Origin of the sequence: Kitasatospora sp. NPDC101176 (assembly GCF_044768035.1) — a bacterium.
Taxonomy (GTDB): domain Bacteria; phylum Actinomycetota; class Actinomycetes; order Streptomycetales; family Streptomycetaceae; genus Kitasatospora.
This window is the reverse complement of record NZ_JBIWPA010000050.1, coordinates 1-47,621: the sequence shown is the minus strand read 5'-3', so window position 1 is coordinate 47,621 and position 47,621 is coordinate 1. Positions and strand designations below refer to the sequence as shown.

The 47,621-nt window shown below is 73.9% G+C and carries 41 protein-coding genes; 11 read left to right on the top strand and 30 right to left on the bottom strand.

Annotated features, from left to right (window positions below; genetic code table 11):
- Positions 1-88 precede the first annotated feature (88 nt).
- The 3 genes from ACIRS1_RS37790 to ACIRS1_RS37780 all read right to left on the bottom strand — a co-directional run bounded on the left by ACIRS1_RS37790 (position 89) and on the right by ACIRS1_RS37780 (position 2,862).
- Entirely contained in the window at positions 89-1,222 is a 1,134-nt protein-coding gene (locus tag ACIRS1_RS37790) for a PP2C family protein-serine/threonine phosphatase (protein ID WP_387898639.1), read from the bottom strand.
- A 465-nt stretch (positions 1,223-1,687) separates the two neighbouring features.
- Positions 1,688-2,173 carry a ribose-5-phosphate isomerase gene (locus tag ACIRS1_RS37785; RefSeq protein ID WP_360211592.1) on the bottom strand — a complete coding sequence of 162 codons (486 nt, stop codon included), beginning with the start codon at positions 2,171-2,173 and terminating at the stop codon, positions 1,688-1,690.
- Between the two features lie 89 nt (positions 2,174-2,262).
- On the bottom strand, positions 2,263-2,862 hold the full coding sequence (locus ACIRS1_RS37780) for a biotin transporter BioY (RefSeq protein WP_360211594.1): 600 nt from the start codon (positions 2,860-2,862) through the stop codon (positions 2,263-2,265).
- Positions 2,863-3,142: 280 nt separating this feature from the next.
- On the opposite strand from ACIRS1_RS37780, the gene ACIRS1_RS37775 reads away from it, so the two are divergent.
- Positions 3,143-4,555 carry an amino acid permease gene (locus ACIRS1_RS37775; RefSeq protein ID WP_402847154.1) on the top strand — a complete coding sequence of 471 codons (1,413 nt, stop codon included), beginning with the start codon at positions 3,143-3,145 and terminating at the stop codon, positions 4,553-4,555.
- 70 nt (positions 4,556-4,625) lie between these two features.
- Here the strand turns inward: ACIRS1_RS37775 and ACIRS1_RS37770 are convergent, their stop codons facing one another.
- A complete protein-coding gene (locus ACIRS1_RS37770) occupies positions 4,626-5,258 on the bottom strand; it encodes a DsbA family protein (RefSeq protein ID WP_402847152.1) in 633 nt (210 codons plus the stop codon).
- 222 nt (positions 5,259-5,480) lie between these two features.
- On the opposite strand from ACIRS1_RS37770, the gene pepN reads away from it, so the two are divergent.
- The gene (gene pepN, locus ACIRS1_RS37765) at positions 5,481-8,045 is read left to right on the top strand and encodes an aminopeptidase N (protein WP_402847150.1); all 2,565 of its coding nucleotides are present in this window, start codon (positions 5,481-5,483) and stop codon (positions 8,043-8,045) included.
- 141 nt (positions 8,046-8,186) lie between these two features.
- Here the strand turns inward: pepN and ACIRS1_RS37760 are convergent, their stop codons facing one another.
- The 4 genes from ACIRS1_RS37760 to ACIRS1_RS37745 form a co-directional block, all read right to left on the bottom strand.
- Positions 8,187-9,509: a glycoside hydrolase family 18 protein gene (locus ACIRS1_RS37760; RefSeq protein ID WP_402847149.1), complete on the bottom strand. Its 1,323-nt coding sequence runs from the start codon at positions 9,507-9,509 to the stop codon at positions 8,187-8,189.
- 163 nt (positions 9,510-9,672) lie between these two features.
- Positions 9,673-12,318, bottom strand: coding sequence for an aconitate hydratase AcnA (acnA, locus tag ACIRS1_RS37755; protein ID WP_402847148.1), 2,646 nt, complete (start codon positions 12,316-12,318; stop codon positions 9,673-9,675).
- A gap of 222 nt (positions 12,319-12,540) precedes the next feature.
- A complete protein-coding gene (locus tag ACIRS1_RS37750; protein WP_360211606.1) occupies positions 12,541-12,696 on the bottom strand; it encodes a hypothetical protein in 156 nt (51 codons plus the stop codon).
- A complete protein-coding gene (locus ACIRS1_RS37745) occupies positions 12,693-13,730 on the bottom strand; it encodes a hypothetical protein (protein WP_402847147.1) in 1,038 nt (345 codons plus the stop codon). The genes ACIRS1_RS37750 and ACIRS1_RS37745 overlap by 4 nt, the downstream gene beginning before the upstream one ends.
- A 29-nt stretch (positions 13,731-13,759) precedes the next feature.
- Between ACIRS1_RS37745 and ACIRS1_RS37740 the strand changes: the two genes are divergently transcribed.
- The 3 genes from ACIRS1_RS37740 (at position 13,760) to ACIRS1_RS37730 (ending at position 15,206) form a co-directional block, all read left to right on the top strand.
- Positions 13,760-14,107 carry a hypothetical protein gene (locus ACIRS1_RS37740; RefSeq protein WP_402847146.1) on the top strand — a complete coding sequence of 116 codons (348 nt, stop codon included), beginning with the start codon at positions 13,760-13,762 and terminating at the stop codon, positions 14,105-14,107.
- A 95-nt stretch (positions 14,108-14,202) separates the two neighbouring features.
- Positions 14,203-14,607: a type II toxin-antitoxin system VapC family toxin gene (locus ACIRS1_RS37735; RefSeq protein WP_360211612.1), complete on the top strand. Its 405-nt coding sequence runs from the start codon at positions 14,203-14,205 to the stop codon at positions 14,605-14,607.
- 65 nt (positions 14,608-14,672) lie between these two features.
- Positions 14,673-15,206 (top strand): superoxide dismutase family protein, encoded by a 534-nt coding sequence (locus ACIRS1_RS37730; protein WP_402847145.1) that lies wholly within the window; start codon positions 14,673-14,675, stop codon positions 15,204-15,206.
- Positions 15,207-15,301: 95 nt separating this feature from the next.
- Here ACIRS1_RS37730 and argF read toward each other — a convergent pair whose 3' ends face one another.
- The 3 genes from argF to ACIRS1_RS37715 all read right to left on the bottom strand — a co-directional run bounded on the left by argF (position 15,302) and on the right by ACIRS1_RS37715 (position 20,924).
- Complete coding sequence (gene argF, locus ACIRS1_RS37725; RefSeq protein WP_360211616.1) at positions 15,302-16,303, bottom strand: ornithine carbamoyltransferase; 1,002 nt, start codon at positions 16,301-16,303, stop codon at positions 15,302-15,304.
- Between the two features lie 203 nt (positions 16,304-16,506).
- Entirely contained in the window at positions 16,507-19,206 is a 2,700-nt protein-coding gene (locus ACIRS1_RS37720; RefSeq protein WP_402847143.1) for a polynucleotide kinase-phosphatase, read from the bottom strand.
- Entirely contained in the window at positions 19,203-20,924 is a 1,722-nt protein-coding gene (locus ACIRS1_RS37715) for a 3' terminal RNA ribose 2'-O-methyltransferase Hen1 (RefSeq protein WP_402847142.1), read from the bottom strand. Before ACIRS1_RS37715 ends, ACIRS1_RS37720 begins: the two co-directional genes overlap by 4 nt.
- 186 nt (positions 20,925-21,110) lie before the next feature.
- Between ACIRS1_RS37715 and dapD the strand changes: the two genes are divergently transcribed.
- Positions 21,111-22,100: a 2,3,4,5-tetrahydropyridine-2,6-dicarboxylate N-succinyltransferase gene (dapD, locus tag ACIRS1_RS37710; protein ID WP_402847141.1), complete on the top strand. Its 990-nt coding sequence runs from the start codon at positions 21,111-21,113 to the stop codon at positions 22,098-22,100.
- A gap of 72 nt (positions 22,101-22,172) precedes the next feature.
- Here dapD and ACIRS1_RS37705 read toward each other — a convergent pair whose 3' ends face one another.
- From ACIRS1_RS37705 to ACIRS1_RS37695, 3 genes are all read right to left on the bottom strand, one after another.
- Entirely contained in the window at positions 22,173-22,541 is a 369-nt protein-coding gene (locus ACIRS1_RS37705) for a DUF6087 family protein (RefSeq protein WP_402847139.1), read from the bottom strand.
- A gap of 115 nt (positions 22,542-22,656) precedes the next feature.
- Positions 22,657-23,001 carry a hypothetical protein gene (locus ACIRS1_RS37700; protein WP_402847138.1) on the bottom strand — a complete coding sequence of 115 codons (345 nt, stop codon included), beginning with the start codon at positions 22,999-23,001 and terminating at the stop codon, positions 22,657-22,659.
- A 151-nt stretch (positions 23,002-23,152) separates the two neighbouring features.
- Entirely contained in the window at positions 23,153-24,070 is a 918-nt protein-coding gene (locus tag ACIRS1_RS37695; RefSeq protein WP_387897562.1) for a UTP--glucose-1-phosphate uridylyltransferase, read from the bottom strand.
- Positions 24,071-24,553: 483 nt separating this feature from the next.
- On the opposite strand from ACIRS1_RS37695, the gene ACIRS1_RS37690 reads away from it, so the two are divergent.
- Complete coding sequence (locus tag ACIRS1_RS37690) at positions 24,554-24,775, top strand: hypothetical protein (RefSeq protein ID WP_360211628.1); 222 nt, start codon at positions 24,554-24,556, stop codon at positions 24,773-24,775.
- Here ACIRS1_RS37690 and ACIRS1_RS37685 read toward each other — a convergent pair.
- The 6 genes from ACIRS1_RS37685 to ACIRS1_RS37660 form a co-directional block, all read right to left on the bottom strand.
- Positions 24,721-25,347 (bottom strand): DUF6099 family protein, encoded by a 627-nt coding sequence (locus tag ACIRS1_RS37685; RefSeq protein WP_402847136.1) that lies wholly within the window; start codon positions 25,345-25,347, stop codon positions 24,721-24,723. The genes ACIRS1_RS37690 and ACIRS1_RS37685 overlap by 55 nt on opposite strands.
- Before the next feature lie 157 nt (positions 25,348-25,504).
- Positions 25,505-25,858: a nucleotide pyrophosphohydrolase gene (locus ACIRS1_RS37680; protein ID WP_402847135.1), complete on the bottom strand. Its 354-nt coding sequence runs from the start codon at positions 25,856-25,858 to the stop codon at positions 25,505-25,507.
- Positions 25,859-26,079: 221 nt separating this feature from the next.
- Complete coding sequence (locus ACIRS1_RS37675) at positions 26,080-27,438, bottom strand: AAA family ATPase (RefSeq protein WP_402847133.1); 1,359 nt, start codon at positions 27,436-27,438, stop codon at positions 26,080-26,082.
- 224 nt (positions 27,439-27,662) lie between these two features.
- On the bottom strand, positions 27,663-28,493 hold the full coding sequence (locus ACIRS1_RS37670) for a putative RNA methyltransferase (RefSeq protein ID WP_402847131.1): 831 nt from the start codon (positions 28,491-28,493) through the stop codon (positions 27,663-27,665).
- A 213-nt stretch (positions 28,494-28,706) separates the two neighbouring features.
- Positions 28,707-29,495, bottom strand: coding sequence for a RimK family alpha-L-glutamate ligase (locus tag ACIRS1_RS37665; RefSeq protein WP_402847130.1), 789 nt, complete (start codon positions 29,493-29,495; stop codon positions 28,707-28,709).
- Entirely contained in the window at positions 29,492-30,511 is a 1,020-nt protein-coding gene (locus ACIRS1_RS37660) for a RimK family alpha-L-glutamate ligase (RefSeq protein WP_402847127.1), read from the bottom strand. The genes ACIRS1_RS37665 and ACIRS1_RS37660 overlap by 4 nt, the downstream gene beginning before the upstream one ends.
- Before the next feature lie 250 nt (positions 30,512-30,761).
- Here ACIRS1_RS37660 and ACIRS1_RS37655 point away from each other — a divergent pair, with 250 nt between their 5' ends.
- Entirely contained in the window at positions 30,762-31,622 is an 861-nt protein-coding gene (locus ACIRS1_RS37655) for a GNAT family N-acetyltransferase (RefSeq protein ID WP_402847126.1), read from the top strand.
- A 151-nt stretch (positions 31,623-31,773) separates the two neighbouring features.
- Here ACIRS1_RS37655 and ACIRS1_RS37650 read toward each other — a convergent pair whose 3' ends face one another.
- The 4 genes from ACIRS1_RS37650 to ACIRS1_RS37635 form a co-directional block, all read right to left on the bottom strand.
- Positions 31,774-32,196 (bottom strand): fic family toxin-antitoxin system, toxin component, encoded by a 423-nt coding sequence (locus tag ACIRS1_RS37650; RefSeq protein ID WP_360211643.1) that lies wholly within the window; start codon positions 32,194-32,196, stop codon positions 31,774-31,776.
- Entirely contained in the window at positions 32,193-32,429 is a 237-nt protein-coding gene (locus tag ACIRS1_RS37645; RefSeq protein ID WP_360211645.1) for a toxin-antitoxin system HicB family antitoxin, read from the bottom strand. Before ACIRS1_RS37645 ends, ACIRS1_RS37650 begins: the two co-directional genes overlap by 4 nt.
- A 229-nt stretch (positions 32,430-32,658) precedes the next feature.
- Entirely contained in the window at positions 32,659-35,301 is a 2,643-nt protein-coding gene (locus ACIRS1_RS37640; protein ID WP_402847123.1) for a collagenase, read from the bottom strand.
- 234 nt (positions 35,302-35,535) lie between these two features.
- The gene (locus ACIRS1_RS37635) at positions 35,536-36,495 is read right to left on the bottom strand and encodes a LysR family transcriptional regulator (protein ID WP_360211649.1); all 960 of its coding nucleotides are present in this window, start codon (positions 36,493-36,495) and stop codon (positions 35,536-35,538) included.
- A 418-nt stretch (positions 36,496-36,913) separates the two neighbouring features.
- Between ACIRS1_RS37635 and ACIRS1_RS37630 the strand changes: the two genes are divergently transcribed.
- Positions 36,914-37,111, top strand: coding sequence for a hypothetical protein (locus ACIRS1_RS37630; protein WP_360211651.1), 198 nt, complete (start codon positions 36,914-36,916; stop codon positions 37,109-37,111).
- 96 nt (positions 37,112-37,207) lie between these two features.
- On the opposite strand, the gene ACIRS1_RS37625 is transcribed toward ACIRS1_RS37630, so the two are convergent.
- Positions 37,208-38,554, bottom strand: coding sequence for a class I SAM-dependent RNA methyltransferase (locus ACIRS1_RS37625; protein ID WP_387898637.1), 1,347 nt, complete (start codon positions 38,552-38,554; stop codon positions 37,208-37,210).
- A gap of 401 nt (positions 38,555-38,955) precedes the next feature.
- Complete coding sequence (locus tag ACIRS1_RS37620) at positions 38,956-41,031, bottom strand: APC family permease (protein WP_402847119.1); 2,076 nt, start codon at positions 41,029-41,031, stop codon at positions 38,956-38,958.
- Positions 41,032-41,266: 235 nt separating this feature from the next.
- Between ACIRS1_RS37620 and ACIRS1_RS37615 the strand changes: the two genes are divergently transcribed.
- Both ACIRS1_RS37615 and ACIRS1_RS37610 read left to right on the top strand, forming a co-directional pair.
- A complete protein-coding gene (locus tag ACIRS1_RS37615; protein WP_402847117.1) occupies positions 41,267-41,935 on the top strand; it encodes a potassium channel family protein in 669 nt (222 codons plus the stop codon).
- Positions 41,935-42,606 carry a TrkA family potassium uptake protein gene (locus ACIRS1_RS37610; protein WP_218206906.1) on the top strand — a complete coding sequence of 224 codons (672 nt, stop codon included), beginning with the start codon at positions 41,935-41,937 and terminating at the stop codon, positions 42,604-42,606. Before ACIRS1_RS37615 ends, ACIRS1_RS37610 begins: the two co-directional genes overlap by 1 nt.
- 73 nt (positions 42,607-42,679) lie before the next feature.
- Here ACIRS1_RS37610 and ACIRS1_RS37605 read toward each other — a convergent pair whose 3' ends face one another.
- From ACIRS1_RS37605 to ACIRS1_RS37590, 4 genes are all read right to left on the bottom strand, one after another.
- Positions 42,680-43,480: a DUF3159 domain-containing protein gene (locus ACIRS1_RS37605; RefSeq protein ID WP_402847115.1), complete on the bottom strand. Its 801-nt coding sequence runs from the start codon at positions 43,478-43,480 to the stop codon at positions 42,680-42,682.
- A gap of 2 nt (positions 43,481-43,482) precedes the next feature.
- Positions 43,483-43,890 (bottom strand): OB-fold nucleic acid binding domain-containing protein, encoded by a 408-nt coding sequence (locus tag ACIRS1_RS37600; RefSeq protein WP_360211659.1) that lies wholly within the window; start codon positions 43,888-43,890, stop codon positions 43,483-43,485.
- Positions 43,891-43,955: 65 nt separating this feature from the next.
- The gene (locus tag ACIRS1_RS37595; RefSeq protein ID WP_350749961.1) at positions 43,956-44,636 is read right to left on the bottom strand and encodes a response regulator; all 681 of its coding nucleotides are present in this window, start codon (positions 44,634-44,636) and stop codon (positions 43,956-43,958) included.
- Positions 44,637-44,752: 116 nt separating this feature from the next.
- Entirely contained in the window at positions 44,753-47,341 is a 2,589-nt protein-coding gene (locus tag ACIRS1_RS37590) for an ATP-binding protein (RefSeq protein ID WP_402847112.1), read from the bottom strand.
- Positions 47,342-47,621 lie beyond the last annotated feature (280 nt).

Below are 47,621 nucleotides of genomic sequence, written 5' to 3'. Positions count from 1 at the left end.
CGAGGGAGTCCAGATCAGGCGTCACAACCGATCTTTGGACTCCCTCGCTTCATGTCATGCGCGCCAGCGAGCCCTTGGCATCAATCATCTAGTCGCGCCAGAGCAGCAGGACGGCGCGGTCGTCGTTGATGTCCCGGGCCACCGTCTCGATCAGGGCCGCCGCCGCACCCGCACCCGCACCCGGCCCGCTGCCGGGTACCAGACGGTCCGCCTCCCCCATCAGCCGGTCCATCCCCTCGGAGAGGTCCCGGCCAGGCTCCTCGACCATGCCGTCGGTGCAGAGCATCAGCACGTCGCCGCGGTTCAGCCGGCCGCGCACGCCGTCGAACTTGGCGCCGTCGTAGATCCCCAGCAGCGGGCCCTCCGCCTCCTTGACCTCCCAGTGCCCGGCGCCCGCCAGCCGCTGCATCCCGGGCAGGTGCCCTGCCGACAGCAGCTCGTACTCGCCGGTGTCCAGGTCCAGCACCAGGTGCACCGCGGTGGCGAAGCCCTCCTCCCACGACTGGCGCAGCAGGTAGCCGTTGGCGGCGGGCAGGAAGTCGTGCGCGGGCAGCGAGCCGACCAGGCCGCCGAAGGCCCCGGACAGCAGCAGTGCCCGGGAGCCGGCGTCCATGCCCTTGCCCGAGACGTCCGCGAGGACCACCTCCAGCAGCCGCTGGCCCGGACCGGTCCGGGCGGCGACCACGAAGTCCCCGGAGAAGGACTGCCCGCCGGCCGGGCGCAGCGCCATGTCCGCGTGCCACCCGCTCGGCAGCTCGGGCACCCGGCTCTGCACCCGCAGCCGCTCGCGCAGGTCGAACAGCATGGTCGAGCCGCCCCACCAGGGCACCCCGACCCGGGCCCGGAACTGGGCCAGCAGCAGGCCGCCCACCCCGGCGGCGCCGACCACCAGGGCCGCGCCCGGGGTCACGCCGTAGGTGTAGGCCTCGGGGTTCTCGCTGGCCACCCGCTGGCCGGTGTGGATCACGGACTCCGCGGAGAGGCCGAGCGCGGCCAGCGCGTACAGCACCACCAGGCTGCCGGGGCGCAGCAGTAGCGCGCCGGCCAGGATCGGCAGGACCAGCGCCGTGGGCGGGGCCCAGGCGGGCATCCAGACGTTGAGCACGATCAGCAGCGGCACGAGCAGGGCGAGCGCGCAGAGCACCGGCCAGTCGGCGGCCCCGCCGCGGAAGTAGTCGACTCCGGCCGTGCGCAGCCTTCGGCGGGCCCGGCGGAGCACCATGCGCAACCGGGCCGTCACGGGCGCGGACGCCTTGGCGGCGCCGGGCCTCGTCGCAGTCGTCTGGGGCGGTGCGCCCGGCGGTCTGCCAGCCATGGGGCCCGACCCTATCCACGGGTACCGCCCGGCGTCGACGGCTCGGACGGTGGCGAATGCGCCGTGGCGCGGGCCGGTCAGCCGGTTTCGGCCGATCGGCGCCGCGGCGGGCGCGACGTCAGGAGGCGTGCGCCGGTTGGGCGTACGAACCACACGGGCGGCGCACGCGCCCCGCGCGGGGCGTCGATCGCACGCCGGGGACCTGTGTCCGATGACACAGGCCGGCCGGGCCGCGGACCGCTCGGGCCGCTCGGGCCGCCGGACGCGGCGGTGGGCAGCGTCGGCGGGCGACAGACGACAGACGACAGACGACGACGGCCGGCCGCACGCGAAGGTGCGACCGGCCGTCGGAGGAGGGTGGACGGGGAGGGATCAGCCCTGCGGGTGGTGGGCCGGGATCGGCGGGAGCTCGCCGGTGGTCTCGTACTCGCTCAGCATCTCGATCCGGCGGGTGTGCCGGGGCTCGCCGCTGTAGGGGGTGTTGAGGAAGATCTCGACGAACTTCGTGGCCTCCGCGAGGGTGTGCATCCGGCCGCCGACGGAGATCACGTTGGCGTTGTTGTGCTCGCGGCCGAGCGAGGCGGTCTGCTCGCTCCAGGCCAGCGCCGCACGCACGCCCTTGACCTTGTTGGCGGCGATGGCCTCGCCGTTGCCCGAGCCGCCGATCACAACGCCCAGTGCCTCCGGGTCGGCGGCGGTGCGCTCGGCGGCGCGCAGGCAGAACGGCGGGTAGTCGTCCTCGGCGTCGTAGATGTGCGGCCCGCAGTCGACCGGCTCGTGGCCGGCCTCCTTGAGCCACTCCACGAGGTGGTTCTTCAGTTCGTATCCGGCATGGTCGGAGCCCAGGTACACGCGCATGCCATGAGTGTGGCATGCGCCTGGCCCCGGGCTCCGCACAGGGCCGGGCGCGCCCGGCGCCCCTGACGCCCGGTTCGCCGGGAAGGGCCTCAGCGGCGGCCGAGGAGCTTCCAGGCGAGCGGGAGGGCACCGGCGGCGAGGACGGCCTTCAGGGCGTCGCCGACCAGGTAGGGGTAGAGGCCGAGTTCGGCCGCCCGGGCGAGCGGGACGTGCAGCGACAGGGCCAGGTACGGGACACCGACCGCGTAGACGGCGAGGCTGCCGAGAACCATCGTGACGGCGGTGTTGACCGGGGTGCGGTCGGCGCCGCGGCGGGCCAGCGCGCCGGTCAGGCCGGCGGCGAGGACGAAGCCGAGCACGTAGCCGAGCGAGGGCATCGCCCAGCCGGAGGTGCCCTCGGCGAACCAGGGCATGCCCGCCATGCCGGCCAGCAGGTAGAGGCCGAGCGAGGCGACGCCGCGGCGGGTGCCGAGCGCGGTGCCGACCAGCAGGGCGGCGAAGGTCTGGCCGGTGACGGGCACCGGGGAGCCGGGGACGTTGACGGACAGCTGGGCCGCCACACCGGTCAGTGCGGCGCCGCCGGCCACCAGGGCCAGGTCGCGGGCCTGGGCGCCGAGGCGGGTGGTCGCGGACGGCAGCAGGTCGGCGAGGACGGCGCGGCGCGGTATCGGGGTGGTGGCAGTGGCCATCGGGGGTCTCCTCCGGGAGGGTGCTCAGGTGAGTGAACACCTGTGAACCTACGTGGTGATCCACTCCGCCACCGCCACGGTTTCGGACAAAGCCCCGCCCTCGACCGTTGTCGGGTCCGGCCCATTCCGGCCCAAACCGACGGCGAGTGACCACCCGGTCGCACCTGGTGACCGTCCGGACCACATGGTGGGCCCGGCGCCGACCACGTTGGCATGACCCGAGGTGTCCCCGGATATTGGACAACTCATGCCGCATTCCGCACAGTCTGGAACCAACCCTATGGCCCCCACCTCCGCGCCCACCGCGCCCGGGACCACCGACACCGGCGCTCCCCCGGCCTCCGGCCAGCAGCTCTCGCACGGCCTCAAGCAGCGCCACCTGTCGATGATCGCGCTGGGCGGGGTGATCGGCGCCGGCCTGTTCGTCGGCTCCGGCGCGGGCATCGCGGCCGCCGGCCCCGCGATCATCCTGGCCTTCACCCTCTCCGGCCTGCTGGTCATGCTGATCATGCGGATGCTCGGCGAGATGTCCGCCGCCCGGCCCGCCTCCGGCTCGTTCTCGGTGCACGCCGAGAAGGAGGTCGGCCCCTGGGCCGGGATCACCGCGGGCTGGATGTACTGGGTGATGCTGTGCTGCGGCGTCGCGGCCGAGGCCACCGCCGCCGGGAAGATCGTCAACGGCTGGGTCCCGGGCGTCTCCGCCTGGGTCTGGGTCGGCCTGTTCATGGTCTTCTTCTGCGCCAGCAACCTCACCGCCGTGAAGAACTTCGGCGAGTTCGAGTTCTGGTTCGCCACCATCAAGGTCGCCGCGATCATCGCCTTCCTGGTCCTCGGCGGGCTCGGCGTGGCCGGGGTGCTCGGCCCCGGCTCCCCCGGCACCGACAACCTGACCGGCCAGGGCGGCTTCCTGCCCACCGGCGTCAGCGGACTGATCGTCGGCCTGCTGGCCTCGGTCTTCGCCTACGGCGGCCTGGAGACGGTGACCATCGCCGCGGCCGAGTCCGACGATCCCAAGAAGAACGTCGCCAACGCGGTGCGCACGGCGGTGTGGCGGATCGCGATCTTCTACATCGGCTCGATGGCCCTGGTCGTCACCCTGGTCTCCTGGAAGGACCCGGCGGTCGTCGCCGACGGCCCGTACGTGACGGTGCTGCGCCACCTGGGCGTGCCCGGCGCCGGGACGATCATGGAGGTGGTGGTGCTGATCGCGCTGCTCTCCGCGATGAACGCCAACATCTACGGCGCCTCCCGGATGGCCTACTCGCTGGTCGGCCGCGGCCAGGGCCCCAAGGCGCTGGCCAAGGTGAGCGGCGGCGTGCCGCGCCGGGCGGTGCTGGTCTCCTGCCTGTTCGGCTTCGGCGCCGTGCTGGCGGCCAAGTTCTGGCCCGACACCGTGTTCACCTGGCTGATGAACACCACCGGTGTGGCCATCCTGGTGGTCTGGCTGTTCATCTGCATCGTCCAGCTGAAGATGCGCCGCCGGCTGGAGCGCGAGGCGCCCGAGCTGCTCACCGTGAAGATGTGGGGCTACCCGTACCTGACCTGGGTGGCGATGGCCGCCGTGGTCGGCATCCTCGGCCTGATGACCACCACCGAGGGCAACCGGGAGCAGCTGTACGCGGCCGGGGTGCTGGTCGTCCTGCTGATCGTCGCCGGCCTGGTCAAGCAGCGCCGGGACGCCGCCGCCCGCTGAGCCCGCACGCACGCCCGGAGGCCCGGTACCGCTGGTCGGTACCGGGCCTCCGGGCGTGCAGGGGCGTCGCCTACTCGAAGGACGGGCCCGCCGTACGGGTCCGCTTGATCTCGTAGAAGCCCGGGGTGGAGGCCACCAGCAGGGTGCCGTCCCACAGCCGGGCCGCCGCCTCGCCCTTGGGGGCCGGGGTGACGACCGGGCCGAAGAAGGCGACCCGCTCGCCGACCGCGCCCTCGACCGCGATCACCGGGGTGCCGACGTCCTCGCCGACCAGGGTGATGCCCTCCTTGTGCGAGGCCCGCAGCGCCTCGTCGTACTCCTCCGTGTCGGCCGCGTCGGCCAGCTCGGCGGGCAGGCCGGCCGCCACCAGGGCGGCCCGGACGGTCTCCCGGTTCTGCGGCAGGCCCTGGTTGTGGAAGCGCAGGCCGAGCTCGGTGTAGAGCCGGCCGAGCACCTCGTCGCCGTGCTGCTGGGCGGCCGCTATGCAGACCCGCACCGCTCCCCAGGCGTTGTCCAGCAGCTCGCGGTAGTTCTGCGGCAGGTCGCGGTGCTCGTTCAGCACCGACAGGCTCATCACGTGCCAGTTCACGTCCACCGGGCGCAGCTGCTGCACCTCGATCAGCCAGCGGGACGTCATCCACGCCCACGGGCAGGCCGGGTCGAACCAGAAGTCGGCGGTCTTGCGCTCAGCGGCAGTCGTCACTGCGGTCGTCCTTCGTGAGTGCTAGTGGATCGGGGAGGTGTTCCACCCCGAGCAGCCCAACACCCCGCGCGTGCCGCTGATTCCGGCCCGCCACCACGGCTGTGCAATGGTACCGGCGCCGGAGGGCGTGAAAGGATGCCCCTGCGGGGCGCGGACACCGCGTGCCGAGACCGCACCACCCACAGACGCACCACCGTGCGAGCCGGACAAAGGAGTACCGCCGTGCCGGGCAAGAACCTGAGCCGCGACGAAGCCCAGCAGCGGGCCAGCATCCTGGCCGTGGACGGCTACCGGGTCCGGCTGGACGTGACCTCCGCCCCCGATCCCGCGGCCGCCGTCTTCCGCTCCACCACCACGGTCGCCTTCCGCTGCTCCGAGCCCGGCGCCGCCACCTTCCTCGACCTGCTCGCGCCCGCCGTCCGCTCGATCACCCTGAACGGCCGCACGATCGACCCGGCCACCGCCTACGACGGCGCCCGCGTGCACGTCGACGGCCTCGCCGCCGAGAACGTCCTCACCGTCGAGGCGGACTGCGCCTACAGCCGCACCGGCGAGGGCCTGCACCGCTTCACCGACCCGGTGGACGGCGAGACGTACCTCTACACCCACTACGAGCCGGCCGACGCCCGCCGGGTGTTCGCGACCTTCGAGCAGCCCGACCTGAAGGCCCCGTTCACCTTCACGGTGACCGCCCCCGCCGCCTGGGACGTCCGCTCCAACGCCGTCCACGAGACCGTCACCACCGAAGGCGCCGCCCGGACCTGGGAGTTCGCGCCGACCAAGCCGATCTCCACCTACCTGACCGCCGTCGTGGCCGGCCCGTACCACGTCGCCGCCGACCACTACAGCCGCGAGCTCGCCGACGGCACCACCCTGGACGTCCCGCTCGCCGCGCTGTGCCGCAAGTCCCTCGCCCGGTACTTCGACGCGGACGAGATCCTCGGCGTCACCAAGCTCGGACTCGACTTCTTCCACGAGGAGTTCGACTACCCGTACCCCTTCGGCAAGTACGACCAGGTGTTCGTCCCCGAGTACAACATCGGCGCCATGGAGAACCCGGGCTGCGTGACCTTCAAGGAGGAGTTCGTCTTCCGCTCGAAGGTCACCGACGCCGCCTACGAGAGCCGCGCCAACGTCATCCTGCACGAGATGGCGCACATGTGGTTCGGCGACCTGGTCACCATGCGTTGGTGGGACGACCTGTGGCTGAAGGAGTCCTTCGCGGACTTCATGGGCTCCTACGGCCTGATCGGCGCCCGCACCCGGTACTCCTCGGCCTGGGTCACCTTCGCCAACCAGCGCAAGGCCTGGGCGTACCGGCAGGACCAGCTGCCCACCACCCACCCGATCACCGCCGACATCCGCGACCTCGAGGCCGCCAAGCTCAACTTCGACGGCATCACCTACGCCAAGGGCGCCTCCGTCCTCAAGCAGCTGGTGGCCTACGTCGGTTCCAAGGCCTTCTTCGAGGGCGCCCGCCGCTACTTCAAGCGCCACGCCTTCGGCAACACCGAGCTCACCGACCTGCTGGACGTGCTGGAGGAGACCAGCGGCCGCGACCTGCGTTCCTGGGCCGCCGCCTGGCTGCAGACCGCCGGGGTCAACTCGCTCACCCCGCAGCTCACCACCGACGCCGCGGGCCGGATCACCGAGCTCGCCGTCGTCCAGGACGGCGACGTGCTGCGCCCGCACCGGATCGCGGTCGGTCTCTACGACCGGGACCCGGACGGCGCCCTGGTGCGCTCGGAGCGGATCGAGCTCGACGTCACCGGCGCGCGCACCGTCGTCGCCGAGGCCGTCGGCCGCCCCCGCCCGGCTCTGGTCCTGCTCAACGACGACGACCTCACCTACTGCAAGATCCGCTTCGACCCCGACTCGCTGGAGACCCTGCGCGCCGGTCTCGGCGACATCCGCGACGACCTGGCCCGGGCGCTCGCCTGGTCCGCCGTCTGGAACCTCACCCGGGACGGCCTGATGCCGGCCCGCGACTACGTCGCCCTGGTGCTGCGCTTCGCCGGGCGGGAGGGCAACATCGGCGTGCTGCAGTCGCTGCACCTCCAGGCGAAGACCGCCGTCGACCTCTACGCCGACCCGGCCTGGCGGGCCGAGGGCGGCCGCCGGCTGGCCGACGGCGCCCTGCACGAGCTGCGCGCCGCCGTCCCCGGCAGCGACCACCAGCTGGCCTGGGCCCGCTTCCTGGCCCAGACCGCGGGCGGCGCCGAGCACCTCGGACTGGTCCGCGGCCTGCTGGCCGGCAGCGCCCGGATCGACGGCCTGGACGTCGACCAGGAGCTGCGCTGGGCGCTCTGGCTGGCCCTGGCCGCCGCCGGCCAGGCCGGGGACGAGGAGCTGGCCGGCGAGCTGGCCGCCGACAACACCGCCAGCGGGCGGCGCCAGTACACCCAGTGCCTGGCCGCCCGGCCCACCCCGGAGGCCAAGGCGGCCGCCTGGTCGGCCGTCGTCGACTCGGACGAGCTGCCGAACGCCCTGGTCGAGGCCAACATCGCGGGCTTCTCGGTGGCCGCCCACCGCGACCTGACCGCGCTGTACGCGGCGCCCTACTTCAAGCTGCTGGAGCGGGTCTGGTCCGAGCGGACCATCGAGATCGCGATGCGCATCGTCGCCGGGTTCTTCCCGCGGGCCCAGACCGGCGAGCCGACCCTGGCCGAGGCGGACGCCTGGCTGGACGGCCACCCGCAGGCCGCTCCGGCGCTGCGCCGCCTGGTCCTGGAGTGCCGCGACGACCTGGCCCGCGCCCTGCGGGCGCAGGCCTGCGACCGCGCCTGACGGAGCTGCGAGGGGCCCGCCGTGTCCGCACGGCGGGCCCCTGCGCGCACCCCGGCCGAGCGGCGCCGGGCGGATCGGCCGGGGTGCGCACGGGCCGGGCGGATCGGCCGGGGAGCTGGTCGAGGCCGCCCGGCCCGCGGGTCAGCCGCGGCGCAGGCCGCGGTCCAGGGCGGCGATGGCGCTGCCCTGCGCGTCGTCGCCGTCCAGCGACCAGACCATCACGCCGCCCAGGTCGTTCCGGCGGACGTACCGGGCCTTCTGGGTGAGCACCTCGGCGGTGTCGTAGCTGTAGAAGGTGGAGCCGTCGTACTTCCACGACGCACCGTGGTCGCGGTCCCAGTAGACCTTGCCGGGCAGGGCGTTGACCTCCTTGTAGGAGCGGTCGGGGGCGGCGGCGGTGGCGCTCTGGTAGAGGCCGCCGCGCCCGCCGGCCGCGACGCCCGTCCAGCCGTGGCCGTACAGCGGGGCGCCGAGCACCGTCTGCTCGGACGGCAGGCCGCGCTCCTGGTAGTGCACGACGGCGGCGTCGGCGCTGCGCCGGCGCGGCTCGGGGTCGGTCGGGTCGGAGTACAGGTTGGCCTGGTGGTTGGCCGGGCCCGTGCCCTCCCAGGGGCCGTGCAGGTCGTAGGTCATCACGTTGAGCCAGTCCACGGAGTCACTCAGCGCGGGCAGTTCGAGCCGGTCGGCGACGGTCTCGTTGGCGGCGACGGCGGCGGTCAGCAGGTAGTGCTTGCCGCCCTTGCCGTGCTTGCCGCCCCTGGCGCCGAGTTCGTCGAGCTGGCGGCGGAACTCCTGCATCAGCAGGGTGTAGTTGCGCCCGTCCTCGGGGCGGACCACGTTGCCCGGGTCCCCGCCGCCACCGGGGTACTCCCAGTCGATGTCGATGCCGTCGAAGACGCCCGCGGCCGCGCCGGCGCCGCCCTCCGGGGAGCCGGGCAGGACGGGCAGGTCGCCCTTGAGGTAGAGGTCGATGCAGGAGGAGACGAACTTCTTGCGGGCGGCGTCGGTGGCGGCCGCGTCGGAGAAGTACTTGGACCAGCTCCAGCCGCCGAGCGAGATGACGGTGCGCAGCTGCGGGTTCTTCGCCTTGAGCTTGCGCAGCTGGTTGAAGTGGCCCTTGAGCCGCTGGCCGGGGGTGTCGGCCACGCCGTCCACCGAGTCGGCGGCGGAGAAGGCGCGCTGGTAGTCGTTGTGGGCGTCGCCCTGGCCGGGGGCGTCGGTCTCGTAGCAGGTGCCGTCGGCGGAGACGTTGCCGAAGGCGTAGTTGACGACGGTGAGCTTCCCGGCCTGGCCGGACTCCTGGACCCGCTTGGCGGAGCTGTCGGCGCCCCACTGCGTGAAGTAGCCGACGCGCTGGCCCTTCAGCTTCGGGCCCTGGTGGGCTTCGGCGGCGTTGGCGGTGGCGGGGGCGGCGAGCAGCGCGGCGACGGTGGCGGCGAGCAGGGCTGAGGCGCGAGTGGGCATACCGGACCTGTTCTCTGAATCGGCGTCAATTGGTCTGGACCAGCTGGCATAGAGGTTTAGTCCATGACGGGCGCACCGCACAAGGGGCGGGGCCGGGAGACGCGGCATGCAGAAGGGGCCGGACCGCGTGGTGCGGTCCGGCCCCTCAGGCCTGGCGGGGTGCTCAGCCGATCAGCGAGCGCAGCACGTACTGCAGGATGCCGCCGTTGCGGTAGTAGTCCGCCTCACCGGGGGTGTCGATGCGGACGACCGCGTCGAAGGTGACGTCGCCGGCGGTGACCCGGACGGTCTTCGGGGTGCGGCCCTCGTTCAGCTCGGTCACGCCGGTGAAGGAGAAGGTCTCCTCGCCGGTCAGGCCCAGGCTGTCGGCGTTCTGGCCCTCCGGGAACTGCAGCGGGAGGACGCCCATGCCGATCAGGTTCGAGCGGTGGATGCGCTCGTAGGACTCGGCGATGACGGCCTTGACGCCGAGCAGCGCGGTGCCCTTGGCCGCCCAGTCGCGGGACGAGCCGGAGCCGTACTCCTTGCCCGCCAGCACGACCAGCGGGATGCCGGCGGCCTGGTAGTTCTGCGAGGCGTCGTAGATGAACGACACCGGCGCGTCGGCCTGGGTGAAGTCGCGGGTGTAGCCGCCCTCGGTGCCTTCCGCGATCTGGTTGCGCAGACGGATGTTGGCGAAGGTGCCGCGGATCATGACCTCGTGGTTGCCACGGCGCGAGCCGTAGGAGTTGAAGTCACGCTTCTCCACACCGTGCTCGGTGAGGTACTGCGCCGCCGGGGTGCCCGGCTTGATGTTGCCGGCCGGGGAGATGTGGTCGGTGGTGACCGAGTCGCCCAGCTTGGCCAGGACGCGGGCACCGGCGATGTCGGTCACCGGGCTCGGGGTCTTGGCCATGCCCTCGAAGTACGGGGGCTTGCGGACGTAGGTGGACTCGGCGTCCCACTCGAAGGTGTTGCCGGTCGGGACGGGCAGCGACTGCCAGCGGTGGTCGCCGGCGAAGACGTCCTGGTAGCCCTTGTCGAACATGGCCTCGTCGATGGAGCCGGCGACGACGTCGGCGACCTCCTGCTCGGACGGCCAGATGTCGGCGAGGAACACGTCGTTGCCGTCGGCGTCCTGGCCCAGGGCGTCGCGGGTGATGTCGACGTTCATGTTGCCGGCGAGGGCGTAGGCGACCACCAGCGGCGGGGAGGCCAGGTAGTTCATCTTGACGTCCGGGTTGATCCGGCCCTCGAAGTTGCGGTTGCCGGAGAGCACCGAGACGACGGCGAGGTCGGCCTCGTTGACGGCGGCCGAGACCTCCTCGGGCAGCGGGCCCGAGTTGCCGATGCAGGTGACGCAGCCGTAGCCGACCAGGTTGAAGCCCAGCTTCTCCATGTACGGGAGCAGGCCGGCCTTCTCGTAGTAGTCCATGACGACCTTGGAGCCGGGCGCCAGGGTGGTCTTGACCCAGGGCTTGACGTGCAGGCCCTTCTCCACGGCCTTCTTCGCCAGCAGGGCGGCGCCCAGCATGACGGAGGGGTTGGAGGTGTTGGTGCAGGAGGTGATCGAGGCGATCACGACCGCGCCGTTGTCGATCTCGTAGGTCGAGCCGTCGGGGGCGGTGACGGCGGTCGGCTTCGAGGCCTCGGCGGCGTAGGTCGGCAGCGCCTCGGCGAACCGGGCGGCGGCCTCGGCCAGGATCACGCGGTCCTGCGGGCGCTTCGGGCCGGAGATCGACGGGACGACGGTGGAGACGTCCAGCTCCAGGTACTCGGAGTAGACCGGCTCGACCGACGGGTCGTGCCAGAGGCCCTGCTCCTTGGCGTACGCCTCGACCAGGGCGAGCTGCTGCTCGTCGCGGCCGGTGAGCTTCAGGTAGTTGATGGTCTCGGCGTCGATCGGGAAGATCGCACAGGTCGAGCCGAACTCCGGCGACATGTTGCCGATGGTGGCGCGGTTGGCCAGCGGGATCGCGGTGACGCCCTCGCCGTAGAACTCGACGAACTTGCCGACCACACCGTGCTTGCGCAGCATCTCGGTGATGGTGAGCACGAGGTCGGTGGCGGTGGTGCCGGCCGGCAGCTGGCCGTTCAGCTTGAAGCCCACCACGCGCGGGATCAGCATGGAGACCGGCTGGCCGAGCATCGCGGCCTCGGCCTCGATGCCGCCGACGCCCCAGCCCAGCACGCCCAGGCCGTTGACCATGGTGGTGTGCGAGTCGGTGCCGACGCAGGTGTCCGGGTAGGCCTGGCCGTTGCGGACCATGACCGTGCGGGCCAGGTGCTCGATGTTGACCTGGTGGACGATGCCGGTGCCCGGGGGGACGACCTTGAACTCGTCGAACGCGGTCTGGCCCCAGCGCAGGAACTGGTAGCGCTCCTTGTTGCGGCCGTACTCGATCTCGACGTTCTGGACGAAGGCGTCCGGGGTGCCGAACTTGTCGGCGATGACCGAGTGGTCGATGACCAGCTCGGCCGGGGCCAGCGGGTTGATCTTGGCCGGGTCGCCGCCCAGCTCCTTGACGGCCTCACGCATGGTGGCGAGGTCGACCACGCACGGCACACCGGTGAAGTCCTGCATGATCACGCGGGCCGGGGTGAACTGGATCTCCTGGCTCGGCTGGGCGTCGGCGTCCCAGTTCCCGAGCGCGCGGATGTGGTCGGCGGTGATGTTCGCGCCGTCCTCCGTGCGGAGCAGGTTCTCCAGCAGCACCTTGAGGCTGTACGGCAGCCGCTCGGAACCCTCGACGGCGGAGAGCTTGAAGATCTCGTACGACTCGTCGCCCACCTGCAGCGAGCTGCGGGCGTCGAAGCTGTTCGCGGACACGACTGACTCCTTCTGGGTGCTTCGTGCTATATCCGGCCGTCAGGGTGGTAAGGTCGGCCTTACTTAGGCTTACCTTGCCTGCTGTACCGGCGAGCGCCTCTCGGTAAGTATCTTGATATCGAGATATATCGTAAGGGGCAGTTATCTCGATGTCGAGATAAACCATAGTGCATGCTGCCGTCTTCACCACCGCAGGCATGCCCGGGCGGACGTCGGTGCAGCTCAGCGGCCGTCCGGACCGCGGCGGCGGCGCTCCAGCCTGATCAGCCAGACGAGCCCCGCCACCACCGCGGCGGCCACCAGCAGCACCGCCACCAGCTCACCACCGGAACCGCCGGTCGGCGACGGGGCCACATCGGCCAGCAGGATCGTCGTCATGCCATCTCCTCCTCGTTCCGCACCGGGCCGCCCCCTCGGACGGCCCCCAGACCCAGCACCAGCATCAGCAGCACCGGGAACTCCAGATAGGCGTGGTAACTGGCCACCGCCGCGTACAGCGCCCGGCCCTGCGCGTAGTCCACCGCGAAGAGCACCGCCAGCAGCCCGCCCGCCGCAGCGCCCAGCGCCCAGGGCCGCCCGCCGCGCAGCGCCGGCACCCGGGCGTCGAACCCCTCCGCCGCCTCCGGCGCGTACCGCGGCAGGAACCACACCCAGACCACGTAGTGCATCGTCTGCAGGAAGGCGAACACCGCCAGGAAGCGCAGGCCCACCCCCGGCGTCAGCCACGCCGGCGGGGTGTAGGCCGCCACCAGCCGGCCCGTCCAGCCCTGGGCGCCCCGCGCCAGCCAGCGGTCCAGCACCCCGCCCAGCAGCAGCGCCGGCACCACCAGCACCCACCCCGCCTGCAGCACCAGGAACGCCGTGCGCCCCCGGGTCAGCCGGCGCGACCACTCCCACAGGAACAGCAGCGGCACCACGTTGTGCAGGTGCGCCAGCACCACGAAGTGGTACGCCGGGAACGCCAGCGACGCCGAGGCCGCGACCGCCAGCACCAGCCCGGCCGCCGCCAGCGGCAGCCGCCGGCCGCGCAGCCCGTACCGGCAGGCCGCCGCCAACAGCCCGTAGGCCAGCAGGATCTCCGCCCGCTGCGCGAGCGGCGAGGGCGGCAACAGGCGGCAGACCACGATCCCGGTCACCAGGGCCAGCAGCAGCCGCAGCAGCGGACCGGCCAGCACCGCGGCGAAACGGCCCGCCACGTAGCGCAGCTCCAGGACGTTGTGCAGCAGCCCGAAGGCCGCGAGACCCAGCACCGCCAGACCGGTCGGCGCCCGCAGCGCCAGCACCAGCGCCGCGGCGGCCGCCAGCGCGAAACCCGCCAGCGGCGCCGCACCCAACCGGGCGGCGGCCCCCGGCGCGGGCCAGAGGGCCGGGACCGCGGCCGGCCCCGCACCCGGTACGACGTCGGTGGCCATGGTCCCCTCCCCGTGGCACGATCCCCGCCGTGCCCTACGCCCTCGCCCTGGGCCTCACCCTGCTGGTCGAGGTCCCCGTCTACACCGCCGCCCTCACCCGGGCCGGCGGCATCCGCCCCGGCCGGGCGGCGGCCGCCGCCGTCCTGGTCAACCTGGCGACGCACCCGCTGCTGTGGAGCTCCCTGGGGCACTTCTCCGCCGGGCCCGCCGCAGCGTACTGGACGGCCTTCGGGCTCGGCGAGGCCGCCGTCTGCGCGGTCGAGGCCGCCCTGCTGGCGCCGCTCGCCGGGACGTCGGTGCGCGGCCCGCTGCCCTGGGTCGCCGCCGCCACGGCCAACGCCGCCTCCGTCCTGGCCGGGCTGCTGCTCGGGCGGTAGGGCCCGCGGCGCCGGGTGTCGGTACGGTGGGCCGTCGAACCGCAGGTAGCCGCGGAGACGCGCTGGAACGGGCCGGGGGCCGACCGATGATCGTGGTGGACGCATCCGCACTGGTGCTGGCACTCGCCGACGGGGGCGAGCGCGGGGCCGCCGCCCGGGCCGAACTCGCCGCCGACCCCGACTGGACGGCCCCCGAACACGTCGTCGTCGAGGTGATGCAGTCGCTGCGCGGCCTCTACCTCGCCAGGGAACTGACCGCCGACCGGGTCGCCGAGCTCACCCGCGAACTGGCCGGGCTGGCGATCCGCAAGGTCGAGGTGGCACCGCTGCTCGCACGGATCTGGGAGCTCAGGGACAACCTCACCCCGGACGACGCCGCGTACGTGGCCGTCGCCGAGCTCCACGGGGTGCCGCTGGTCACCGCCGACCTGCGGCTGATGCGCGCCAGCGGGCCGCGCTGCGAGATCCGGGGGATCCGGCGGGCCGCGGACCGGGCCTGACGGTGCCCTCGGCGGCCCGGCCGCGTTAGCAGGGTGTCCGTCGTCCTGCCCGTGGGAGGCCCCCGATGCCCGCTCCGTTCGCCGCCGCGCTGCTGCCGCTCGCCCTGCTCGCCCCCGCCGCGTCGCCGGTCTCCCTCGTCGAGGCCGACTTCGACCCGGCGACGGCCTTCGTCCCGCCCGCCGCCGTCAGCTACGCGGACGACCTCGTGCCGTACGGCTCGCACGCGACCGTCGTCACCGACCGCTCGACGCCCGGACGCACCGTGCTCACCGTGACCGTCACCGGGCTCGCGCCCGGACACGAGTTCCCGGCGCACCTGCACACCGGCGCCTGCGGGGCCGACCCGGCCTCGTCCGGGCCGCACTACCAGGACGCCGTCGACCCGGTGCAGCCGTCGACCGACCCGGCCTACGCCAACGACCGCAACGAGCTGCGGCTCGTGCTGCGCACCGACGAGCAGGGCGACGCCACCGCCTCGGCCGCAGTGGCCTGGCAGCCGCGGGCGGGCCAGGCCCGCTCGCTGGTGCTGCACGCGGGCACCCCGGCCGGCCCGCACGCGGCGGGCGACCGGGTGGCCTGCGTCGGGCTGGAGAAGTAGCCCCCGGGCCCGTGCGCGGGCCGGGGTGGCCGGGGTGGCCGGGGCGGGGCGGGATCCAGGGCCGGGGGCGGGGGCGGGGGCGGGGTTGAGCGTCGTCAGGAACCGAGGGTGGCGACGAGGACCGCCTTGATGGTGTGCAGGCGGTTCTCGGCCTGGTCGAAGACGACGGAGTGCGCCGACTCGAACAGCTCGTCGGTGCACTCCAGCTCGGTCATGCCGGTCGCCTCGTACATCTGCCGGCCGACCACCGTGCCGAGGTCGTGGAACGCGGGCAGGCAGTGCAGGAACTTCACGGCCGGGTTGCCGGTGGCCCGGACGGTGTCCATCGAGACCTGGTACGGCTTGAGCAGCTCGATCCGCTCGGCCCAGACCTCCTTGGGCTCGCCCATCGACACCCAGACGTCGGTGTAGAGGAAGTCCGCGCCGGCCACGCCCTCGGCCACGTCCTCGGTGAGCGTGATCCGGGCGCCGGTGGAACCGGCCAGCGCCTCGGCCGCCTTGCGGACCTCCTCGGCCGGCCACAGCGCGCGCGGGGCGACGATCCGGATGTCCATCCCCAGCAGGGCACCGGTGACCAGCAGCGAGTTGCCCATGTTGGAGCGGGCGTCGCCGAGGTAGGCGAGGGCGACCCCGGTGAGCGGCTTGGTGGTGTGCTCGGTGATGGTGAGCACGTCGGCGAGCATCTGGGTCGGGTGCCACTCGTCGGTGAGGCCGTTCCAGACCGGGACGCCGGCGTGCGCGGCCAGCTCCTCGACGACCTCCTGGCCGTGGCCGCGGTACTCGATGCCGTCGAACATCCGGCCGAGCACCCGGGCGGTGTCCCGGATGGACTCCTTGTGGCCGATCTGCGAGCTGGCCGGGTCGAGGTAGGTGGTGGAGGCGCCCTGGTCGTGGGCGGCCACCTCGAAGGCGCAGCGGGTGCGGGTCGAGGTCTTCTCGAAGATCAGCGCGATGTTCTTCCCGCGCAGCCGGGGCTGCTCGGTGCCCGCATACTTGGCCGCCTTGAGCCCGGCGGCGAGGTTCACCAGGAAGCGGAACTCCTGGGGCGTGAAGTCGAGCTCCTTGAGGAAGTGCCTGTTCCGGAGGTTGAAGGCCATACCGGGCTCCTGGGACGACGGGACGTACGGGAAAGCGGCAAGTGTATACGACGTTCAGAATTTCTATACAAAGCGGGGGTGAACGAGGAGGGAGACCGGACGGACTCCCCCCTCGTACCAGTCTGCCCAGTCCTCGGTACCAGTCCGCCTGGTCCGCGGTACCAGTCCGCCCGGTCCGTGCCAGGGACGGCCCCGTCGGCGGACTACAGGCGCGGATCCACCGGCTCGGACTCCAGTGCCAGCACCGCGAACACCGGCTCGTGCACCCGCCACAACGGCTCACCGGCCGCCAGCCGGTCCAGCGCCTCCAGACCCAGCGCGTACTCGCGCAGCGCCAGCGACCGCTTGTGCCCCACCGACCGCTCGCGCAAGCGGTCCAGGTACTCCGTGTAGTCCGGGCCGTAGACGATCCGCAGGTACTCCCGGCCGCGCACCTTCACGCCCGGCTGCACCAGCCCGCCCGGACGGCCCTCGCCCCGCGCGGTGCGCACCAGCGAGGCCAGCGGCTTGACCACCATGCCCTCGCCGCCCGCCGCGGTCAGCTCCTCCCACCAGGCCGTGGCGGCGGCCAGCGAGGCCTCGTCCGCGGTGTCCACCAGCAGGCGGCCGGTGCGGCGCAGCAACGGCTCCCGGGATTCCCCGGCGTGGGCGCCCCCGGCCTCCCCCGTGCGGGTGCCGTCAGCGGCGTCCGGCACCCGGGACGCGTCCCCGCAGGCCGCCTCGTCGGCGTCCACCAGCCGGTCGATCCAGGCCAGGTGCTCGTCGTGCGGACGCACCGCCAGGTTCGCCCCCTCCGCGGCCAGCACCTGGAACGGCGCCAACCGGACGCCCGACAGGCCTTCGGTCGGCCAGCAGTAGCGCCGGTACGCCTCGGTGAACGCCTCCGCGTCCGCCGCCCGCCGGCGCTGGCGGCCGGTCAGCTCCGCCACGTCCAGCCCGCGGCCGGCCGCCCGCTCCAGCGCGGCCAACGCCTCCGGCAGCGCCGCGCCCGCCGCCGCACCGACCGCCGCGTACTGGCGGCGCAGCAGCTCGACGGCCTTCAGCGACCACGGCATCAGCTCGGCGTCCAGCAGCAGCCAGCCGGTGCCCAGCTCGTCGAAGAGACCCGACCGCTCGGCGGCCTCCCGCACCCGGCCCAGCACCGCGGCCGTCAGCTCCTCGTCGGCGAGGAACGCCCGGCCCGTCCTGGTCCAGACCGCGCCCGGGCCGGCCACGCCGAACCTCCGCTCCAGCTCCCCGTCGTCCCGCGACACCAGCACCACCGCGCGCGAGCCCATGTGCTTCTCCTCGCAGACGAGGTGCCGCACGCCGTCCGCGCGGTAGCCGGCGAACGCCTCGTACGGGTGCTCCAGGTGACCGTCCCGGCGGGAGGCCGCGCTCGGCGCCATGGTCGGCGGCAGGTAGGCGAGCAGCCGCGGGTCCAGCGCGAAACGGCTCATCACCTCCAGCGCCGCGGCGGCGTTCTCCTCCCGCACCGCGACCCGCCCGTGCAGCGCGGTCTCGACGCTGCGCCGGCCCGCCACGTCGGCGAGGTCCAGCGGACGGCCGTCGCGGGCGCCCGGCGCGTCGCTCACCAGCGGCCGCACCGGCGCGTACCACTCGCGCTCGGCCGGCACGCCCACCACCTCGCGCTCGGGGTAGCGCAGGGCCGTCAGGCTGCCGCCGAACACGCAGCCGGTGTCCAGGCAGAGGGTGTTGTTGACGAAACCCGCCGTCGGCACCGGGGTGTGGCCGTACACCACCAGCGCCCGGCCGCGGTACTCCTCCGCCCAGGGGTAGCGCACCGGCAGCCCGAACTCGTCGGTCTCGCCGGTGGTCTCCCCGTACAGCGCGTGCGAGCGGACCCGGCCGGAGTTGCGGCCGTGGTAGCGCTCCGGCAGACCGGCGTGGCAGACCACCAGCGCCCCGCCGTCCAGCAGGTAGTGGCTGACCAGACCGCGCATGAACTCCCGCGCCTCGGCCCGGAACTCCTCGGACTCCCCGGCCAGCTGGTCCAGCGACTCCTGCAGGCCGTGGGCGACGGTGACCTTCTTGCCGTCCAGCGCGCGGCCCAGCTTGTTCTCGTGGTTTCCGGGCACGCAGAGCGCGTGCCCGGACGCGACCATCCCCATCACCAGGCGCAGCACACCCGGCGTGTCCGGGCCGCGGTCGACCAGGTCCCCGACGAACACGGCGGTGCGGCCCGCCGGGGGCACCGCGTCCACCGGGCGGCCCCGGGCGTCCCGGGTCAGCGTGTAGCCGAGACGGGTCAGCAGGGTCTCCAGTTCGGAACGGCAGCCGTGGATGTCGCCGACGATGTCGAACGGGCCGGTCAGGTGGCGCAGGTCGTTGTAGCGCTTCTCCAGCTCGATCCCGGCCGACGCCACCTCGGCCGCACCGCGCAGGACGTGCACCTTGCGGAAGCCCTCGCGCTCCAGACCCTTGAGCGAGCGGCGCAGCTCGCGGTGCTGGCGGGGGACGACGTGCGCCGCCAGCCGGCGGTCCGGACGGCTGCGGTTGCGTTCCGCGCACACCCCGGGCGGGACGTCCAGCACGATCGCGATCGGCAGCACGTCGTGGTCGCGGGCGAGCTGCACCAGCCGTCGCCGCGCCTCCGGCTGCACGTTGGTGGCGTCCACCACGGTCAGCCGGCCGGCCGCGAGGCGCTTGCCGACGACGTAGTGGAGGACGTCGAAGGCGTCGGCGGAGGCGGACTGGTCGTTCTCGTCGTCGGCGACCAGACCGCGGCAGAAGTCGGAGGAGACCACCTGCGTGGGCAGGAAGTGGCGCCGGGCGAAGGTCGACTTGCCCGAGCCGCTGGTGCCGATCAGGACGACCAGGGAGACGTCGGTGACGGGGAGACGGCGGGCGGCCGTCCCCTCCCCGGCTCCTTCGATCCTTCCGTCGGTGGCTTCGTCGGTCATCGGGGATCGCCTCCTTCGGGCGTGGTGGGGGTGCCGGGCGTGGTGCGGAGCGTGGTGGGGGTGGCCGGAGGCGTGGGGGTGCCGGGCACGGCGGGTACGTCGGGGGCGGCGGGTACGGCGGGAGCGTCGGGGGCGGCGGGTACGGCGGGAGCGTCGGGGGCGGTCCGGAAGAGCGCCAGCTGGGTCGGCGCACCGACCTCCCCGTCCTCCGGACCGACCGGGCGCAGCTCCACCGCGTACCCGTACGTGGCCGCGACCCGCTCGGCCCAGTCGCGGAACTCGGCCCTGGACCACTCGAAGCGGTGGTCGGCGTGCCGGACCGCGCCCGCCGGCAGGCTCTCCCAGCGCACGTTGTACTCGACGTTCGGCGTCGTCACGACCACCGCACCGGGCCGGGCCGCACCGAACACCGCGTACTCCAGCGCGGGCAGCCGCGGCAGGTCCAGGTGCTCGATCACCTCGCACAGCACCGCCGCGTCGAAGCCCTTCAGCCGGGCGTCCGTGTAGGTCAGGGCGCCCTGTTCCAGCGTCACCCGGGCGGCCTGCCGCTCCGGCAGCCGGTCCAGCCGCAGGCGACGGGCCGCCGCCTGCAGCGCCCGCGCGGACACGTCCAGGCCGAGGACCGCCGTGAAGCGGGGGTCCTTCAGCAGCTCACCGACCAGCTCGCCCTGGCCACAGCCGAGGTCCGCCACCCTGGTCGCGCCCGTCTCGCGCAGGGCCAGCAGGATCGCGGCACGCCGCTGCTCGGCGAGCGACGGCGGCTTCGGGCCGTCCGGCACCACGGTCGGGTCCACGGCCTCGCCGGTGAGGGGCCCGGACACCCCGGGCCGCTCCCCGAAGCGGCCCCCCGGCCGCTCCCCGCTGTCCGGGCGGTCCTCCTCCAGCGGGCGGTCGTCGACCGCGTTGTCGATCTCCTCGGGGGTGCGGTCGTCCGCCTCCGCGAGCCGGGCCAGCTCCAGGCGCTCCATCGCCGCGCGGGTCAGCGACCAGCGCCGGGACAGGTAGCGGCGGGCGATCAGGGCGCGCTCCGGGTGGTCCGCCAGCCAGCCCTCGCCCGCGGCGAGCAGCTTGTCCACCTCGTCCGGCGCGACCCAGTAGTGCTTCGCACCGTCCAGCACCGGCAGCAGGACGTACAGCTGCTGCAGGGCGTCGGCCAGCCGCACCGACTCCGAGGCCAGCGCGAGCCGCACGTACCGGGACCCGCCCCACTGCGGGAAGGCCTCGTCCAGGGGAACGGTCCGTGCCTCGACCCGCCAGCCCAGCGGCTCGAACAGCCTGGCCACCAGCTCCGGGCCGCCGCCCTCCCCCGCACCGTTCGCCGGCACCGCGGGCAGCTCGATCCGCAGCGGGCGCGGCCGGTCCGCCAGCCCGGGCCGGGCCGGACAGTCGCCCTTCATCGCCGACCGGAACACCGTCCGCAGCGCCACCGCGAGCAGCGAGGACGCCGCGTAGGGGCGGTCGTTGACGTACTGGGCGAGCGCGAAGTCGGGCGAGCCGCCGCGGCCCTTGCCCCGGCCCCGGCGGACCAGCGCGATCGGGTCGACGTCCAGCAGCAGCGCCGCCGTGCAGACGTCGTCGCCCGCCTCGGGGTAGAAGACGTGCGCCTCGCCGTGCGACGTCGCGAAACGCTGGACCTTGTCCGGGTGCTTGTGCAGCAGGAAACCGAGATCGGTCGCGGGGCTCCCGGCGCTGCCGGTGGTGGAGATCGACATGAACACCCGCCCGAGTATCGCCGAGCGCGCGGGGGCCCGGCACCCGGGTTTTCACCCGCCGGGCGGCCTGGTCGGCGGTCTCCGGACCGGCCCGACGGGCCGGTCCGGCACCACCGCGACCCCCGCCGGGCGCCGTGTCCGCACGATGGGCGTGTTCGGCAGCCCGGGCCCGCATTGGCTAACGTGCACGATGTGACTGCTGAATCCACCTCCCTCCCGAACGGCGCCGTCGCCGCAGGTCTGGCCACCATCGCCGCCGACGGCACCGTCCTCGACACCTGGTTCCCCGCCCCGGCTCTGGCCGCCGAGCCGGGCCCGGCCGGCACCGTCCGCCTGACCGCCGAGCAGGCCGAGGCCGAGCTCGGCGCCGGCGCGGCCGAGGCGCTGCGCGCCGACGCGCGCCGCGGCGTCGAGGTGGTCGCCGTGCGCACCACCATCGCCTCGCTCGACGAGAAGCCGCTCGACACCCACGACGTCTACCTGCGTCTGCACCTGCTCAGCCACCGTCTGGTCCAGCCCCACGGCCAGAACCTGGACGGCGTCTTCGGTCTGCTCGCCAACGTGGCCTGGACCAGCATCGGCCCCGTCCCGGTGGACCAGGTCGAGCAGGCCCGCCTCGCGGTGCGCGCCCAGGGCGGCCAGCTCGCCGTGTACGGCATCGACAAGTTCCCGCGGATGACCGACTACGTCGCCCCGAGCGGTGTGCGCATCGCCCACGCCGACCGCGTCCGCCTCGGTGCCCACCTGGCCGCCGGCACCACCGTGATGCACGAGGGCTTCGTCAACTTCAACGCCGGCACCCTCGGCACCTCGATGGTCGAGGGCCGGATCAGCGCGGGTGTCGTCGTGGGCGACCACAGCGACATCGGCGGCGGCGCCTCGATCATGGGCACCCTCTCCGGCGGCGGCAAGCAGGTCGTCTCGGTCGGGCAGCGCTGCCTGCTCGGCGCCAACGCCGGCATCGGCATCTCGCTCGGCAACGACTGCGTCGTCGAGGCCGGCCTCTACGTGACCGCCGGCACCCGGGTCACCACCCCGGACGGCACGGTGGCCAAGGCCGTCGAACTGTCCGGTCAGGACAACCTGCTGTTCCGCCGCAACTCGCAGACCGGCGCCGTCGAGGTCATCGCCCGCTCGGGCTCCTGGGGCGGCCTGAACGCCGACCTGCACGCCCACAACTGACCTGCGGGCGCACGCCGTCGGGGGGCCCGGAGCCGAGACCGCTCCGGGCCCCTCCGCGTGGGCCCGGCGCCGTCAGGGCTTGCGGTGGCGCCCCGGCGCCCGGCGCGGCTGCGCCGGCCAGGCCGACCGCACCACGCCGTCACCCCCGATGCCGTACAGGATCCGCTGCGCCGCCGCATAGTCCTCGGCGACGGCCTCGGGCAGCCACTGGTAGCCGTCCCAACGCACGATCAGCCGCGGCTGCGCCGGCGCCACGTGCGCGCCGCGCCCCCGGCCCGCGTCCCCGCCGCCGTGGATGCCGTCGTGGATGCCGTCGCGGGTACCGCCGTGGCTGCCGTCGCCTTCGGTGACTCCGAGCCCCACGGCCCGCAACTGCCCGACCGGCCGCCGTCGTTGTTCCCGCCTCGCCGCCCACTGGGCCAGCGGCTCCTCCTCGTCCATCGCCCCAGTCTGGCCCCTCGACCCCGGTGCGGGGCAGCCGAATCACCCTCCCGAGCGACACCCCGACGCAGCCTGACGCGCCGCCCGTGCCGGCGGCCGCCGCCCTTCCCGGGCCTCACCCGGACCGGCCCGCACCGGGACGGCGCCGGGCCCGTCGGCGCGGCGCCGAGGGCCCGGCGGTCGGCCCGGGGAGCCGTATCCTCGCCGAGTGGACCGGCTGGGCGCCCTCCGCGGGCTCCGGCCCGTCGAAGCACTCGATGAGCAGCTCGCCGCGCAGGTCGTCCAACTCCTCGACCGCTCCCGCCAGTAGGGCCTGCACCCACGCTTCCAGGGATCCGTTCGCCAACGCGGCGTTCGGCACCCGGCTGACCGGTGGCGGCCCCATCACCTCCCACCCCGACCCGCCGTCCGCGCGGAACAGCAGCCGGTACCAGGAGGGCTGCCAGTACGGCTTCTTCAACGAGGATCAACTCCCGGTGTCGTCTCGGTCGGTGAGCCCCTCCGGGGCCGGCCGTGCGGAGCCGGACCGGCCCCGGAGGGGGTGGGGGCCGGACCGGGGCGCCGCGGGGGACGCTCCGGACCTGCTCGGCGCAGCCCGGACCCCGCCGGGCTCAGCCCGTGGGCCCGCTCGGTGCAGGGGCGAGCTCGGCGGCCAGCCTGCTCAGCTCCGGCCCGTACGCGGGGTCGGTCAGCGCGGCGGCGAACTGGGCCCGCAGGTAGGCGGCGGGGTTGCCGGTGTCGTACCAGGTGCCGTCGATGACCTGCCCGTAGACGGCGCGCCGGGCCGCGTACGCGTTGATGGCGTCGGTCAGGTAGACCTCGTCCTCCGGCTTCTCGTGCCACCGGCGGGTGAGGTCGCGGATCTCGTCGACGATGCCGGGGGTGATCACGTACCCGCCGATGGCCGCGAAGGAGGAGGGGGCGTCGACCGGCTTGGGCTTCTCGACCAGACCGGTGATCCGCAGCGAGCCGTTCCCGAGGTCCTCCTTCACCACCGGCACGCCGTAGCGGTAGGAGTCCTCGGGTGCCATCGGCATGAGCGCGAGGACCGGCGCGTTGGTCTGCTCGTACGCCCGGATGAGCTGCTGCGCCCGGGGCACCTCGGCGACGAAGACGTCGTCCGGCCAGAGCACCAGGAACGGCTCGTCGCCGAAGTGCCGGGCGGCGTTGAGGACCGGGGTGCCGTTGCCGTACGGGCCGTGCTGGTACAGGTAGCTGATGTGCCCCTTGCGGGACAGCTCCCCGATCTCCTCCACCGCGTCCGCGAAGGCGGCCTTGCCGTCGCGGCGCAGCTGCTCCACGAGGACGGGGTTGGGGCGGAAGTGTTCCTGGATCAGGCTCTTGTCACCCGAGACGACGATGGTGATGTCGGTGACGCCGGAGTCGACGAGCTCACGGACGGTGTGCTCGATGACGGGCTTGTCCCCGACGGGGAGCATCTCCTTCGGGGTCGCCTTGGTCATGGGCAGCAGACGGGAACCAAGGCCGGCGGCCGGGATGACGGCTCGGCGAATCGTCTTGGGAGCCATGTGACCCTCTCTCATGTGCGGTGGTAATGCGCCGTGTTGGCGCGAAGGCCGATCGACGCTACCAGCGATGGAGGCGTGATCGTTTTCGGTGGTCGTGCGGCACCCCACGCCCGACGCCGCACGTCGAGGCCGCACGTCGGAGGCCCGAAGCGGGCCCGCGGGGGCGGCGAGGGCCGCAGGGCCGGCGGGGCCCCCGCGGAGGCCCACAGGTGCCGGCCCGGGGCCGCCCCGCCCTGGGCATGCCAGGGGGCGCGCTTTAGCCCAGGCCGCTCCGCGGCGGCAACCCAGGCTCACCCGGGAGGCTTACGGCCCAGCGGAGTTGGACCGCATCGGGTGGTGCGCGGTGACCGTCCGCCGGAACGGTTCGTTGGGCGCTGCGGCGGGGCGTGCGCCTCCGGTGGCAAGGCGTCTGCCACCCCCGCCGCGCGGCCGGGCCACCGCCGGCCGCTTCACACCGCACTACCGATCCGAAGAGGTCCCGTCATGTCCGAACCCTCTGCCACGCCGCAGCTCCCGAGCAGCTCCACGGTCTCGGGCGCCGGCGCATCGGCCGGGCCCGCCGCGCCCAAGAGCCTGCTGGAGCAGATGCAGGAACTGCTCGCCTCGGTGACCGCGGACATCGCCGAGCTGCAGTCCGCCACCGCGGCCGGCTACCCCGCCGGCACGGACACCTCTGCCGCTCCGACCGCGCCGGGCGCCCGGTAGTCCGGAACCCCCTCCGCCGGCCCACCCTCACCCGGCGGGCCGAGCCGGACCACGAGTATCGGTGAACCGCGACCGGCCGGCGCGGCCTCCGCCCGGCCCGGCCCTGCCGCACGCGCCGCCTCCTCGGCCCGGCTCGCCGCCTTCCGCAGCAGCCCGGTGAGGTCCTTGCACTCCGACACCGCGTCGACGCCGTCGATGCACGTCCAGTAGAGGCTCTCGGTGTCGGCACCGCAGGCCAGCACCACCAGCGTCTCCCCGACGTCCCGCAGGAGCCCGTCGAGCTCCCCCAGGGCCGTGGCCGGGTCACCCAGTTCGGTGAGGCGCCCGGCCCGCCCGCCGTTCAGCACCGCGGCCCTGACCACCGAGCGGTCCAGGCAGACCGCCGCGTGCGCGCCGGCCTCGGACAGCTGTTGGCCGAGACCGGTGAGCCCGTCGTCGTCCAGCTCCGCCAGCCGGGCTCCCACCGCCTCGGTGAGCAGCGCGGCCTGCCGCGCCTCGGCCAGGACGTCCGGTACGTGCCTGGCCTCGGCCAGGGCGTGCCGGGCCCTCCTGATCAGTCGCAACGCCTCCATCGCGGCCACTCCCCTCGCTCGCTGTCGCCGTGGGACCGGCGGCCGCCGGAGGGGCGGTCGTGCGGTCACGGCGAAAGCGTGCGGCGAAGCCGTCGGGCCCGCATCCAGGAATGCGGAAGCTGTGGACAACTCCGGGGTTGTGGATGACTTCCATCCCTCACAAGGGTTGGTCGCTCACGTCCGGGTTGACGTCCGACGGCTCGGCCGGCACCGGGAAGCGGGATTCGTTGCGCTCGATCTTGGCCGCGAGGGCTTCCAACGGGTCCACCCCGACGACCGTGCAGAACTGCACCAGGTACGCGAGGACGTCCGCGACCTCGTCCCGCACCCGGTGGGCGCGCTCCGGGTCGGACATCACCGCGGCCGCCTGCTCGGGCGTCAGCCACTGGAAGATCTCCAGCAGCTCCCCGGCCTCCACGCTCAGGGCCGCCGCCAGGTTCTTCGGGGTGTGGAAGGGCTCCCACCGCCTGGCCGCCGCGAAGTCCGCCAGCCGCCGCCGAAGGCCCTCCATCGTCGGGCCCGAGGGCTCCGGCGCCCCCGGCGATCCCACGGCCCCCGGCGATCCCGCGGGCTCCGGCGATCCAACGGACCCCGGCAACCCCGGCGACGCCGCCGACCCCGCGGATCCCGCAGCGCCCCCGTCCCCCTCAGCAGCCCGGGCCCCCGCAGAGCCCACCGCGCCCCCGGCCCCCGCAGCCCCGGCCGGCTCCGCCGGCCCCGTCACTCGTTCGTTCACCCGTCCAGGTCTACCTCATCCGCCGCCGCTCCCGCCGCGTCCCCCCGCCCGCACTGGGCCGGCACCCGGGCCGCCCCGGACCGCAGCACGGTGTGCCCGGAGTCCGGGTCGCGCCGGCACTCGACCAGCGCGGCCGCGCCCGCGCCCAGGTCGGCCGCGCCCAGCGCCTCCCGCGCCGCCGCCGGTTCCTGCAGCGCGGCCAGGACCCGCAGCTGATTGCGTCCCGACATCTCCCGTGCGAGCCGCAGCAGCGAGGCGGTCTGCTCGGTGGAGAGCCCGGCCCCGAGGTCCTCGGCGAGCACGGTGAGCTGCCGGTGCGCCCAGGGCACCTCGGCGGCCGGGTCGAGGTCGAGCACGCCGGCGCCGGTGAGGAGCACGGCGGCGAAGGCGAGGTGGCGCAGCATCCCGTCGGAGGCCTGGTCGGCACCGGTCCGCCCGAGGACGCCCTCGTCGAAGACCGCGAGGACGCGCTGTTCCGGCCCTTCGCCGCGGTGCGCGAGGGCGAGCCCGAGCAGCGGGTGCGGGGCGGCGGACTGGACGACGCGCAGCAGCTGCCCGTAGCGCCGCGGGCACTCGCCGGCCAGCCGGGCGATGACGGCGGAGACGTTGGCCGCGTTGCTGCGCAACCGGGCCTGCGGGTCGGGGCGGGCCCAGCCCCGCATGAGGGCGGGGACGGGGTGGACGGGGAAGACCTCGCGCAGGGCGGTGAGCAGGTCCTCCGTGGCGGCGAGGACCAGACGTTCGCCCGGGGAGGAGCCGGCGACGCGCAGCGGGAGCTGCGCGCTGATCATGGTGCCGCTGGGGAAGGGCGCCCGGATGTCGCCCTGGCGGGTGTCGTTGTGCCAGCAGACGTTGACGCGCCGCTTGCGGACGTCCTGCTCGCCGGTGTCGACGAGGGTGCGGCCGTCCAGGGTGAGCGATTCGCGGGCGATCCGGACCGGGCCGTCGGTGCGCATGACGACGTCGAGCCGGATCCGGCCGTGCGGGGAGCGGACGGTGCAACCGAGGATGATCGCGTCCCGCCCGTGCGGGACGCAGCCGGCGAGGCCGCCCCGGACGGGCTTGGCGAGGGGGCCGGTCCGGTCCGGCAGTCCGTCGAGGGAGCCGGCGACCTCCTCCCCGAGGGCGAGCCGGGAGAGCACGGCGAGGGCGTCGAGGGCGTTGGACTTGCCCACCCCGGCGGGCCCGTGCAGGACGGTGAGGGGGGCGAGCGGCAGGACGGCCCGCCGGTAGGACTTGAACGAGGTGAGCCGGAGCTCCTCGACCGTGGGGCGTGTTACGGGCGGCCGATCGGGCCCCGGGGCGCCCGGTCGGAGGTGGGCCGGCGCGGCGGGCCGGGTGGCGTCGCGGTTCACCCGTCGGACGTTAGCCGCAGCCCGGTCGGCAGAAACGTGCCTGCTCGGCAGATTCATCCCAACGTGGCGGACCCGCCCGGTCCGGTGACCGACCGCGCAGCGCCGGGCGGCCGCCGACCGCCCACGCCTGCGCCTGCGCCTGTGCCTGTGCCTGTGCCGTCATCGACGGCGTGGGCCGCGCCGTCACCGGAGGCCTCGGCCGCGGCGTCCCGGCCCCGCACCGCTCAGCGCCGGTAGGCGGCCACCGTCACCGAGGCGGTGACCTCGACCGGGTCGGGCAGCCCGGCGAGGGCCTCGGCGAGCCGGCCGGGGTCGGTGTGCCAGGCGCTGGGACCCATGCCGACGACGGTGCGGACCTCGTCCGGGCCGAGCCGCAGGGTGAACTCGACCTGCCGCTGCCCGGCCGGGGTCAGGTGGGGGTTGAGCTTCTCGTCGATCCGCCGCTGCTTCTCCTCGTCGACCGACAGCAGCCCCAGCGCGTCGACGAGTTCGCGCAGGTGGCGCGAGGTGGGCGAGACCAGCAGCAGGGTGGCGCCGGGTCGCAGCACCCGGCGGATCTCGGGCCCGTTGCGGGGTGCGAAGACGTTGAGCATCAGCCCGGCGGAGGCGTCCCGCAACGGCAACGGCCGCCAGGCGTCGCAGACCACGGCGCCAATCCGGGGGTGGGCCCTGGCCGCGCGGCGCAGCGCGTACTTGGAGATGTCCAGGGCGGCGCCGGCGCGGTCGGGCAGGGCGTCGAGCACGTGGGCCAGGTAGTGGCCGGTGCCGGCGCCCAGGTCGGCGACGAGGCCGTCGGGGTCGGCGGCCCCGGCCTCCTCCGCGAGGGCCTCGGCGATGGGCCGGTAGTGGCCGGCGGCGAGGAAGTCGGCGCGGGCGGCGACCATCTCCGCGGTGTCACCGGTGCCGGTGTGGGCGTCGCCGGCGAGGAGGCTGACGTAGCCCTGCTTGGCGAGGTCGAAGCTGTGTCCGGCGGGGCAGCGCAGGGTGCGGTCGTGCCGGGTGAGGGCCTGCGCGCAGAGGGGGCACGCCAGGTAGTGCTCGATGTCCTGCAGCAACGTTCCGTCTTCTCTCGCCGTTCGCCCCGCGCACCCGCGGACCCGCAGGTCCCCGGACGCCCCGGGGTCCTGCTGGCCCGGTGGCCCTGGGCAGCCAGCCTAGGCCCTCCGGGCCGACCGGGCCGGAGCCGTGCCCTCGCACCTGCCCGCCCCCGGTTCGGTCTGCCCGGCGACGACGGCGCGGCACCGCTCCCCGACCGCTCCCCGACCGGGCTACCCGACCGGGATCCGCCCCCGCTCCGCCGCGACGCGCAGGGCGAGCGCGGCGAGCGCCTCGGGCGCACCGGCCCGGCCGCGGATGCCGGGGAAGGCGTTGACGTCGACGATGACGGGCTCCGCCGGGCCGTCGAGCAGGTCGACGCCGTAGACGTCGAGCCCGAACACCTCCCCGACGCGCAGGGCGAGCGCGGCCCGGTCGGCGGGCGGCTCCCAGTCCTCGGCCGGCCCCGACTTCCCCGAGCCGGAGGCGAGTTCGGACTGCCGGCGGGCCGCGAAGACCTGCCGGTCGACCACCCACAGCTTCTGGTCCCAGCCGGTCCCCGGGACGAAGGGCTGGGTGACGACGGGCTCGTCGGGCCAGCGCGCGGCGAGTTCGCGCAGCCGGTCGGGGTCGTCGACCCGGGCGACCAGGTCGTGCCGCCTGCTGTGCCGGCTCTTGACCACGAACGGGTAGGCGGGGGCGACGAGTTCGGCCAGCCGGCCGGCGTCACCGGTGGCCGCGAAGGGGAGCCCGGCGCCGCGCGCGAGCTCGGCCATCCGCACCCGGTCCTGGCAGAGTTCGGTCGCCGCGGCCGAGTTGACGACGGGCGCACCGCGGCGCTCCAGCTCCCGGGCGAGCGCGAGTGCCTGCGGCGTGCGGGCCTTGAGCAGGTAGGCGTCCGCCGACGCGTCCGCCGGTCCGGCGGGGTCGACGGCCAGCACCTCGTGCCGGCGCCCCAGCAGTGCGGCGGTCGCCGCGAGCACCGGGTGCCCGGGGTCGCCGGTGATCAGCCCGATCCTCATATCGCCCCGCCGAAGTCCCGCGCACCGAAGTCCCGACCGCCGAAGTCACCACCGAACTCGCCGCCGAAGTCCCGGCCCGAGAAGTCCCGACCACCGAACTCGCCGCCGCCGAGGTCCCGGCCCGCGAACTCACCGCCGCCGAGGTCCACCCCGCCGAACCCTCCGCCGGCCGGAACCAGCGCCGGGGCGGGCGCCGAGACGGCCGTCCCGCTGCGCGCGAGCCGCAGCACCGCCCGGGCGACCCTGGACACCGCGTCCGGCACCTTGCGGAAGCTCGGGAAGTCGTTGATGTCCACGACCACCGGCCCGTCCGGTCCGAGCAGCACGTCGACGCCGTACAGGTCGAGTCCGAACACCTCGCCGACCTGCGCCGCGATCCGGGCGACCTCGGCGGGCAGCGGCACCTGTCGTTCGCGGACGCCCTGCCCGGGGTGGATCGGGGAGGAACGTTCCGTCGCGAAGAGTTCCCCGTCGACGCAGTACACCTTGAGGTCGGTACCGGAGTTGGGCACGTACGGCTGGGCGATCAGCAGCCCCTCGCCGGCGAGCTCGGGGCCGAGGTCGAGCAGGTGGTCGGGGCTGGTCACGAGCCGCACGGCGCGCCCGGAGCTGCCGTCGGCGGGCTTCACCACGAGCGGGTACTCGGCGGCGGGGATCTCGGCGAGCCGCTCCCAGCGGGCGGCGGCGTAGGTCACGGGGACGGGCAGGCCGCGGGTGCGGGCGATCACGGAGGCGAGCGCCTTGTCGCGGACGCTCCGGATGGAGCGGACGTCGTTGACGGTGGTGAGGCCGACGGCGGCCGCCGCCTCCAGCAGGGTGAGCCCGGGACCGCCGGACACCGTCTTGAGCACCCAGGCGTCGTGGCTGCCGGCCCGGACCGCCTCGGAGATCGCCATCAGCGAGTCACCGGGGCGCAGCACGTCCACGTGGTGTCCCCACTCGGTGAGCCGGCGCACCACGTCGAGCGGCATGCCGTCCTGCCGGTAGTGCTCCTCCACCAGAAAGCAGAGCCTCATGGGCCTGTCTTCCCCCCTTGCCTTGCCGAGTGCGGACGTCCGCCGTCCCCCTCCGGCAGTTGTGAAGGCATCAGCATGCCACGCGGTGTACACACAAGATCGCTGCGAGCCGGTAAGCGTTCGGCAACAATCGGGCTCCCGGCCCGGTGCCGGGCGGCGGGTGCCGGTCCGGGAGACGCGCGCGGACGGCGGCGGGCTCCGGGGACAAAGCGGTGGCGGCCCCGGCGGGCCCCCTGCTTGGATGCACGCCGTGACTTCTGCCGATCATGATCCCGACCGTTCCCTGCTCGACGCGATCGAGCGCTACTACGACGCCGTGCCGCGCAGCGCCGCCCGGGCCGAGGACTTCGGCCCGCTGACCCTGTTCGTCCGCGAGGGCGCGGGCTGGCCGTACTACGCCCGCCCCACGCTCGGCCACCGGGGCCCGGCCGCCACCGCCGCGGACGTCCGGCGGGTACTGGGGCGTCAGCGCGAGCTGGGGCTGCCGGAGGCGTTCGAGTGGGTGGCCGAGCACGACCCCGCGCTGCGCGCCGCGGTGGAGGCCGCCGGGCTGGTGGTGCACGAGCACCCGCTGCTGGTGCTGGGCCCCGGGGACGAACCGGCCCCGCTGCCCGGGCTGCCGGAGGGGACGCGGGTGCGGGTCCTGGCCGCGGACGCGCCGGAGCTGGCGTCCGCCGTCACCGTCCCGCACCTGGCGTTCGGCGACCCGGGCACCGGGGTGGGCACCGCCGGTGCGGCGGAGCTGGCGGAGGCCGTCGGGCGGATGGTCGCGGAGGGCACGGTGGAGCGGATCGCGGGTCGGATCACCGACGGCACCACCGTGCTGGCCGCCGCGCTGGCGGACGGCTCGGCGCTCTGCGCGGGCCAGCACAATCCGGTCGGCGCGGTCACGGAGGTGGCCGGGGTGGGAACGCTGCCGTCGGCGCGGCGGCGCGGGCTGGGCCTGGCGGTGACGGCCGCCCTGGTCGCGCACGCGCGGGCGAACGGCGTGCGGACGGTGTTCCTGTCCGCGGCCGACGAGGACGTCGCCCGGATCTACCGCCGGGCGGGGTTCCGCCCGTTCGCGACGGCCCTGATCGCCGAACCGGCCCCGGAGCGGTCCGGATCCTGACCTCCCCGGCCCCGGAGGCCGCACGGCGGCCCGACCGCAGAGGTCGGTCGGGCCGGTCGGACGGCCGGCGGGGCGGTACCGCCCCGAGCGCGGGGCGACCGGGACGGGGGCGAAGCGGCGGCGGAAGGACCGGCCGGGACGGGGACGGCCGTCAGTCGTCGTCCTCGTCCTCCGCCCCGCTGACGCCCTCCCCCTCGGCCTCGTCCACCACCCACGCCGACAGCCGCTCGGCGACGCCCGACACCCCGAGCCGGCCCTCCCGGATGGCCCGGGCGAGGCTGCGCACCTCGCGCGCGGTGGTGGCGACGGTGCAGCCGCTGGCGACCAGGTAGGCGTAGGCGACGGCCGTCGCGAAGAGTTCGTTGGTCTTCTCCAGGGCCGGCACCCGGATCAGCTGGTGCATCAGGGCGGCGGCGCGGTCCTGCGGTTCGGGGTAGACGTCGATGTCGAAGATCTCCGCCTGGTGCCGGGTGACGGCCGCGAGCAGTGATCCGTAGTCGGTGACCTGCGGGTCACCGGGGGTGTACTGCTCGGCGGTCATGAGCAGCCACGAGAGGTCGACCTCCAGTTTCAACGGCGCACGTCCTGCAGGTCGCCCGGCTCCCCGAACTCGGCGAGGAAGGCCGTCTCGTACTCCTTCATGAACTGGGCCGCCGCGTCGACGAAGGCCCGCCCCGCCTCGCCCATGTCCTGCTGGACCAGGCGCTCGATGTACTGGTTCATGCTGATCCCCTGCTGCTCCGCCCGTTCCCGGGCCATCTCGGCGGTCGTGGCGTCCACCCGGACGTTCAGCTGCTTCTTACCCATGAATCCCAAGCTAGCGCTGAAGTGCTAGCACAACAAGGGCGCGCGCACCGGCGCCGCACGCCCCGAACGAGCCCCCCGCACCCCCGCACCCCCGTAGGCCCCGAGGCCCCGGCCGCCCGAGCACCCCCTGAACGCGCGACGGCCACGCCCGCGGCGAGGAGCCGCGGCCGTGGCCGCCCGGAGTCGAACCCGGAGCCGGAACCGGAACCGGATCAGAACCGGTCCGGGATCAGAACTGGGTGCTGACCGTCACCCCGCTGAAGTCGGTGGCGGCGTACAGGCTCACGTAGCGGTAGCCCGCGGTCGGGTTGGTCACCGTGATGCTCTGCGCGGTGCCCGGGTTGGTCGAGGAGGCGGTGAAGGCGTTCGGCGAGGCCCAGGTGTCCGCGTTGTAGTACAGGTACGCGGTGCCGGTGCCGCCGGAGGTGGTGACCTTCAGCGTGCTGGTGCCGGCCGGCAGGTAGACGTACAGGTAGTCGAGGTTGCCGGCGGTGGCGGTGCGGCCGGCGCGCGAGCAGTTCTGGCCGAGCGCGTCGGTGCGCTGGTCGGTGCAGGCCGGCGGGGTGGTGGTGCCGGTCCCGGTGGTGACGGTGACGGAGGCCGGGGTGCTGGCGGTCCGGCCGGTGTCGTCGGTGACGGTCAGCGCGACGGTGTAGGTGCCCGCGGCGGCGTAGCCGTGCGACGGGTTCCGCTGGTCGGACGAGGTGCCGTCGCCGAAGGTCCAGTGCCAGCCGGTGATCCGGCCGGGGCCGGTCTGCACGGACCGGTCGGTCAGCGTGACGGTGGGTCCGCTGACGCTCTGGTCGAAGAGCGCGGTCGGGCCGGCCGCGTAGCAGGCGCCGCCGGCGCAGGCATCGAGCCAGGCGTCGAAGTCGGCGTCGTAGCCGGTGCCGATCCCGTTGTAGACGGCGTAGCCGCCCGGGTAGTCGCCGGTGCGGAAGCGGCCGAGCATGGCCTGGACGTCCGCCGGGTGCTTCTCGACCATGTAGCGGACGGCGAGGTAGCCCCACGGGTAGGTGCGCACCGTGTCCGAGTTGTCGTAGGTGTTCTGGAAGACGGTGCTGAGCTTGTAGGTGTGCTTGGCGGCCTCGGCCATCGCCTGGGTGTCGGTGGTGCCGCGGTAGGCGTAGGACTCGTACTCGGCGACGCCCTCGATCCACCAGATGTCGGGCACGGAGATCTCCGTGGAGAAGTTGCCCTTCATGTCGTAGATGCCGTCGAGGTAGTGCGTGTACTCGTGGTTGAGGTTCCACACGTTGGCGGTGAAGCCGTCGTTCCACGACTTCTGGTACATCACGCACACGGCCCGGTTGTTCGGGTCGGTCGGGTCCATGACGGTCTGGCCGCCGTTGTTGGTGGAGTTGCCGAAGATCGCCCAGGAGTAGGTCAGGTAGTCGGCCTGGTTGGCGAAGACCGCGAGGGTGAGGTCCTTGCCGTACGGGTTGACCGGCCCGCCGTCCTTCACCAGGTTGTGGAAGAAGGTGTCCTCACCGCGCAGGCTGGCGCAGACGGCGGCCAGGTCGGCGGGCGACAGCGCCTCGGTCTGGATGGTGCGGTTGTCGCAGACCAGTTGGGCGGGCAGCACGGCCGCGGTGAGCTTCGCCGGCAGGTCGCAGGTGCCGTAGTAGGAGCACTGGCCGGGGTCGAAGGCGTTGGCCTGGTAGGCGGTGTGGACGTACAGCGGGCCGGTGGGGCCGGTGATCCGGGAGGCGTCGAGCACCGCCTTGACCTGGCCCTTGACGGCGGCCTCGACGGCGGGGCCGTCGCCGGCCATCCGGCCGAGGTCGTTGCCCGCGTTGACGTCGAGGTAGGCGTTGGCGGTGCCCAGCAGGTCCTTGTGGTTGATCGCGAAGGAGCCCAGGGCGGTGCCGATGCTCGGGTCGGCGCTGACGGCCCGGACGAAGTCGGTGTTCCAGTTGCCCCGCCACAGTGGCGCGGACAGCACGGAGTTGACGGCCTTGAGCATCTTCGGGAAGGCGTTGTACGAGGCGTCGTAGCCGTTCAGCACCTGCTTGTAGACGCCCAGGTAGGAGCCCTGCAGGTTGGCGCTGTCGGTGAGGACCAGCACCTCGGCGAGCACCGCGCCGTTGTCGTCGGTGACGTCCGTCCAGTGCCGCCCCGCGAAGAAGGCGTCGAGTCCGGCCTTGCTGGCGGCGGTGAGCGCGGCGTCGTAGGGCCCGACCGCGCCCGCGTTGTTGGACTGCACGTAGTAGCCGGCCCGCAGGAAGAGCACGAGCTGGAGGATGCCGGCGGAGTTGTTCCCGGCGTAGGTCGCCGCCAGGCCCTGGTAGGCCTTGGCCACGGTGAGCATCTGCGGTTCCTTGAAGATCCGGCCCGCGTCGGCGCCGGTGACGTTGAACAGCGTGTTGACGCAGTCCGTGGTCGAGCTCTCGAGGAAGGAGACCAGGTCGGAGCCGCTGCGGCTGCCGAAGTCGGCCGGGGTGCAGCTCTGCGCGGCAGCTGCCGTTGCCGCGCCGGCGGCGGCCGCCTTCAACGCGCCGGCCTCCCCGCTCGCGTGGCGGGCGGCGGCCGCGGGTGCCTGCGGGCGGCCCGGGGCGGGCGCGGTCTGCACGGTGGTGCCGGCCGGCTGGCCCAGCACGGCCTGGCCGAGCAGCGCGGGCGGCAGCGGTGCGGCGGCGGGCGCCACGGCGGGCGCCACGGACTCGGCGGGGTCGGCCGTGAGGAAGGCGCCCAGCGGTTGGGGAACGGCGGTGGCGGCGCCGGTGCCGGTGCCCGCCGCCGGTGCGGCGGTGGACGGCCGGGCCGAGGGCCCGGGCGCGGCGAGCGCGGGGACCGGCAGCAGGGTCGCGGCGGTGGCACAGCCGGCGACGACGCCGGCCATGAGCGTGGGCAGGGGTATGCGAAGGCGCACTCTGGGGTCCTTCTCCGTGGGGGCGGTGACTGGACTACTGCCGAGGCATGGGGGAAGTCGACGTGATCCTGCCATCGGGCGCCGCGTCAGAACAATGTCACAGGTCATATGACATGAGGCGCGTCCGGCATAACACCGCCCCACCAGGGGCGTTCGGGGGAACGCCGGAACGAGGACCCGCCGCCCGGACCGCCCGCGGAACCGCCCCGCGCGGCCCGCCCGCCCCGCGACGGCCTACGGCCGGACCGGCCGGTACGTCCGCGCCGCCCAGGCCTGGAAGGTCGGCGAACCGGAGATCAGGTCCCGGTAGGCCGCGGCCGCCGCACCGAACAGCGTCTCCACCACCTCCCCGCTCACCCCCGCGGCCCGCCAGGCCAGCAGGTGGCGGACCCAGATCGGGGTCCCCGCGAGCGGCTTCACCAGCACCTCCGCCAGCGGGCGGGTGGTCGCCTGGACGACGGAGATGCCGAGCCCGGCCGCGATCATCTCCTGCAGCTCCAGCCGACCGCCGAGGAACTCGTGCACGGTCACCGGGGTGAAGCCCGCCGCGGCGCAGGCGCCGTAGAAGACGGCGTGCCAGCCGGCCCCGTCGTCGGGGGTGAGGAACCAGTCCTCCTCGGCCAGGTCCACCAGCGCGATCTCGGTGCGGTGCCGCAGCCGGTGGCCGGCCGGGAGCACCACGAAGGCCGGCTCGGTGACGATGCCGCGGTGCGCGACGGCCGGCGAGTGCCGCAGCTCCCGGCCGGGGTAGTCGACGGCGACGGCGGCCTCGGCGTCGCCCTGCTCCAGCAGCTCGACGATGTCGGAGGAGCGGTAGACGGAGCTCAGCGTGAAGCGCTGCTCGGGCCGCTGGTGCCGGGCCCGGGTGACCAGCCCGGGCAGGATCGGCGAGATCGTCGCGGCCAGACGCAGCTCCTGGCGGACCGGTCCGTCGGGGGCCGTCGGGCGGCGGCCCAGGCAGTCGGCGCGGGTGAGCAGGTCGCGCGCGGCGGCGACCACCTCGACGCCGAAGCAGGTCGGCGCCACGCCGGCGGCCGTGCGCTCGAACAGCGGGGCGCCCAGGTGGCGCTCGATCCGGCGCAGCTGCGTGCTGGTGGCCGGCTGCGAGGCACCGAGCAGGACGGCGGCCCGGCCGACGCTCCCGGTGTCGGCGATGGCGCACAGCACGCGCAGGTGCCGCAGTTCCAGCTCCATGACCCTCCCCCTCGCGCCCCGGCGGACGGCAGTGCAACAGCACACATGACATGTCGGCCGCTCACCTTCGCCCCGCGCGAATCGCCACGTCAAGCCCCTGCCGTGGCCCGGACGGCCGCACCGGCAGCCGCCTTCACCCGCGCATTGCGTCCCCCTGACGGCCCCTGACCGGCCTCTGACCGGCCCCGGTCGGCCTCCGGCCCGCCGCCAGCCCGCGCCCGCCCGGTCACGTCCCCCGGCACCCCGCCGACGGCGCGCCGTCACGGACCCCCGCACCGCCCCCCGGCCCCGGCCCCCGCACCGCCCGACGCCACCCCCCCACCAGGACGAGTGAGACTTGAAGAGTCCTTCATCTTCCGGGACTCTGAACTCTCCTGAGCTTTCCGCGGAGCGGCACCGACCGGTGTGGAGGCCGGCAATGACAGCGATGTTCGACCAGGAGCTGCGCGAGCAGCTCGCCCAGGCCCGCCGGGACCTCGCGGCGGCCCGGGCCGAAGAGGACGCCGACGGCGTCGACGCTTACGAGGGCCGGATCGCCGGACTGCTCCGGCTCGCCGCCCAGCACGGGATCGACCTCCCGCACAGCGCCGACGAGGAGGAACGCAACGAACCCTGACGGCATCCCGCGCAGGGCACCCGACAAGGACGGAGGCGGCACCCGGAGGACCCCGGGCACCGCCTCGTCGTCATGTCGGACCGCGCCGACCGCGGGTCACTGCCCGGCCGGCTCCAGGATCGCGACGCACTCGAAGTGGTGCGTCATCGGGAACAGGTCGAAGGCCCGCAGGGACACCGGCCGGTAGCCGCCCTCGCGGAAGAACGCCAGGTCCCGGGCGAGCGCCGCCGGGTCACAGGCGACGTACGCGATGCGGCGCGCCTCCAGGCCGACCAGGTGCGCGACGGTCTCCCGCCCGGCGCCGGAGCGCGGCGGGTCCAGGACGATCAGGTCGGTGGCGGTGATGCCGGTGCGCGGCAGCAGCGTCTCCACCCGGTCGCACTCGATCTGGACGTTGTCCAGCGCGGCCAGGTTGTGCCGGGCGTCGACCACGGCCTGCTTGGCGGACTCGATGCCGAGCACCGCGCCCTCCTCGCCGACCCGGTCGGCCAGCGCGCCCGCGAACAGGCCCACACCGCAGTACAGGTCGAGCGCGTTCTCGCCCCACTGCGGGTCCAGGCCGTCCAGGACGGCGTCGACCAGGGTGTCCGGCGCCTCGGGGTGGATCTGCCAGAAGCCGCCGTTGCTGACCCGCCAGGTCCGCCCGGCCGCCCGCTCGCGGACGAAGGAGCGCCCGTGCACGCGGTGCACGTCGCCCTGCTCGTCCACCCGGGCGATCGAGACCGGCTTGTCCAGCTCGACCAGCGGCAGCTGGGCGCCGGGGCGCGGGGTCAGCACGACCTGGCGGTCCGAGGAGCCGGTCGCGGCGAACACCTCGACCGAGGCGACGCCCGGCCAGTCCCGGCCCTCGACGCCCAGCTCGGTCACGCCCTCGGCGGCGATCAGGCAGCGGTCCACCGGCTGCACCTCGTGCGAGCGGTGCTTGCGCAGGCCGACCTTGCCGGTCTCCGCGTCCACCGCGTACTGCACCCGGGTGCGCCAGGCCGGCACCTGCCCGGCCGGGAGCTTGCCGCCGACCGGCTCGACGCTGCCGTCCCAGCCCGCCTCGGCCGGGGTGAGCCCGGCCAGCTTGGCCAGCTGCTCGGTGAGCACCTGGCCCTTGAGCTTGCGCTGCCCGCCGGGGGTGACGTGCTGCCAGTCGCAGCCGCCGCACTTGCCGGGCCCGGAGAACGGGCACGGCGGAGCGATCCGCTCCTTGGCGGGCTCCAGGACCTCGACGGCGTCGGCGCGCAGGAACCGGGACGTCGTGGTGCCCTCGGTGACCAGCGCGACGACCTTCTCGCCCGGCAGCGCGTGCCGGACGAACAGCACCCGGCCCTCGTGCCGGGCCACGCAGTGACCGCCGCCGTGCGCGACCGGGCCGACCTCGACCTCGTAGCGCTGCCCGACGAGCGGGTCACCGGACGGCGTCTCGGGCCGGGCCGCCCGGGCGGTGGTGCGCAGCGCCTTCGGCGGCCGCACGGCCTGCTTGCGCGGGGCCTTGCCCGACCCGCCCTTGCCGGCCGACCGGCCCGCCGCGTCCTTGCCCGCGGAGGCCTTACCTGCAGCGTCCCTGCCCGCGGCCGTCCGGCCCCCGCCCTGCGGCGAGGCGCCCTTGCCGGCCGCCGGGGAGCCCTTGCCCGCCGCGGCCGGGGCCGCAGCGGAGCCGCCACGGCCCGTCGACGGCTCCTGCGTCCGCTCGCCCGGGGCGAGCGGCGCGGTGCGCGCGGTGTACCCGTCGCGGTCGGTGGCCTCCGGACGGGACGGCTTGCCCCAGCGCGGCCGGGCTGCCTGCCCGGGCTGGGTGCCGCCCCGACGGGCGCCCTTGCCGGAGCCGCCGGAGGAACGGGGCGGATTGTTGCGGGTCACTGGGAGGAGTCCTTGCTGCGGTCGGAGGGGGCCCCGGTGCTCGGACCGGGGGCGACGGAATCCTTCGACTGTACGGCCTTCGGCGCCCGCGGCTCGCCACGGCGGACGGCACCCGGCGCGGACCAGGCCTTCTGCGGCTTGCGCCGCTCGGAGGACTCCAGCTGCCACGGCACCGAGGTGACCATCACGCCGGGCTTGAACAGCAGGCGCCCCTTGAGCCGCAGCGCGCTCTGGTTGTGCAGCAGGTGCTCGTACCAGTGGCCGACGACGTACTCGGGGATGTAGACCGACACCACGTCGCGCGGGCTGCTGCGGCGCAGGTTCTTGACGTAGTCCAGGACCGGACCGGTGATCTCGCGGAACGGCGAGTCCAGCACCTTGAGCGGCACCTCGATGCCGCGCTCGTCCCACTCCCGGCGCAGCGCCGCGGTGTCCTCCGGGTCGACGTTGACCGAGACGGCCTCCAGGGTGTGCGCACGGGCGAGCCGGGCGTAGGCCAGGGCGCGCAGCGCCGGCTTGTGCAGCTTGGAGACCAGCACGATGGCGTGCACCCGGGTGGGCAGCACCACGTCGTCGGGCTCCTCCGCGGCGGTGAGCTCGTGGGAGACCCGGTCGTAGTGGCGGCGGATGCCCTTCATCATCACGAACAGGACGACCATCGCCGCGATCGCGATCCAGGCGTGGCTGATCTTGGTCACCAGGACGACGATCAGCACGGCCATGGTCATCACCAGGCCGAAGGTGTTGATCGCCCGGCTGCGCTGCATGTGGCGGCGCTTGGCCGGGTCGGTCTCGGTGCGCAGCAGCCTGGTCCAGTGCCGGATCATGCCGGACTGGCTCATGTTGAAGGACACGAAGACGCCGACGATGTACAGCTGGATCAGCCGGTTCGGCTCGGCGTTGAAGGCGACGACGAACAGGATCGCGGCGATCGCCAGCAGGATGATGCCGTTGGAGAAGGCCAGCCGGTCACCGCGGGTGTGCAGCTGGCGCGGCAGGTAGCGGTCCTGGGCGAGGATCGAGCCGAGCACCGGGAAGCCGTTGAAGGCCGTGTTGGCGGCGAGCACCAGGATCAGGCCGGTGACGGCGGCGACGAAGTAGAAGCCGGGCGTGAAGTTGTTGAAGACGGCTTCGCTGATCTGGGCGAGCGCGGTCTTCTGGTGGTAGTCGGCCGAGGAGCCGACGAGCTGCTCGGTCGGGTTCTCGGCCATCTGGACGCCGGTGAGGCGGGCCAGCCAGATGATGCCCATGAACATCACGACGGCGATGCTGGCCATCATCAGCAGCGTGGTGGCGGCGTTCTTGCTCTTCGGCTTGCGGAAGGCCGGGACGCCGTTGGAGATCGCCTCCACGCCGGTGAGCGCGGCACAACCGGAGGAGAACGACTTGAGCAGCAGGAACACCATCGCGAAGCCGGCCAGCGAGTCGTTGCCCGGGGTCGCGGCGAGGTGGAAGCCGGAGCTCTCGGCGGGCATGTCCTGGCCCAGCACGAAGTGCCGGAAGACCCCGTAGCCGACCATGCCGATCACGCCGACCATGAAGGCGTAGGTCGGGACGGCGAAGGCGGAGCCGGACTCCCGCACACCGCGCAGGTTCATGCCCATCAGGATCACGACCACGACGACCGACAGGGTCAGCTCGTGGCCGCGCAGTGAGGGCACGGCGGAGACGACGTTGGCGACGCCCGAGGTGGTGGAGACGGCCACGGTGAGCACGTAGTCGACCATCAGGGCGCTCGCGACGACGAGGCCGGAGTTGGGCCCGTGGTTCACGGTGGCGACCTCGTAGTCGCCGCCGCCACTCGGATAGGCGTGGACGTTCTGCCGGTAGGAGGCGACCACGGCGAGCATCACGATGGCGACGACGAGGCCGATCTGCCACGAGAAGTGGATCGCCGAGGCGCCCGCCACGGACAGCGTGAGCAGGATTTCCTCGGGGGCGTACGCGACCGAGGAGAGCGCGTCCGAGGCGAAGACGGGCAGCGCGATCCGCTTGGGGAGAAGCGTTTCGCCCAGCTTGTCGCTGCGCAGGGCGCGCCCGATCAGGATGCGTTTCGGTAGGTCAGTCGGCATAGGCACGTTAAGGAATCGTAGGGGCTCCCGAGCAATGCTCCGCCGTTTGTCCCCCCCTTCGTCGCGACTGCGTACTACGGACCGGCTAGCGTGTCGGATACGAGCCGACGGGCAACACATGCGTTGCGGGGTCGGCGCCCCACGAGAACGCTCGTCCCGGGATGCCGGGCGGGAAAGGGAGATGAACGGTGTTTGCGCAGGTCAAGAACCCTACGGGACGGGTGAGGTAGCGCCGGTGCACATCGTCATCATGGGCTGCGGCCGCGTGGGCTCGGCCCTCGCGAGAGCTCTGGAGAAACAGGGCCACTCGGTGGCCGTCGTCGACCAGGACCCGACCGCGTTCCGTCGGCTGGGCGCCGGCTTCAACGGGCGCCGGGTGACCGGCGTCGGCTTCGACCAGGACACCCTGCGCGAGGCGGGCATCGAGGAGGCCGGCGCGTTCGCCGCGGTCTCCAGCGGCGACAACTCCAACATCATCGCGGCCCGGGTGGCCCGGGAGAACTTCGGCGTCGAGAACGTCGCGGCCCGGATCTACGACCCCCGCCGTGCCGAGGTCTACCAGCGGCTGGGCATCCCGACCGTGGCGACGGTCCGCTGGACCGCCGACCAGATGCTGCGCCGGCTGCTGCCGAGCGGCTCCGAGCCGCTGTGGCAGGACCCGAGCGGTGGCGTCCAGCTGGCCGAGGTCGCGTACGACCCGGCGTGGGTGGGCCGGCGCATCGGCCTCATGGAGGAGGCCTCCGGCGCCCGGGTGGCGTTCGTCACCCGGCTCGGCGAGGGCGTGCTGCCCACGCCCCAGATGGTGGTGCAGGAAGGCGACCTGGTGCACGTGATGCTGCGCCGGGGCGACCTGACGGCGGTCGAGGCCGCGTTCGCGCAGGCGCCGAAGGAGGAGGGTCACTGATGCGGGTCGCCATTGCCGGGGCCGGTGCCGTGGGCCGCTCGATCGCGGGCGAGCTGCTGGAGAACGGCCACGAGGTCCTGCTGATAGACAAGAACCCCAACTCCATCTCGGTGGAGCGGGTGCCGATGGCCGAGTGGCTGCTGGCCGACGCCTGCGAGATCACCTCGCTGGACGAGGCCGCCCTGCAGCGCTGCCACGTGGTGATCGCCGCGACCGGCGACGACAAGGTGAACCTGGTCGTCTCGCTGCTCGCCAAGACCGAGTACGCGGTGCCGCGGGTCGTCGCCCGGGTGAACAACCCGAAGAACGAGTGGCTCTTCAACGAGTCCTGGGGCGTGGACGTCGCCGTGTCCACCCCGCGCCTGATGTCCGCCCTGGTCGAGGAGGCGGTCAGCGTCGGCGACCTGGTCCGCCTGATGCGCTTCAGCCAGGGCAACGCCAACCTGGTCGAGCTGACCCTGGCGGCCGACACCGAGCTGGTCGGCACCCGGGTGGGCGACGTGGCCTGGCCGCAGGACACCGCCCTGGTGACGATCATCCGCGAGGGCCGGGTGCTGGTGCCGGGCAAGGACGACACCCTGGAGGGCGGCGACGAGCTGCTCTTCGTGGCCGCGCAGGAGCGCGAGGAGGAGCTCGAGGACCTGCTCTCGGCGACCTCCGGCGCCCAGTAGGGCCACCACGACGAGGGCGAGGGCCCGCACCCCGGTGGGTGCGGGCCCTCGCCCTCGGTCCGTCCGTCGCCGGCTAGCCGGCCGGCTCCTCGTCGTCGTCGTCCAGCTGCGCCTTGATCGGCGGCGGCGCCTTCAGCAGGATCTGCCAGGTGACGTACATCGCCAGCAGCATCGGCGGGATGCCGAGGGCGACCTTCAGCCAGCCGAGCAGGTTGACGTTGTGGGTGAAGTACAGCGGGAACAGGACCACCGGCTTGAGGCCCATGATCACCACCCAGGCCCAGGTCGCCTTGGTGTAGGCGGCGAAGCGGCCCGGGTTCTCCTTGCGCCAGGTGAACATCTCGCCGGTGACCGGGCCGAGCATCACGCCGATCATCGGCCAGCGCACCAGGGCGGAGACCGCGAGGGCGATGCAGTAGGCGACGTTCCACAGCAGGCCGGGCAGGTAGAAGTCCTCGGCGCGGCCGCTCTTCATCGCGATCCAGGCGCCCAGGGCGACGCCGAACACCCCGCTGAAGGCGTGCTGGACGGTCTCCCGCCGGGCCAGCCTGGTCACCACGAACACCGCGCACAGGGCCAGCGCCGCCCAGGCGGCGGAGCTGACCTGGTGGGTGATGTTGTACGTGACGATGAAGACCAGGCCGGGCAGCGTCATGTCGATCATGCCGCGCACGCCGCCGAAGGCCTGCAGGACGGTGTCGGCGGCCTCCTTGGAGGCGGCGGCCTTGCGGGCCGCCTCCTCGGCCTCGCTGAGCACGACGGCCTCGCGGACGGCCGCACCCGCCTCGTCCACTCCGTGCGGCGCGGTCGACGCGTGGTGGGCGGCGGCCAGGTCGAGCTGGGCGGCGGACTCGCCGCCGGGCTGGTTGCTCACGCTCATTCGCTCCCGTGTCCGACCGGACGCAGCTCGTAGCGGGGGTTGAACAGCACGCGGCGCCCGCGTGCGTGACTGATCCGGCCGCTGGCGACCAGCCGGCGGCCCGGCTCTATGCCCGCGATCGAGCGGCGGCCGAGCCAGACCACGTCCAGCGCCTCGGTGCCGTCGAAGAGTTCGGCCTCCAGGGCCGGCACCCCCGCCCGCGGGCGCAGGGTCACCGTGCGCAGCGTGCCCGCCACGGTGACCAGCTCGCGGTCCGAGCACCCGGCGATCGGCGTGCAGCCCGATTCCGCCGCGCTCTCCTGGCGCAGCTCCTCGGCCTGCAGCTCCTCGGCCGAGGAGGTCAGCCGGCTGAGCATGCGGCGGAAACGCCCCTGCGGCTGGTCGCTGCTGTTGTCACCACTCATGTCGGAAGGGTACCGGTTTCCGTGCCCCCGGCGGCAGGCCGTGCGGCCGCCGGGGGAGCCCGTGGTCAGCCCTCGAACCGGTACCCCATGCCCGGTTCGGTGATGAAGTGGCGCGGGTGGGAGGGGTCGCGCTCCAGCTTCCGGCGCAGCTGCGCGAGGTAGACCCGCAGGTAGTTGGTCTCCGTGCGGTAGGCCGGGCCCCACACCTCCTGCAGCAGCTGGGTCTGGCTGACCAGCCGGCCGGCGTTGCGGACCAGCACCTCCAGCAGGTGCCACTCGGTCGGAGTGAGGCGGACGTCGGTGCCGTCCCGGTTGACCTTCTTCGCCGCGAGGTCGACGGTGAAGCTCTCGGTGACCACCAGGGAGTCGTCCTCGCCGGCGACCGGCTCGGCCCGGCGCACCGCGGCGCGCATCCGGGCCAGCAGCTCGTCCATGCCGAACGGCTTGGTGACGTAGTCGTCGGCGCCGGCGTCCAGGGCCTCGACCTTCTCGTCCGAGGCGTGCCGGGCCGACAGCACGATGATCGGCACCCTGGTCCAGCCGCGCAGACCGCGGATCACCTCGACGCCGTCCATGTCGGGCAGGCCGAGGTCGAGCACGACGACGTCCGGATGGCGCGCCGCGGCCAGCTCCAGGGCGCTCGCGCCGTCATGGGCCGCGTCGACCTCGTACTTGCGGGCCTTGAGGTTGATCACCAGCGCGCGGACGATCTGCGGTTCGTCGTCCACGACGAGGACCCGGGTCATGTGCGGGCTCCGCCTTTCGGGGCTGTCGGACTTGCGGACTGGGGTACTGGGGTACTGCGCTGCGGAGGTTCCGGGGGGCGCCGGAACGCAGGGGCCGCGGGGTGCGGCGCCGGCGGTCACGTGATCAGCCGCGAGAGCGGATCCCGGCCGTCGCCGACCGCCTCCGCCGGATCCGCCGGGCGCTCGGCGGCGGGCAGGCTGACGACCATGGTCAGGCCGCCGCCCGGGGTGTCCTCGGCGGTGACGGTGCCGTCCATCGCCTCGACGAAGCCGCGCGCCACCGCCAGCCCGAGGCCAACCCCGGCGCCGCGCGGCGCGTCCCCGTAGCGCTGGAACGGCGCGAAGATCCGCTCCTTGGCGTCCTCGGGCACGCCCGGGCCGCGGTCGACGATCCGCAGCTCGACCCGGCCCGGCCCGCCCGGCTGCTGCAGGGCGTCGGCCTTGACCAGGACCTTCACACCGTCCGGGCTGTACTTGACGGCGTTCTCGACCAGGTTCGCCAGCGAGCGCTCCAGCAGGCCGCCGTCGGCCCGGATCATCGGCAGCGTCTCGGGCACGTCCAGGCGCACGGCCTCCGGCGGCACCCCGCCGAGCGCGAACGGCACCACCTCGTCCAGGTCGGTCTCCTGGATCAGCGGGGTGACGGTACCGGTCTGCAGCCGGCTCATGTCCAGCAGGTTGTTGATCAGGTGATCGAGCCGGTCGGCCCCGGCCTCGATGCCGGCCAACAGCTCCGCCTCGTCCTCCGGGTCCCACTCCACGTCGGCCGAACGCAGCGAGCTGACGGAGGCCTTGATGCCGGCCAGCGGGGTGCGCAGATCGTGCGAGACGGCGGCCAGCAGGGCGGTGCGGATCCGGTTGCCCTCCGCCTCCCGGCGCGCGGCGACGGCCTCCCTCGCCAGCCGGCGACGCTCCAGCACCACGGCGGCCTGCGCCGCGAAGGCGCCCAGCAGGCGCCGGTCCGCCCCCGGCAGCACCCGGCCGCGCAGCACCAGTGCCAGGCTGTCCCCGACGGGGACGTCCACGTCGGCCTCCTCCGGCCGCTCCGGCGGCCGCGGGCCCGCGGCCGCCACCGTCGCCCAGGGGGCGAGCGGCTCCGGGCGCTCCAGCAGCGCCGCGCTCTCCTGCCCGAAGGTCTCCCGCACCTGCTCCATCAGGGCGGTCAGCACACCGTCCCCGTTGGGCGCACCGCGCAGCACCGTCCCGGCCAGGGCGCTGAGCGTCTGTGCCTCCGTCTGGCTGCGGGCCGCCTGGTGGGTGCGCCGGGCCGCCAGGTCCACCACCGAGGCGACCGAGATGCCGACCACCGTGAATATCGCCACCGCCATGATGTTCTGCGGCTCGTTGATCGTGAAGGTGTGCAGCGGCGGCGTGAAGTAGTAGTTCAGCACCGACGAGCCGACCAGTGCCGAGGCGATCGCCGGCAGCAGCCCGCCGACCAGCGCCGCGCACACCGTCAGGGCCAGGAACAGCAGCATGTCGGTGGAGAGGCCCAGCCCGCCGACGGCGTTCAGCACCAGGGCCAGCACCGGCGGGCCGGCGAGCCCGATCAGCCAGCCCGCGATCGTCCGGGACCGCCCCAGGTCGGTGATCCGGCGCACCGGCACCCGGCCGCGCCCGTGCCCGGCGTGCTCGTGGGTGACCATGTGGACGTCGATGTCGCCGGCCTCCCGGGTCACCGTGGTGCCCACGCCCGGCCCGTAGAGGTACTGCCAGGCCGGCCGGCGGCTGGTGCCCAGCACGATCTGGGTCGCGTTCACCCCCCGGGCGAAGTCCAGCAGCCCGCCGGCCGGATCGTCGCCCAGCACCGCGTGGAACGTCCCGCCGAGGCTCTCCACCAGCGCCCGCTGCTCGATCAGCGCCTGCGGAGACCCGGACCCGGAGAGCCCGTCCGAACGCGAGATGTGGACCGCGAGCAGCTCGCCCCCGGAGACCCTCGCCGCGATCCGGGCCGCACGGCGGATCAGCGTCGCGCCCTCCGGACCGCCGGTCAGGCCGACCACGATCCGCTCCCGTGCCTGCCAGGTCCCCTCGATGCCCTGCTCGGCCCGGTACTTCTGCAGGTACTCGTCCACCCGGTCGGCCGTCCACAGCAGCGCCAGTTCGCGCAGCGCGGTCAGGTTCCCGGGACGGAAGTAGTTCGCCAGGGCGGCGTCGATCTTCTCCGGCGCGTACACGTTGCCGTGCGCCAGCCGGCGCCGCAGCGCCTGCGGGGACATGTCGACCAGCTCGATCTGGTCGGCCCGGCGGACCACCTCGTCCGGCACGGTCTCCCGCTGGCGCACCCCGGTGATGCCCTCGACGGCGTCGCCCAGCGACTCGAGGTGCTGGATGTTGACGGTGGAGATCACGTCGATGCCGGCCGCCAGCAGCTCCTCCACGTCCTGCCAGCGCTTCGCATGGCGGCAGCCGGGGACGTTGGTGTGCGGCAGCTCGTCCACCAGCGCCACCTGCGGACGGCGGGCCAGCACGGCGTCCACGTCCATCTCCGTGAACACGGCCCCGCGGTGCGCCACCTGCCGCCGCGGCACGACCTCCAGCCCGTCCACGAGCTCCGCGGTCCGCAGCCTGCCGTGGTCCTCCACGAAGGCGACCACGACGTCCGTGCCACGCTGCCGGCGCCGGTGCGCCTCGGCGAGCATGGCGTACGTCTTGCCGACCCCGGGGGCAGCCCCGAGGTAGATGCGCAGCCTGCCTCGTCCCATGAGCACCATTCTTGATCCGGACCTGCCCGGCAGCCACCCCCGGACACCTGTTCCCCTCCCTGCGAGACTACGGCGTGAGCGGCGGATTTCCGCTGATCCGTGCACTGATCACGCGGTTTTAGCGGCATATTGACGGCGCCCGGCCCCTCGCCGGGGAGCGGGCGCAGGTCCCCGGAAGACGTCCGGGAAACGCGAAGAACCCCCGCCGGATATCCCGGCGGGGGTTCTTCGTGAATGATTGTTCGGCGGCGTCCTACTCTCCCACAGGGTCCCCCCTGCA

Excerpts from the sequence above, each read along its gene's own strand:
- ACIRS1_RS37790 (WP_387898639.1), bottom strand. The coding sequence starts at position 1,222 with ATGGTGCTCCGCCGGGCCCGCCGAAGGCTGCGCACGGCCGGAGTCGAC.
- ACIRS1_RS37785 (WP_360211592.1), bottom strand. The coding sequence starts at position 2,173 with ATGCGCGTGTACCTGGGCTCCGACCATGCCGGATACGAACTGAAGAAC.
- ACIRS1_RS37780 (WP_360211594.1), bottom strand. The coding sequence starts at position 2,862 with ATGGCCACTGCCACCACCCCGATACCGCGCCGCGCCGTCCTCGCCGAC.
- ACIRS1_RS37775 (WP_402847154.1), top strand. The coding sequence starts at position 3,143 with ATGGCCCCCACCTCCGCGCCCACCGCGCCCGGGACCACCGACACCGGC.
- ACIRS1_RS37760 (WP_402847149.1), bottom strand. The coding sequence starts at position 9,509 with ATGCCCACTCGCGCCTCAGCCCTGCTCGCCGCCACCGTCGCCGCGCTG.
- ACIRS1_RS37750 (WP_360211606.1), bottom strand. The coding sequence starts at position 12,696 with ATGACGACGATCCTGCTGGCCGATGTGGCCCCGTCGCCGACCGGCGGT.
- ACIRS1_RS37745 (WP_402847147.1), bottom strand. The coding sequence starts at position 13,730 with ATGGCCACCGACGTCGTACCGGGTGCGGGGCCGGCCGCGGTCCCGGCC.
- ACIRS1_RS37730 (WP_402847145.1), top strand. The coding sequence starts at position 14,673 with ATGCCCGCTCCGTTCGCCGCCGCGCTGCTGCCGCTCGCCCTGCTCGCC.
- argF (WP_360211616.1), bottom strand. The coding sequence starts at position 16,303 with ATGGCCTTCAACCTCCGGAACAGGCACTTCCTCAAGGAGCTCGACTTC.
- ACIRS1_RS37720 (WP_402847143.1), bottom strand. The coding sequence starts at position 19,206 with ATGACCGACGAAGCCACCGACGGAAGGATCGAAGGAGCCGGGGAGGGG.
- ACIRS1_RS37705 (WP_402847139.1), bottom strand. The coding sequence starts at position 22,541 with ATGGACGAGGAGGAGCCGCTGGCCCAGTGGGCGGCGAGGCGGGAACAA.
- ACIRS1_RS37695 (WP_387897562.1), bottom strand. The coding sequence starts at position 24,070 with ATGGCTCCCAAGACGATTCGCCGAGCCGTCATCCCGGCCGCCGGCCTT.
- ACIRS1_RS37690 (WP_360211628.1), top strand. The coding sequence starts at position 24,554 with ATGTCCGAACCCTCTGCCACGCCGCAGCTCCCGAGCAGCTCCACGGTC.
- ACIRS1_RS37685 (WP_402847136.1), bottom strand. The coding sequence starts at position 25,347 with ATGGAGGCGTTGCGACTGATCAGGAGGGCCCGGCACGCCCTGGCCGAG.
- ACIRS1_RS37680 (WP_402847135.1), bottom strand. The coding sequence starts at position 25,858 with ATGGAGGGCCTTCGGCGGCGGCTGGCGGACTTCGCGGCGGCCAGGCGG.
- ACIRS1_RS37665 (WP_402847130.1), bottom strand. The coding sequence starts at position 29,495 with ATGAGGATCGGGCTGATCACCGGCGACCCCGGGCACCCGGTGCTCGCG.
- ACIRS1_RS37660 (WP_402847127.1), bottom strand. The coding sequence starts at position 30,511 with ATGAGGCTCTGCTTTCTGGTGGAGGAGCACTACCGGCAGGACGGCATG.
- ACIRS1_RS37645 (WP_360211645.1), bottom strand. The coding sequence starts at position 32,429 with ATGGGTAAGAAGCAGCTGAACGTCCGGGTGGACGCCACGACCGCCGAG.
- ACIRS1_RS37635 (WP_360211649.1), bottom strand. The coding sequence starts at position 36,495 with ATGGAGCTGGAACTGCGGCACCTGCGCGTGCTGTGCGCCATCGCCGAC.
- ACIRS1_RS37630 (WP_360211651.1), top strand. The coding sequence starts at position 36,914 with ATGACAGCGATGTTCGACCAGGAGCTGCGCGAGCAGCTCGCCCAGGCC.
- ACIRS1_RS37620 (WP_402847119.1), bottom strand. The coding sequence starts at position 41,031 with ATGCCGACTGACCTACCGAAACGCATCCTGATCGGGCGCGCCCTGCGC.
- ACIRS1_RS37610 (WP_218206906.1), top strand. The coding sequence starts at position 41,935 with ATGCGGGTCGCCATTGCCGGGGCCGGTGCCGTGGGCCGCTCGATCGCG.
- ACIRS1_RS37600 (WP_360211659.1), bottom strand. The coding sequence starts at position 43,890 with ATGAGTGGTGACAACAGCAGCGACCAGCCGCAGGGGCGTTTCCGCCGC.
- ACIRS1_RS37595 (WP_350749961.1), bottom strand. The coding sequence starts at position 44,636 with ATGACCCGGGTCCTCGTCGTGGACGACGAACCGCAGATCGTCCGCGCG.
- ACIRS1_RS37590 (WP_402847112.1), bottom strand. The coding sequence starts at position 47,341 with ATGGGACGAGGCAGGCTGCGCATCTACCTCGGGGCTGCCCCCGGGGTC.